This window comes from Devosia sp. P2_G7 (genome assembly GCF_056403495.1).
In genome coordinates this window covers 223,158-277,945 of record NZ_JBFUFI010000005.1, presented here as the reverse complement: position 1 = coordinate 277,945, position 54,788 = coordinate 223,158, and the positions used below count along the sequence as shown (strand labels likewise).

Below are 54,788 nucleotides of genomic sequence, written 5' to 3'. Positions count from 1 at the left end.
GATAGGTCGACACGAACAGGTGCACGAGGTTGGGTGGGCGGGGCGGCGGCGACATCACCATTTCGGCGAAGCAGGCGCAGTTGCCGTCGTTGAACCAGGTGGTCGGCAGGCCCGTAGCAGTCTCGATGGCGCTGCGCAGGTCGAGTTCCGCCCATAGCGACAGCTGGTGCTCTGGTGGATCGATCAGCCGGATCAGCCTGCCCATATTGCTCGGGGTCGCCAGCCCGATGCCGGCGAGACGCTGCTGCTTTTCGGGGCTGAGCTTGGCGACGAGCGCGGCAATTGCGCGGGCCGCTTCCTCGACGATGGTCTGCGCATCGGGATAAGCGAAATCGCGCCGGTAGCGCCCCAGCTCCTCGCTGCCCACGTTGATGAGCGCGACGTCGATGTGCTGCCAGGATATTTCGCAGCCGATGCTGTAGGCGCCGGAATAATCGAGATGGAGCGGTGTGGCCGGCTGGCCCCGACGGCCACGCAGCACTTCGCCGCGGGTTATCAGCCCATCGTCCTCGAGCTCGCTGACGATGGCCGAGGCGGTCTGCGGCGCCAGGCCGGTGCGGCGGGAGACCTCGGCATTGGAGAGGCCGGGGTTGAACGCAATGGCGGTCAGCACGGCGCGACGATTGGCGGCGCGCAGGCTGGCGTGCTGCACACCCCGCTCCGCAGGTTCAAAAAAGTCCGCCAATTCCACCACCCCGCCGCGACTCAAATTGACGCCGAAGCAACGATCCCCAGCCCAAGTATGGGCTGAGGTTCGATTCCTGCGTCCACAAGTACTAAGTGGGATCGCGGGGCGAGGCGTCAACCCGGCATAACACTACCAATTGGTCACAGAACCATCGCGGCGGTGCAGCATGGGCGCCTGCCAGAATTTGAAACTCTGCTTTTTGATCAGTTCCTCGTTGACCTCAATGCCGAGGCCGGGCGCGTCGCTGACCGGATAATGCGCGCCTTCGAGGCGCGGCTGCACCGGGAAAAACTCCGAGTTATCGAAGCCGAGATTCTCGGCGGGACTAGAGCGGGTCTCGAGCCAGGAAAAGTTAGCGACGGCCGCGGAGAAATGAATAGTGGCCGCAGTGCAGATCGGCCCGAGCGGATTGTGCGGCATCATGTCCACGTAATGGGCCTCGCTCCAGCCGGCGATCTTCATCGACTCGGTGAGGCCGCCGACATTGCAGACGTCGAGGCGGTTGAACTGGTGGATGCCGCGTTCGATGTAGGGCAGGAACTGCCACTTCGACGCGAATTCCTCGCCGATGGCGAAGGGGATGTCAGTGAGGGTGCGGAGCGACTCGTAGGCTTCGGGGGTCTCGTCGCGGATCGGCTCCTCGAGGAAGTCGAGCGTGCCCGACGGCATCTTCTGGCAGAAGCTCGCGGCTTCGGCGACCGACAGGCGGTGGTGGAAATCGATGCCGAGGATAACGTCCTCGCCGAGCTCCTCGCGCGCCTTGGTCATCCACTTGGCGGTCTTGCCGATGTGCTCGCGCGGTTCGTAGATGGTTTCGCCATGGCCCGAGGGCGAGAGGCGCATGGCGTTCCAGCCGTGCTCGATCAGCATCTTGGCCTGCTCGATCATTTCGGGACCGGGCTCGCCCGAAGTGCTGGCGAAGGTCGGAATCCTGTCGCGCTGCTTGCCGCCGAGCAACTGGTGCACCGGCACGCCCAGCGCCTTGCCCTTGATGTCGTAGAGCGCGATGTCGATGGCCGAGATCGCCGCCTGCAGCACGCGGCCCCCCTCGAAATACTGGCTGCGATAAAGCAGCTGCCAGATGTGGCCGATCTGGAACGGGTCCATGCCGATGAGGATTTCGGTGTAGTGCTCGAGCGCGCCGACCACGGCCTTCTCGCGCCCCGACAGCCCGCTTTCGCCCCAGCCGAAAATGCCCTCGTCGGTCTCGATCTTGACGACGAGCTGGTTACGGATGCCCACCCAGACGGCGTAGGGCTTGATGGCGGTGATCTTCAATTCGATGCGCTCCTCGGCGGCGGGGTTGTCCCGCTCGGTTGGTGGTGAGGGGGCCCTGATTGATCAGGCGGAGTCAATTGGACGAGCGGATAAACCGGCAGCCTCGCGGCTCCGGGCGTTCAATAAGTCGGGCGGTTCCGGCGCGGCTTCGACCACGCGGGTAGTCCGCAATATGAAGGCCGTCGCCACGCCGGAACTGTTCGGGGTTTTTGCGGGGACCATGAGGAAGCGTTCGCACGCCGTGCCAAGCACGGAAACGGTGGACGGGTGCCCATAGCCGCGGCCGCCAGGGGACGGCTCCCCCAGCACCGAAGTCGCCCCACCGACCGTCCGTACGCGACCGCGCCCGTGTGGGTGACGGGGGGAGGATACTCGGGGTGCAGAGTGGGGGGATAAGTTCTTTCGCTTTGTTCGCTCTTTCCACTCGCACAAGCCGTCATCCCGGCGAAAGCCGGGACCCAGTGCACTGGGTCATGCACTCGCTCTTAGCCCTCCGACCTTGCCGTGATGGACCGGCACGGCCGGTGCCCAGACCGACTGCCTGAGCAGTGGGTCGCGGCTTTCGCCGGGATGACGGCCGGTGGGTTGGGGCGCTCCTGCGGCTACAGCGTCCCCGCCAGGTAGTGCTTCAGCGTCTCCCGCGTTCCCACCTTCCATAGTGTCGACAGCGCGTGGGTGAAGGCGGCGACGTAGACCGGGTCGGTGGCGAGGTCGCCGAAGATATCGGTCATCGACAGCCAGGCCTTGGGGTCGGTCTTCGCTTGTTTGGCAAGGGCGGTGAGGCGGTCCCAGTTGGGGTCGTTGGGCGGGATTGGCTTGCCGCTGTCGGTTTCGCCGTAGCAGTAGCGGGCCCAGAGGGCCGAGACGAGGGCGAGGCCGGTGATGGATTTGCCTTGGGCGAGACGATCGGTGACCGAAGGGAGGATGAATTTGGGCTGGCGATTGGAGCCATCGAGGCAGAGGCGCTGGATGGTGTCGCCGATCTTGGGGTTGGAGAAGCGCCGGTCGATCAGCTTGTAGTAGTCGTTGAGATTGGTGTCAGGGACGGGGGGGACGATGGGGATGATCTCGTCACGCTCGACCTTTTCGAGGAACTCGCGGATCAGCGGCTCTTCCATCGCCTCGTGGACGAAGTGGATGTCCATCAGGCCGCCCGGATAGGCGATGGTGGCGTGGCCGCCATTGAGGATGCGGATCTTCATCAGCTCGAACGGCGCGACATCCTTGACGAACTGTACGCCGACTTTTTCGAGCGCCGGGCGGCCGAGCGGGAAGTTGTCCTCCAGCACCCATTGCTTGAACGCTTCGCAGAACACCGGCCAGCGATCCGCTATGCCGAACTCGTCGGCGATCAGCTTCTTCTCGCGGGCGCCGGTGGCGGGGGTGATTCGATCGACCATACCGTTGGGGAAGGCGACTGCCTTCTCGACCCATTGCGCCAGCTCGGAGTCGACCAGCCTTGCCAGCCCGACGACGGCGTTCTGCGCGACGTGACCGTTGCCCGGGATGTTGTCGCAGCTCATCACGGTGAACGGGGCAACGCCAGCGTCGCGGCGGCGCTTCAGGCCGGCGAGGATCAGGCCGAAGACGGTGCGCGGGGTGTCGAAATGCTCGGCGTCGTTGCGGATATCGGGGTGCGTTGGGTCGAAGCGCTGGCTCGCCGGATCGATGTAGTAACCGCCCTCGGTGATGGTGAGCGAGACGATGCGGATCGCCGGGTCGGTGAGCCTGGCGATGATGGTATTGGTGTCGCCGGGCTTCAGGAAATCCACCATCGGGGCGGTGACGCGTACGTGGCTTTCATGCGCCTCCTGCTCGACGACGCTGGTCAGCCAGTTCTGCGCTTCGAGGGTCGAGCGCATCGCCGCGTCGGCGTCACGCACACCAGCGCCGACGAGGGCCCAGTCGTGGTCGAGGCCGAGGTTGAACAGTGCATCGAGATAGACCGCCTGGTGGGCGCGGTGGAAATTGCCGACGCCAAAATGCAGGATCCCCGCCTTGAGGTCGGACTGCCGGTAATGCGGAACTGCGGCGAGCTCGGAAATCTCGGGCAACTGGTCGGCGGCGAGTTCGATCGGCATGGCAACCTCGTCAAGATGAGGCCGCACCCCTTTGAGATGCGGCCCGGACAGTATTCAGCGCAGCGCCAGACCGGAGTGGTCGAAGCGATAGATGCGTTCGGGGTCGGGGGTGAGCCAGACCGGATCGCCGTGCGAGAAGCTGGTGTCGCCCTCGGTGCGAACGGTCTGGAGGCCGGCGCCATCCACATGCACGTGGAGGAAGGTATCCGAGCCCAGGTGTTCGGCAACCCCCACATGGCCGGCCCAATCGCCGGACTCCTTGGAAATCCGCAGGTGCTCGGGGCGGACGCCGATCGAAGCGGCGCCGTACTTTTCGGCGGCGGCGCCATCGAAGAAGTTCATCTTGGGCGAGCCGATGAAGCCGGCGACGAACTTGTTGGCCGGGCGCTTGTAGAGGTCCATCGGCGTGCCGTACTGCTCGACCCGGCCGGCGTTCAGCACCACGATCTTGTCGGCCATGGTCATGGCTTCGACCTGGTCGTGGGTGACGTAGACCATGGTGGTCTTCAGCTGCTGGTGCAGCTCGGTGATCTCGAGCCGCATGTTGACGCGCAGGGCCGCGTCGAGGTTCGAAAGCGGCTCGTCGAACAGGAACGCCTTGGGCTCACGCACGATGGCGCGGCCGATGGCGACGCGCTGGCGCTGGCCGCCGGAGAGGGCGCGGGGCTTGCGGTCGAGGTAGTCGGTGAGGTTGAGGACGCGCGCCGCGTCATCGACTTTCTTGTCGGCGACGGCCCTGTCGATGTTGGCCATCTTCAGGGGGAAGTTGATGTTCTGGCGCACCGTCATATGCGGGTAGAGCGCATAGGACTGGAACACCATGGCGAGGCCGCGATGCGCCGGACCCTTGTCGGTGACGTCGACGCCATCGAGCTTGATCAGGCCGCCGGTCGTGTCCTCGAGGCCGGCAATCAATCTGAGGAGAGTAGATTTGCCGCACCCCGAGGGCCCGACGAAGACGACGAAGGCGCCGTCTTCAATCTCCAGCGAGACATCGGGGATCACCTGGTGGCCACCGAAGGTCTTGTTGACGTGTTCGAGAGTGATGGAGCCCATTTGAAATCCCCTATTTCACGGCGCCGAAGGTGAGACCGCGCACCAGCTGCTTCTGGCTGATCCAGCCCAGAACCAGGATCGGCGCGATGGCGAGGGTCGAAGCTGCACTCAGCTTGGCCCAGAACAGCCCCTCGGGGCTCGAGAAGGACGAGATGAAGGCGGTCAAGGGCGCGGCCTTGGACGCCGTCAGGTTGATGGTCCAGAACGCTTCGTTCCAGGCGAGAATGATGTTGAGCAACAGGGTCGAGGCGATGCCGGGAACGGCCATCGGCACGAGGATGTAGACCAGCTCTTTCCAGAGGATGGCGCCGTCCATCCGGGCGGCCTCGAGGATATCGACCGGGATTTCCTTGAAGTAGGTGTAGAGCATCCAGATGACGATCGGCAGGTTGATCAGGGTCAGCACCGTGGTCAGCCCCCAGACCGTGTCGAGCAGGCCGAGATCGCGGAAGATCAGGTACATCGGCACCAGCACGCCGACCGCCGGCATCATCTTGGTCGACAGCATCCACATCAGCACGTCCTTGGTCTTGGGCGTGGGAGTGAAGGCCATGGCCCAGGCGGCGGGGATGGCGATGAGCAACGCGATCAGGGTGGAGCCGACCGAGATCCAGACCGAGTTGAAGAAGTGCCGGAAGTAGTCCGAGCGCGACTGCACCTCGAAATAATTCTCCAGCGTCCAGGTGGGGATGATGGTCGGCGGCGAGGCGATGGCCTCGGCCTCGGTCTTGAAGCTGGTGAGGATGGTCCACAGGATCGGAAAGAACAGGAGGAAGGCCACCAGCCAGGCGAGGGCGGTGAAGGTGAGCTTCCGTTGCATGGTAACTTCGCGTGCCATCTCGAGCTCCTCAAGCGTCCAGGTTCTTGCCGACGGCGCGCATCAGGAAGATGGCGACGATGTTGGCGAGGATGACGGCGATGACGCCGCCGGCGGAGGCGCCGCCCACATCGAAGCTGAGGAGCGCGGTGCGGTAGACGAGGAAGGCGAGGTTGGTCGAGTTGTAGCCGGGCCCGCCATTGGTGGTGACCAGCACTTCGGCGAACACCGCGAGGAGGAAGATGGTCTGGATCAGGATCACCACGGTGATCGCCCGGGCCATGTGCGGCAGGATGATGTAGATGAAGCGCCGGACAGCGTTGGCGCCGTCCATCTCGGCGGCTTCCTTCTGCTCCTCGCTGAGCGATTGCAGCGCGGTGAGCAGGATCAGCGTCGCGAAGGGCAGCCACTGCCAGGCGACGATGATGGTGATGGCGAACAGCGGGAACTGGGCGAACCAATCGACCGGCTGCTGGCCGAAGGCCCGGGCGATATCGGCGAAGAGGCCGTATTCCGGGTTCATCAGCATGTTCTTCCAGACCAGCGCGGCGACTGGCGGCATGACGAAGAACGGCGAGATGACGAGGATGCGGACGATCCCCTGGCCGAACATCGGCTGATCGAGCAGCAGCGCCAGGAAGATGCCGCCGATGACGGTGATGGCGAGCACGCCGATCACCAGGATCAGGGTGTTGCCGATGGCCTGCAGGAACGCCGGATCGGTGAGGAAGTAATAGTAGTTGGTCCAGCCGGCAAAGCTCGTGACCGGGTTCAGCAGGTTGTAGTTCTGGAAACTGAACCAGAGCGTGAGCACCAGCGGCACGATCATCCAGACAAGCAGGACGAGGACCGAAGGCGCCATCATGATGCGCGCGAGCGTGCGCGACTGTCGCGTGGCCATTGGCGTTCTCTCCCCTTAACGCCGGTTCAATATCAGGCCCGGGATGCCCGGGCCGTTGTGGTTCGAATGCTCTTCAACTGGTGTCATTCCCGCGAAGGCGGGAACCTGGTGGGATGCTGCAACACGAGTGGAGGCTGTTACATCCCGCTGGGTCCCGCCTTCGCGGGGATGACGCCGGTGAGTGAGGTAGAAAGTGGACCGCCGGCAGCTAGAGGACTGGCCGGCGGCCCCAAGTCGCCTCGGGAGGCTACTTGATGTACCCGCCCTTGGTCATTTCGCGGGTCGTAACGTCCTGGGCCTGCTTCAGCGCATCGTCGACGCTGGACTGGCCGGCGAGCGCTGCCGAGAACAGCTGGCCGACGGTGGTGCCGATGCCCTGGAACTCGGGGATGGCGACGAACTGCACGCCGACATAGGGGACCGGCTTGACGGTCGGCTTGGTCGGATCGGCGGCATTGATCGAGTCGAGCGTCATCTTGGCGAAGGGGGCGGCCGCCTGGTACTCGGGGTTGGCGTAGAGCGAGCTGCGCGTGCCCGGCGGCACGTTGGCCCAGCCTTCCTTGCTGGCAACCAGATCGAGATAGCCCTTCGAGGTTGCCCAGGCGACGAACTTCTGGGCGGCTTCCGCCTTCTGGGTGCCGGCGGGAATGCCGAGCGACCAAGCCCAGAGCCAGTTGCCGCGCTTGCCGAGGCCCTTGTCGGGAGCGAGCGCGAAGCCGACCTTGTCGGCGACGGTCGAGTCCTTGCCGGTAACGAACGAGGCGGCGACGGTGGCGTCGATCCACATGCCGCACTTGCCCTGCTGGAACAGCGCCAGGTTCTCGTTGAAGCCGTTGGACGAAGCGCCCTGCGGGCCATCGGCCTTCATCAGGTCGACGTAGAACTGCAGCGTGTCCTTCCACTCGGGCTGGTCGAACTGCGGCTTCCAGTTCTCATCGAACCAGCGGGCGCCGAAGGAGTTCGACATAGCGGTGAGGAACGCCATGTTCTCGCCCCAGCCGGCCTTGCCGCGGAGGCAGATGCCGTTGATGCCGGCGGCGCGGTCGGTCATCTTGTCTGCGGCTTCCTTGATGAAGTCCCAGGTCGGGGCGTCGGGCATGGTGAGCCCGGCCTTCTCCATCAGGTCCTTGCGATACATGACCATCGAGCTCTCGCCGTAGAACGGCGCGGCATAAAGCTTGCCGTCCAGCGACAGGCCGCCACGGATGGCGGGGAGCAGGTCATCGACGTCGTAGTCGGTGCCGAGATTGTCCAGCGGTACCAGCCAGCCCTGCTTGGCCCAGATCGGAACTTCGTAGGTGCCAATGGTCACGACGTCGTACTGGCCGCCCTTGGTGGCGATGTCGGTGGTGACCTTCTGGCGCAGCGCGTTCTCCTCGAGGGTAACCCACTCGAGCTGGATGTCCGGGTTCTTGGCCGTGAAATCGTCCGTCAGCTTCTGCATGCGGATCATGTCGCCATTGTTCACCGTGGCGATGGTGATGGTTTCGGCGGAAGCCGAGCCGGCAAGCGCAACAAGCATGGCGCCCGCGAGAAGCGGTAGCAGTTTCATCGATATCCTCCCTTTTCCGATACGAGCATTTGTATCGGTGATGGGCAAATACTCATACTTCGGTCGATAAAGTCAAGCGGTTGATTTATCCACAGGGCGGCGCGACAGCGCGTCCTGTGAGGGTGCTTTGGCGGTATCGCTATGAATTCAGGGGGTTAGGGTTAGGCCAGCAGGCCTTCAGCCGTGGCTTCGTCTGTAAGCAAACCGTTTACCAACCGGCGGTTGAGCGCGGCGCGGATGCCGGGCAATTTTTGCTTGCCCATGGCGATTGCCACGACTAGCGACGACTCTCGCGAAGGCAGGGGGGCGCTGGCCACCCGGTCATTGGTCAGCCCATCGATCAGCTTGCCGTTGGCGTCGAAGGCCCAGCCAAGAATCTCAGCGATGGCGCCCGCCTTCTGCAACGCCTTCAGCTCCGGCTCGGAGATGAAGCCATCGAGATAGAGCGGCGCGTCCGGGCCGAGGTCGCCCAGCCCGAGAAAGGTCACGTCGGCCTGAGCGGCCAATGACAGGGTATCGCGGACCATGGGCTGGCTATGCAGCGCCTCGCGCTCCGCCGCCGACGAGGCGATGACCGGCAGCGGCATGGGGAAGCTGCGGGCCTTCACCGCGTCGGCCATCGAGAAGATGACGTTGTAGAAGGCGGCCGAGCCATCAGGCGCGATGTTGCCGGTAAGCGAGACGATCTTGTGCTGCGGCGCCTCGATGGGCGACAGCTGGTCGATCGCGGCCTTCAGCGTGCGGCCGGTGCCGAGCCCGAGGACGATCGGCTTGTCACCCTTCAGCCGGCGCTCGATTTCGGCGGCGGCCGCCTGGGCGAGGCCGAGCACGGTGGAGGTGGAACCCGGATCGGAGGGGACGACTTCGACGAGATCCAGTGCGTAGCGGGTGCGGAGCTTTTCGGCGAGCTCCATGCAGCGGCCGATCGGGTGATCGAGGCGAACCTTGATCAGGCCTTCCGAGATCGACAGCGAAACGAGGCGCTGGGCGGTCTGGCGCGACACACCGAGCTTCTTGGCGATCTCTTCCTGGTTGTTGCCGGCAACGTAGTAGAGCCAGCCGGCGCGGGCAGCGTCGTCGAGCCGGTTGCCCGAAGTGTCCTGTCGTGGCGCCATGGCCGGAAAATCCTGTCCGAAACGGGCGGATACTCACGCAATGGGCTTTTGCCCGCAAGGGGATTGTTCGGCTTTAGCGGCGCACTGCGACGAAAGGCGAAAGCTTGATGCCGGCGGCGTCGAGGATCGGCTTGCCCCCGGGGGCGAAGAGGATCAGGCCGTCGATGGGGGCGAGGACATCGTCCGGTCCGAGATGCAGGAGCACGCGGCGGGCGGCACGGCTGTTGAGGCCATAGATCGCCCCGCGATCGAAGCTGCCATCGCGCAGCGCCGCTTCGCCGACCGCTGCAGCATTGGCCAGCGCTGTGGGGTCGACGCGCCCGAGATAGACTGCGTCGGTGGGCAGCTTGTGAGTCACGGCGAACCAGCTGAGCTCGCGCCAGTTGGTGCCCTCGTTCTCCACCGGGATGGCGCGGACACGCTGGTAGTGCGGCGCGAGCGCCTCCCAGGCGGGCGAGGTGAGCATGGTGCGCCAGGTTGTGCCGGTGCGATCGGGCCCGACTTTGAGCGCCCGGATACCCAGTTGCAGGTCAGTCAGTTGCAGCGCGAGTGCAAGGCAGGCGACGATCAGGGCTGGAGTGCTGCGCAGCTGGCGCGACAGCAGGGTCAGGAGCGCGAAGACCAGCAGGTAGCCGAGCGGCCAGAACATGCGGCCAGAACTGCGGAAGGTGGTGAGGAACTTTTCGAGCTGCGCCGGCAGCGGCAACTCGAACAGCTCGATGCTGCCGAAGGCGACGCGGTGGCTCAGCGAGAAGATCGCGAGGCCGACCGCGACCAACACCAGCGGCAGGAAGCGCGGCCCGAACAGCGGCGCGAGATTGGCGGGGCGGAAGGTGACGGCGACCACGGCGATGAGGGCGAAAATGCCGAGCCCGACATAGTTCACGCCCTCCCATTCGAAGCGGTTGATGGGCACGCCGGGGACGATGAACTGGAAGAAGGCGGGGTTGACCGGGCCAAGCAGGTTCATGCGGAAGAGGCCGAAACCGTAACTCTCCATCGAGCCGACGGTGAAGATGCCGGCGGCCCAGAGCACGAGGGCGATGCCGAGGCCGGCGAACGACAGCTCGGCAACGGTGACCAGCGGACGCAACTCGCCGCGCCACAGCCGTGCCGCGAGCGAAGCGCCCCAGATGGCGAACACCATCACCAGCAGGTAGCCGTGAATGGCCGACACGGTCGCCAGCAGCAACGGCCAGGCCCAGAGCGGCATCGGGCGACGGAGATAGAGCCAGACGGCGGCGAGGATGGTCCAGTGACCGGCCAGCGCCATATGCACGTCGAGCCGCATCAGGAAGGCCGGCTGGAACACGCAGAACATAGCGGCGATCAATGCCATCGGCCGGCTGAGCTTCAGCTGATGGGCGATCAACACGGCGAACAGCGACTGCAGGACGAAGCAGAGCAGCTCCCAATAGCCCCAGTACTGGAAGCGCATAGGTAGCCAGTTGGCGATCAGCTTGAACGGGAAGGCAAATAGCGGCAGGGAATCGGACAGTCCGACGCTGTTGGCGAGTTCGAGCCCATTGAGCGGACTGGCGCCGGGTGGCCAGCCCCAAGGCGCCATGGAGAACCACCACCAGCCGAGCGTGTGCATGGCGCGATCACGCTCATCGAGCCAGAGGATGTTGGTGGGATCGAGCGGGGCGATGCCGCGCACGATGACGAACGCGATGATGCCGATGAGGATGGCGGGGACGATGGCCGGCGTTTCGAGGCTCGCAGCGACGTTCGCCGGGCGCAGGCGCGCCGGCTCGTGAAGCTCTGCTGCCCCCGTTGCGCTCATTCGGTTACCGGCAATCCACCTAGCCTGGCGCGCAGCCGCCATCCACTCTCAGTACCGCGCCGGTGGTGAAGGAAGCGTTTTGGCGCGTCCATCGTCACTTGGCGATATAGCGCTCTTTTCTTTTTCGCCCGATCCGCCTAGAGGTGTCGGACGAGTGAAGGGAAGCCTGATGCCGAAGACGGATATTGCCCGGCGGGTCTACAATCATACCTGGAAGCTCGATCCGATCGTGCGCAGCCTGCTCGATACGGACTTCTATAAGCTATTGATGCTGCAGATGATCTGGGGGCTTTACCCCAAGGTCGACGCCACTTTCTCGCTGATCAACCGCAAGACCTCGGTCCGCCTCGCCGACGATATCGACGAGGGCGAGCTGCGGGCGCAGCTCGACCATGCGCGGACGCTCCGCTTCGGCAAGAAGGAGATGATCTGGCTGGCGGGTAACAGTTTTTATGGCTCCAAGCAGATTTTCTCGCCGGAGTTCCTGCGCTGGCTGGCCGGGTTCCGGCTGCCGGACTACCACCTCGAAAAGCGCGATGGGCAGTATGAGCTGACCTTCCACGGCAAGTGGGTGGAGACCACGATGTGGGAGATCCCGGCGCTGGCGATCATCAACGAGCTGCGCAGCCGATCGGCGCTGAAGGCTTACGGGCCGTTCGCGCTCGACGTGGTCTATGCGCGAGCCAAGGCCAAGATGTGGGAGAAGGTGGAGCGGCTGAAGAAGCTGCCGGAGCTTCGCATCTCGGATTTCGGCACCCGGCGTCGGCATTCGTTCCTGTGGCAGCGCTGGTGCGTCGAGGCGCTGAAGGAAGGGCTGGGGCTCGAGGTGTTCACCGGCACCTCGAACGTGCTGCTGGCGATGGACAACGATCTCGAAGCGCTGGGCACCAATGCGCATGAGCTGCCGATGGTGCTGGCGGCGATCGCGCCGAACGAAGAGGCGCTGAAAGAGGCGCCGTACCAGGTGCTGCAGGACTGGGAGAGCTATTACGGCGGCAATCTCAAGATCGTCCTGCCCGATGCGTTCGGCACCGACGCGTTCCTCCGCGATGCGCCCGACTGGGTGGCCGACTGGACCGGCTTCCGGCCGGACAGCGCTCCCGCGATCGAGGGCGGCGAGAAGATCATCGAGTGGTGGAAGGCGCGTGGGCGCGACCCTCGCGACAAGCTGCTGATCTTCTCCGATGGGCTCGATGTCGACATGATCGAAGAGGCCTATCGTCACTTCCATGGACGGGTGCGCATGGCCTTTGGCTGGGGCACCAACCTCACCAACGATTTCTCAGGTTGCTCGCCGTGGCCTAATCCGCAGCTTGAGCCGATCTCGCTGGTGTGCAAGGTCAGCGAGGCCGATGGCCATCCAGCCGTGAAGCTCTCGGACAATCCCGAGAAGGCCACCGGCGACGCGGCGGAGATTCGCCGCTACATCAGGATCTTCGGCGACAAGGGCCGGGTCTCCCACAAAGTTACCGTCTAGCCGACGAACTATTTTCTGAGGTCTCATGCGTTATTCCGCCTGCATCGAGTGGCTGTTCGCCACCGAAGAGCCTGACGTTGCCAACCGGGTCCGTGCGGCCAAGGCCGCGGGGCTCGACGCCGTCGAGTTCTGGCGTTTCTCCAACAAGGACTGCGATGCCATCAAGTTGGCGCTCGACGAAACCGGACTGACGCTGGCGGGAATTCTGTGCGAGCCGATCGCGCCGCTGACCAATCCGGAATCGCACCAGTGGTTCCTCGAAGGGGTGCGCACTTCGCTGGCGGCGGCGCTGCAACTTGGGGCCAGGGTGATCATTGCGCAGGCCGGTGACAACCAGCCGGGCGTGGCGCGCGCGGCGCAGCATGCGGCGATCGTCAAGGTGCTCAAGGAAGCGGCGAAGCTGCTCGAAGGTTCGGGCGTGGTGCTGGCGCTGGAGCCGCTCAACGACCGGGTGGACCATCCGGGCTACTACCTCACCTCGACCGAGGAGGGGCTCGATATCGTCGATGAGGTGGCGCGGCCCGAGATCAAGCTGCTCTACGATATCTACCACGCGGCGGTGATGGGCGAAGAGATCGAAGTGCTCAGCGGGCGCCTCGACCGGGTGGTGCACGTGCATCTCGCCGATACGCCGGGTCGCGGCGAGCCGGGCAGCGGCCGCATGGATTATGCCGAGCGGCTCGAGTGGCTGGCGGCGCAGGGCTATGACGGGCTGATCGGGCTCGAGTACAAGCCGAGCGGGCCGACGGTGGAGACGCTGAAGTTTCGCGAGCTGGCGTAGCGGCGGGAGATGAACGGAACGGAGACAGCGGGCTCAGCCTGAGTTAAGCTCGCGTGTGGCAGCGTCGAGGCCGATCCAGGAGGAGGTCCAGATGCGCTCTCCCACTCGACTCCATCTTGTCCGTAGCCTTGCATTTTTCGTCGGCGCGCTTGTCGTCGGCACCTCTCTTGCCGCTCCCAAGGACGACGCAGCAAAGTCCGATTGCCTGCAAAAGGCGCTGGTACAGTTCAACATCGATGATGCGGGTTGTGCGATCTACCCACTCACATCGGTGCTCTATGGCGAGTGCAAGGTTCGCGTGATGCGCGCCTACCAGACGGCGATGGCCAACTGCGTGCTCGACACGCCGTCATCAAGCACCCGGCCGCAACTGCGAAACCCCGGCAGGCTGACCATCAAGCAGTAGCCAGTCAGTCCCCGGCTTCGCCCCTTAGCCAATAGCCTGCGGCGCGGATGTAGTCGTTGTTGAAGCCGCGGGCGACGAGGTGGTGGCGGAGCGACTTGGCCATCTGCGCTTCGCCGGCGACGAAGGCGAAGCCTTCGCCCGCGGGGAAGCCGATCTCGGTGACCGCAGGCAGGATCAGGTTTTCGGCGCCGGCCTCGCGGCCATTGCGGTGGATCCAGTGGATTTGGACCGGTGAACTGGTTTCGAAGCGCTGTTCGTCGGCGGCTTCCGGGACCTCGATGATGGCGATCGCCGGCTTATCCGTCGGCAGTTCCTCGATGCGGCGGCCGATGGCGGGGAGCGCCGTTTCGTCGCCGGCGATGAAGTACCAGTCGAAGGCTTCGGGCACGCGAATGGTGCCGCGCGGGCCGCCGATCATCAATTGGTCGCCGGGTTTCGCCTGCGCGGCCCACTCGGAGGCGGGTCCGTCGCCGTGCAGCACGAAATCGAGGTCGAGGGTGAGGGCCACCGGATCGAAGTAGCGCGGGGTGTAATCGCGGAGGAACGGCTTCGACACCTCGTCAGGCCAGGCGAGCCCGTTGGGATGGCGCTCAGGGCGCGGCAGCGGCTTGCCGTCCGAGGGCAGGAACACCTTGACGTGGTCGGCGTGACCCGGGGACTGGAAACCTTCCAGTTCGGGTCCGGTGAGCCGGATACGGCGCATGTGCGGGGTGATGTCGACGACCGAGGCGACGTCGAGGATGCGGATGCGAGTTTCGAGCCGGATGCGTTCGAGCGATCTATTTATGACGTTCATAGTCAAGATTTAGCTGGGCGAGGCAGCAGCGGTCAAGTTAACTCGGTGCAAGGTGGGATTGTTCGATCGGATCAAACAATCCCTTGCGTAGGCGGTGCGCTATTCGAGGGAATGCCGGTCGCCTATTTCTAGTGCCGAAGCGACCGGCAAGGGCCGGCACAAAGACAGCGATCGGCAGGGGCCGACGCATGGAGGTTAGCGATGATCACCCAGATCAAGGGCCTGCACCACGTTACGTCGATGGCGCGCGATGCGGCCGAGAACAACCATTTCTTCTCCAAGACGCTCGGCCTGCGCCGGGTGAAGCAGACCGTCAATTTCGACGCGCCCGACGTCTATCACCTCTACTACGGTGACGAGGTCGGTACGCCCGGCACGGTCATGACGCACTTCCCGTTCCCGCACATTGCTCGCGGCCGGCCTGGCGTCGGCGAAGTCGGCACCACGGTCTTCTCGGTGCCCGAGGGCTCGCTCGGCTACTGGCAGGAGCGGCTGGCACAGGACCGCGTCGGTGACCTCGCGCTCTCCGAAAGCTTTGGCGACAAGCGCCTGAGCTTCCGGGCTCCGGAAGGCGATGCGTTGGCGCTGGTCGAGAACGCGGCCGACGCCCGGCTGCCGTGGACCGGCAGCGGCGTCGACGCCGAGCATGCGATCCGGGGCTTCCATTCGGCTTCGATGCGGCTCCGCGACGGTGGCGCCACGGAGGAGCTGCTGAAGTTCATGGGCTACCAGAACGCCGAGAGCTCGGGGAACACCCACCGGCTGATCCGGCCGGATGGCAACCCTGCCAACACCATCGATATCGAGGTGCTGCCCGATGCCAACCGGGCCGATCTCGGCGCGGGTTCGGTGCATCACATCGCGTTCGCAGTGGAGAACCGGGCGGCGCAGCTCGAAGTCCGGAAGGCCCTGCTCGACACGGGCTACCAGGTGACGCCGGTGATCGACCGGGACTATTTCTGGGCGATCTATTTCCGGACGCCGGGCGGCGTGTTGTTCGAGATCGCGACGAACGAGCCCGGGTTCGATCGGGACGAGGACACTGCGCACCTCGGCGAGTCGCTGAAGCTGCCGACGCAGCATGAACACCTGAGGAGCCAGCTGGAGCAGACGCTGCAGCCGCTCGAGGACAAGGAACTGGCATGATGGCCGAAGTACTCGACAGCTACGTCAACGTGGATATCCCCGGCGCATCCCAGGATGCGCCGGCCTTCTACCTGTTGCACGGCACCGGCGGCGACGAGCATCAGTTCACCGACCTCGCCGCGGAGCTGAAGCCCGGGGCGCGGCGGATCGGTGTGCGGGGCGACGTCTCCGAAGGCGGGGCGCTGCGCTACTTCAAGCGCGTTGGCGAGGGCCGCTATGACATGGCGGACCTAGCCCGGGCGACCAAGAAGCTCGCGGGCTTCGTCGGGGCGAGCAAAGGCAGTGCCAAAGAGGTGCTGGGGCTTGGCTACTCGAACGGGGCGAACATCCTCGCCTCGGTGTTGTTCGAGGCGCCGGAGCAGTTCGACGTGGCGGTGCTGATGCACCCGCTGATCCCCTTCACGCCCAAGCCGCAGCCGGGGTTGAAGGGCAAGCGGATCATCATCACCGCGGGCCGCCGCGATCCGATCGCGCCGGTGCATTCGGCGGAGCTGCTCTCGACCTATTTCAAGGAGCAGGGCGCCGAGGTGACGCTGTTCTGGCACGAAGGCGGGCACGAAATCCGCCGCGAGGAACTGCTCGCGGTGCGGGACTTCCTCGCCGAGTAAGTACGAAGGCCGCCTCTCGGGGCGGCCTTTTCATGTCAGCCAACGAACGCCACCGGCACGCCGGGCTTCACCATTTTGGCGAGTTCATTCGCGTCCCAGTTGGTCAGGCGCACGCAGCCATGCGAGGCGGTCTTGTCGATCAGCGACGGTTCGGGGGTGCCGTGGATGCCGAAGGTCGGTTCGCTCAGGTCGATCCACATCGAGCCAACCGGGCCATTGGGACCGGGCGGGATGGTGAGCACTTCGGTGTTCTTGCCCTGCTGGAAATTGACCTTGGGGTTGTAGGTGTATTCGGGCATGGGGGCGACGCCTTCGACCACATGGGTGCCGGTGGGCGACGGGTTTTCCTCGGAACCGATGGTGGCCGGATAGGCAGCGATCAGCCGGTCGCCCTCGCCATAGGCGCGCACTTGGCGCAGCGACTTGTCGGCCTCGATGCGCAGCACCTCGCCCTTGAGGTCCGGGCCGTATGCGGCGACCTGGATCGTTTCGCCGGTGGTGAAGCTGGCACCGGGGTTGAGCGCCTTCAGCAGGTCCACATCCATGTGGAAGCGCTCGCCCAGTTCTTCCGCGATCGAGGTGTAGCCGAGGAACTTGCGCTTGGCCTGCTCGGCATAGTCCTTGGGAATCGGCTCGCCGATGGCGTTGAGGTCGTCGGCGATGATCTTGTAGTCGCCGATCACCGGGTCGCCGGTTTCGAGCGCTGTGAGCATGTCGGGATCGAGCGCGCCGTCGGGAGGCAGGTCGCGCATCAGCTCGAAGGCGAACACGGCCTTGCGCACATTGTCGCCGTCGAAGCCGTCGATGACCCCCGGCGAGGCGCCGGCGCGATCGAGCAGCACCTGCAGGCGGATGATGGCGGGATCGGGCTGGCGCTCGACTTTGGTGGCTCCTTCAGCCGGCGGAGCGTATTGCACCGGGATGGTCGAGAGGTCGGCGGCGTTCACTGCCTCAGCGGTGAGCGGCACAGCCGGCAGCGTCGCCACCTCCTGCGCATTGGCAAGAACGGTGGCGAGGGCGAAAGCGAGGGTAGCGAGCGCGAGGCGCATGGTTTCCAGTTCCTTTGGGGAAGAGGAAACAACGCCGGCGGCTCACGGGTTGCCTCAATCTGTCGTGCGCAGCATCGGCATGGTTAGCATTTGGCCAAAATGCCGCGGATCAGGCTTGCAGGTCGGCCCATTCCGGATGGCGGCGGAACTGCGCCACGACGTAGGAGCAGACCGGCACGATCTTGCTGCCGGTGGCGCGAGCATCGGCGATTCCGCGCTCGACCAGCTTCAGCGCAAGGCCGAGGTTGCGGTGCTGTGGCGGCACGCCCGTGTGGTCGACGATGATGGTCTTGGCATCGCGGCGCTGGTAGGTCATTTCAGCTTCGCTGCCGTCGGGGAGATAGACCACGTAGCGGCCGCGGCCGTCGGCCTCTTCGTGCTCGACGGGAAGTTCGTCAGACATCGCAAAACCTTTCACAGTCGGAACGGCGTCAGCTTTGGCGCCGGGCATGATGCACATATGGGGTGGAAGCGGGCAGGCGGAAGAGCGGTGGGCGCGGGTCAGATCTGCGTCATCGGCTCACCAAGTTCGGGAAACAGCCGTCGCTCGTTGAGGAACGGGTGAATGGCGAGGGCGGCGGCCATGTCTCTCAGGGCCAGGGCGCGCTTGCCCAGTTGCAGGTACATCAGCGAGCGCCCGGAAAGGGCGCCGAAATGGCGGGGCTCGAGGGCCAGCACCTTCTCGCAATCGGCGATCGAGGCATCAAAGTTGCCGATCGCGTAATACATGGTGGCGCGCTGGTTCCAACCCTCGGCGTAGTCGGGGTAATCGGCAATCAGCTTGTCGAGCAGGCGGATCGCTCCCGGCACGTCGCCCATGTTGCGGGCGGTCAGCGCCTCGCGCATGCGGCCGGCGAGGATCGGGTCGGATGGGGTGGTCCAGTAGATCCAGATCTTCTGGTCGATGGCGTGTGCGGTCTCGGCGTCGGGGGCGACGCGCAACTGGGCGAACAGCTTGTCGAGGGCCAGACGGTCCGCCGCGTCGTCGGCCAGGGCCGGGCTCAGCGCCAACAGCAACAGCAGCCCCAGGAGGAGGCGCGGAAGGATCGAGGCAAGACGAGCCAGGTTGCGCATGGCCCCAATATTCGACCCCGGGCCGCGGCGGCGCAAGTGATCAGTTGGTGATCGGCGCCGCCTAGTGCCCCGCCTCGCGCTTCTGCCAGCGAGCCTGGAGCGAGCGACCGAAATTGCCGAGAAATGGCGCTGCGGCGAGGAGGATCGCTCGCCAGTAATGGAGCAAGAGGAACAGCACCACGAGGATCAACGCGCCGACGATGATCACCAACTCGAGGCTGAGGCCCATCGACTTCAGCCAGGCCGAGAGCAGCATGCCGGGGAGGATATGAGCGGCGGCCCAGACGAAGGCGGAGGTGACGTTGATGATCGAGAAGCGCCGATAGTCCATGCCGAACATGCCGGCGATGCCGGGCACCACGGCCTTCACCCCTGGGATGAAGCGGCCGATGAACACCGACTTGCCGCCGTGCTTGGCGAAGAACGCCTCGCCGCGGGCGATCAGCGGCAGGTGGTTGCGGAACGGCCAGATGGTCTTGATCCGGTCCTTCAGCCAGAAGCCCACGGTGTAGGAGATGGCGTCGCCGACCACCGCGCCGACCACCGCCGCGAGATAGATCTCCCAGAACGGGAGCTTGCCGTCAGCGATCAGGCCGCCGGCGAGCAGCAGTACCGGCGTCGACGGGATGAACAGCCCGAGGATGAATACGGCCTCTGTGGCAGCGATCAGGAAGATGAACCAGAGACTGAGCCAGAAATTGCCCGAGATGGCCTCGAGCAGCATTTCCAGCCAGCCGGTGAGTGCGTTGAAAACCTCGAGCATCGGCCCAGCCTAGCGGGCCGAAATGAGGATTGCGTGACAGGAGCCGCGGGTCTTCGTTTGTCGCGCGTTCGAACGGGAAAAGTCTGCAACTTTTCCTGCACGCGCTCCTTAGTGGCCGGTCTCGGGCTTCTGCCAGCGCGCCTGCAGCGAGCGACCGAACTCGCCCATGAACGGGGCCAGGGACAGGAGGATACGCTTCCAGAAGTGGACGATGAGGAAGAGGACGGTGAGCACGATGGCGCCGACGATGATGACCAGCTCGAGGCTCAGTCCAATCGACTTCAGCCAGCCGGTGAGCAGCACGCCGGGCAGGATGTGCACTGCGGCCCAGACGAAAGCCGAGACGACATTGATGACCGAGAAGTGGCGGTACGACATGCCCATCATGCCGGCGACGCCGGGGATCACGGCTTTCACGCCGGTGATGAAGCGGCCGATGAAGATGGCCTTGCCGCCGTGGCGGGCGAAGAACACCTCGCCCTGCTCGATGAGCTTGAGGTGGTTCTTGAACGGCCAGACCGTCCGGATGCGGTCCTTCAGTGCCCAGCCGACGGTGTAGGAGATGGCGTCGCCGATGATCGCGCCGAGCACGGCTGCGAAGTAGATCGGCCAGAACGGCAGGCTGCCCTGAGCGATAAGGCCACCGGTCAGTAGCAGGATCGGAAGCGAGGGCACCAGCAGGCCGACGATGAAGACCGCTTCACCGATGCAGACCAGGAAGATGAAAAGCAGCGAGAGCCAGAAATTGTCGGAAATGCCTTGCAGGAACAGTTCGAGCCAAGTCGAAATTGAATGGAAGAACTCGATCATAGGCTACGGCTGCTCCCCTGTGCCCCCTAGGCGCGAGGCATTGCCTCGTGCTGTAACGTGTCACGATTGGCATGGCACCGCCAGTCGGTAGTGGCGCGCCCATTGCGGCTATTTGACGAGACGTGCATGAACTGTGCGTGAACGCGCTATGGTCGCGTCGACGCTGCACTCAGCCGTGGGGGCGATGAGGCAGCGGGCTGAACGGAGTTGTCGATGTCGCTGCCTATCCACCACATGATCTCCGGCGGACCGCAGCCGGTGGCGCCTTTCAGCCATGCGGTCGAGGCCGACGGCTTCGTGTTTGTCACCGGTCAGATGCCGACCGACCCCAACGCGCCGGACGCCCCCCTGCCGGAGGGCATCGAGGCACAGACGCGGCGGGTGATCGAGAACCTGAAACTGATCCTCGCCGGCCTGGGCCTGGGGCTCGAACACGTCACCATGGCGCGCATTTACCTCACCGAGTTTCATCGCGACTACGTGGAGCTCAATACGTTGTGGCCGAGCTTCTTCGAGGCCGGGAAGTTGCCGGCGCGGACCACGGTGGGTGTGACGGCGCTGGCGGTGGGCTCGCTCGTGGAGATCGACCTGATCGCTCGACGGCCCTGACCCACCTTCTCCCACAAGGGGGAGAAGCGCCAAGCCGATGGATCCCCGGTCTAGCTCGTCACCTTCGCCGTCCGTCCATAGACCAGCAGCATGACGATGATCACCAGGCCGTAGATGATCTGGCGGCCGGCTTCCGGCATCTGCATGATCGAGAGCACCGAGTTGAGCAGCACGATCAGGATCACGCCGACGACGGTGCCGATGAAGCGGCCGCGGCCGCCGAGGATGTGGGTGCCGCCGATCACCACCGCGGCGATGGCCGGCAGCAGGTAGGCATTGCCCATGCCCTGGTAGGCCTTGGCGGAATAGCCGGCGAGCAGCACGCCGGCGAGCGCCGCGCAGAGCCCTGAGATGACGAAGGCGCCGACGATGACCCAGCGGGTTCGGATGCCGCTGAGGTAGGACGCGGCCTCGCGGTTGCCGGTGGCATAGATGGATTTGCCGAAGGCGGTGCGGCTGAGGATGGCGGCGATGACGACGGACACCGCGGCCCAGACGAAGATCGCGACGGGGATGCCGAGGATCTTGTCGGCGGCGAGGTACCGCATCAGCGGGGTGGATTCGGTGACCGGCGAGAAGCCGCCGGTATGGGCGACCATCAGGCCGCGCATCACCGAGTCGACGCCGAGGGTGAAGATCATCGAGGGGATGCGGAGATAGGCGACGCCGAAGCCGTTGAAGAGGCCGACCAGGAGGCCGATGGCGAGGCCGGTCGGGATGGCGGCGGGGCCGCCGACCGTGGTCGCCATCATGGCGGCGGCGGTCATCGTCCACGGCACGCTCAGGTCGATGTGGCCGAGAAGGATCACCATCATCATGCCGGCGGCGACGATGCCGAGGAAGGCGCCGGTCTGCAGCTGGGTGAGCAGGTAATTGGGGCTCAGCAGCGGCATCGAGCCGAGCGTTGCCATGGTGTAGATCGAGCCGAGCGCCAGGATCACCAGCACGAAGCCGGCGGAGATGACGATCGGCAGATCGTCGGGTTTCAGGCGGGGCAGGGTGAGGTCGTTGGCCATGGGTCCGGTCCTACCTGAACAGTTCGAGGCGGTTCTTCACCCGCAGCGTGCGGATGGCGCCGAGGCTGACGGCGGCGAGCAGCACGACGCCCTCGACCAGCGGTTGCAGCAGTGGGTCGATGGAGAGAATGCGGAAGTAGAACGAGATGGCGCGGAGGATCAGCGCGCCGACCAGCGCCCCGATCACCGTGCCGACGCCGCCGAGCAACGAGATGCCGCCCAGCACCACGGCGGCGATGGAGTTGAGCGTGTAGGCGCCGGCCTGCGGGATATCGGCGCTGCCGGAGCCGGTCTGGACGGCGAGGTAGAGCCCGGCGCAACCGGCGAAGAAGCCGGCCAGCGTGAAGGCCCAGAGCTTGGCGCGGTTGATCGGCAGGCCCGACATGTAGGCGGCGCCCTCAGACGAGCCGATGGCGTAGAGCGCCCGGCCGGTGACGGTGCGGCGGAACGGGATCCACACGGCGGCCGCGACCACGACGAGGATGATCAGCGGCACCGGGAACCAGGCGATGGGCTGGAACCAGGCGGCCTCGCCATCGTCGAACAGGTGGTAGGTCTCGGCCAGGTCGCGCAGCGAGTTGGTGGCGGCCCAGTTGAGATCGAGATCGACCTCGCCGCCCGGTTCCGGGCGGATCAGCAGCGCGAGGCCGATGGCGACGGCGCCTGTGGCCAATGTGGCGATGATCGGCTGCAGGCGGCCGTAGACGATGACGAGGCCGTTGACGAGGCCGAAACCGGTGCCTGCGGCGACGGAGAAGACGCAGCCGAGGATGATCTGCCATGGTTCGCCGCGGACCAGTTCGCTGGCGATGCAGCTGGTGAGGGTCATCACCGCGCCGACCGAGAGGTCGAGGCCGCCGAGGATCACGGTCATCGCCTGCGCCATGGCGACGAAGGCGAGCGCCACGGATTCATTGGTGTTGGCGATGAAGACGTTGGTGGAAAAGCCGCGCGGGTGGATGAAGTTGTAGGTGATGTAGAGCGCGGCGAGCAGCAGCAGGGCGCCGTAGAAGCCGCGGTTCTGGCGGATCGACATGGCGAGCGCCGAGGCGCGGGGTGGGGTGTTGGCGGTAACGGCGCTCATGCGGGCACCGCCTCTCGGGCCGGCGCGTCGACCGGCCTGGTGATGTTGAGCGCGGCGGCGACGAGGGCTTCCTCGGTGATGGCGTCGCCTGAGAACTCGGTGACGATGCGGCCGTCGTACATTACCGCGACGCGATCGCAGCAGCCGATTAGCTCAGCATAATCAGTGGAGTAGAAGAGGATCGCGGTGTCCTTGTAGGCGAGCTCGCGCATCAGCCGGTAGAGCTCCTGCTTGGTGCCGACGTCGATGCCGCGGGTCGGGTCGTTGAGCAGCATCACCTCGGGATCGGTCATCAGCCACTTGGCGATGACCACTTTCTGCTGGTTGCCGCCGGAGAGACTGGCGACCGGGTCGTCCGGCTTGTTGAGCTTGATCTGCAACTGGGCGATGGCATCGGCCACAGCTTGCCGCGACTTTGCCCGGTCGATGAACGGACCCTGACGAACCTTGTCGAAGCTCGCGACCAGCAGGTTGTCGGTGATCGACATGGGGAGCATCAGCCCTTCGGTCTTACGGTCCTCGGGCACCAGTGCGATGCGGCTGCGGCCGCTCTTGGCATCGGCTGGGGAGGCGGGAATGCCGCCCTCGCCACCGACCGTGACCTTACCCTCGACGCCGCGGAGCACGCCGAACAGGGCGAGCAACAGTTCCTTTTGGCCCTGGCCGTCGAGGCCGCCGAGCCCGACGATCTCGCCCTTGCCGACCGACAGCGAGACGCCATTGAGGCGGTTCTCCCATTTGAGGTTGGTGACGGCGAGGTGTGGCTTGCGGGCGAGGGCGGGGGGCTTGGTCGGGAACTGGTGGGTGATGTCGCGGCCGATCATCAGCTTGACGATCTCGTCCTGGCTGCGGGCGCCCTTGTCGAAGGTTTCGATGTGGCGGCCGTTGCGGAATACCGAGAGGGTGTCGCAGAGCGCCTCGACCTCGTGCATCCGGTGCGAGATGAACAGCATGCCGGTGCCCTCGGCCTTCAGCTCGGCGAGCACGTTGTAGACGGTTTCGACGTCTCGGCTGGTGAGCGCGGAGGTTGCCTCGTCGAGGATCAAGAGCTTGGGGTTCTTGCCGAGCGCCTTGGCGATTTCGACCATCTGCCGGCGGCTCAGCGACAGGTCGCGGATCAGCGCGCGGGGGTCGACGTCCTCGCAGTGGATGCGGGCGAGCAGCATTTCGGCGCGATCGCGCTGGGCGCGCTTGTCGATGAGGCCGAAGCGGCGCGGCGGGTCGGAAATCGAGATGTTGTCGGCGACCGACAGGTCGGGCATCAGCGACAGTTCCTGGAACACGCAGACGACGCCAGCTTTCCCTGCATCGGAGGGGCGCGAGAAGCGGTGCGGCGTACCTTCGACAGTCAGCGTGCCGGTATCTGGCTGCACTACGCCGGCCATGATCTTGATCAGAGTGGATTTGCCGGCGCCGTTCTCGCCCAGGATGGCGTGGATGGAGCCTTGCCAGCAGGAAAAGTCGACACCTTCGAGCGCCCGGGCGCCCGAGAAGTACTTCGATACGCCGCTCAGTTCGGCGAATGGCCGCGCGGGCTTGCCGTCCAGCATCGTAGATCCTCAGCCGTCGAATGAATGGGGAGCAGCGGTGCCGGCGATGGGGCCGGCACCGCCTTTTACATGCGGAGGTCTACTGCACGTTCTCCTCGGTCTGGGCCATGATGGCCGGGCCCGAGATGTTCACCCCGCATGGCGGGAATTCGTTCACGGTGAAGAAGTTGTCCGGCAGGTCGGTCCAGAAATTGGTGCCGTCCTTGAGCGCGGTGTAGTCGACCGAAGGCAGCGGCACCGAGATGAGCTGGGGCATGACGTTGCCTTCGAGCGCCGAGATCGCCGCCTTCATCGAGATGGCGACGAGACCCGGGGACTGGCCGATCGAGAGGCCAACGAGGCCCTCGCCGGAGTGCGCAGCGACGAGCTTGCGGAACCCGTTCTCGGCTTCGCCGCCCACCGGCACGAACGGGTGCTTGGCATCGAGCAGCGCCTGCACGGTGCCGGTCGAGCCGCCCTGGGTGATCACGGCGTCGAAGGTGCCGTGCACGGCGAGCGCGTCGGCGGTCACCTTCTGCGCGGTTCCGTCATCCCAGTTGCCGACCACCTGGACGATTTCCCAGGGCCCGGGGGTGCCGTCGAACACCTCGTGGATGCCGATCGAGCGGTCACGATCGACCGAGTTGCCGGCGAGGCCACGGACTTCGAGGATCTTGCCCGAGGTCTTGCCCTTGGCAGCCAGTTCCTTGACTACGAAGTTGGCCCAGTCGCGACCCATCTGCAGCTGGTCTTCGTTGACCATCATGACGGCGTCGGTATCGAGGATGTTGTCGAACGGCACGATGACGACGTTCTCGCGATCGGCGAGGCGGATGACGCGGTCAAAACCCTCCGGCGACACCGCGATGGTGACGATGGCGTCAAAACCCTGATTAATGAAGTCCTCGATGGCGCCGAGCTGGGCCGGCGCGTCGGTGCCGGTCGAGACGACCTTGAACTCCTTGATCTTGTCCTTGATCGCCGGGTCTTCGGCGAAGGCCTTGGCGGTCTTGATCATCTGGATGCGCCAGGTGTTGCCGACATAGCCGTTGACCACCGCGATGCGGTATGGGCCGGGCTTGGCTTCCCACTGAAAGTACTTGGTCTCGGCGTTCCACGGCGCGAAGCAGGTAGGGTCGGCGCCGGGGCCGGAGACGACGTTCGGTCCGGCGAAGCTGAGGCTGGTCGAGACGAGAAGGCCGGCGAGAGCGGCCGAAGCGATGCGTAGTGCGTTCATAGGTTTCTCCTCCCAGAGAACAATCTGAAACAACTAGGCCGTCGAGTCGGTGGTCAAACGGTGGCCGGGTGTTCTCGTGTCCGTCCACCATGTCGTCGGGCGAGATAGCCCGATCCGGCGCGCCTCCCTTGGCGTCGCCAAATCCTTCGGTTGGTCGCGCGTTCGAACCGGAAAAGCGCGAGCGACTTTTCCTGAGCACGCTCCGTGTCTACTCCTTGAACAGGGCCAACCCGGCTTCGAGGTGCTGGCTCATGCGGTACTGATAGGCGAAGCGGTTGCGGGTCTCGAGGGCGTCGGCAATGCCGCCGTGCTCGTCGAAACTGACGCCGTGGGTCTTCATCCGGTTGACGCCGCTCTCCATGATTTTCAGCATCACCGGCTTCATGATCCGGTAGATCTCGGTGACCTGCTTGTTGCCGAGGATGCCGACCAGGGTCGAATGGAAGCGGAAATCGTGCTGCGCGGCGGCGTGGATCTGATCTTCCTCGCGCATCGCGTCGTTGATAGTGCGGAGCTCGACGATGTCCTCGGAAGTGGCGCGATCGAACAGCTGGTCAACCGAGCCGACCTCGATCAGCTGGCGGAAGCCTTGCGTGTCGAGGAAGGTCTGGCGGCTGAGTTCCAGCGTGTTGAACGAATAGAGCTCGAACACCGCGTCCATGCGTCGATCGATGATGACAGCGCCGACCTTGGGGCGCACGTCGACCACGCCATAGGCCTTGAGGATGCGCATCGCCTCGCGCACCGTCGTGCGGCTCGAGCTGAACATCTCGCCCAGCTCGCGCTCCGATGGCAGCGGGTCGCCGACCCCGAGGTTGCGGGCGTCGATCAGTGCCTTGATCTGGCCGACCAGGGTCTCGACAGCCGAGTCATAGAGGTGCACGGCGCCGTGCTTTTTGCGCACGCTCCCCTGCTTCAGCCGAACGACATTGCTCCTGGCCGACATGACCGGATTGCCCCGACGCCAAATGTGAATAGTTCCCTCAGTCCTACATTTGTAGGACCAGCGGGACGTTAGTTTCAGTGTTTTTGCCTGTCAATAGCTCTGCAATGGATGCTTGGAGTAGATTGTGACGACAACTGGTATGACAAATACTATTTGGAATTGATCTGCGGGAGACTGCGGAGAGCGGGTACGTGGCGGAAAAACATTGGATACTAACATGTTAGCCGGAGGCGTTGTGGATGACAGCTGGGTGGCTCGCGACGACACGAAATGACGTCACAGCCGGCTGCCGGAGGCTGTGAAAAACACCCCCTGTCGCTGCTATGGTACGGCGGCGATCGAGGGAGTGCCTTCTCGAGAAGGCAGGCCGGTGGTGGGACGCAAGGGGCTAGCCGCCCCCGTTCTTCAACCGGGAGCGTAGGTCAGCGCCACGACGCCGTCGGGCAGCGGCAGCGCTTCGACCAACAGCAGCTTCTTCTGCGCGCCGGGGCCGAATACCAGTTGACCGCCGCCGAGAAGGATCGGGTTGAGGAACAAATGCAGCTCGTCGATCAGGCCGCGCTCGAGGCAGCTGCGGACGAGGATCGGGCTGCCGAAGCTGACGATGTCGCCGCCGGGCTGCTGCTTCAGCGCGTTCAGTTCCATGGGATCGCGCAGTAGCAGCGACTTCTCCCAGTTGGCCTCGGCTTCGGGCAGGGTGGTCGAGACGACGATCTTGGTCGAGCGGGCGAGCCAGTCGGCGTGCTCGCGTTCGCCCGGCGTCGCGTCGGGGTTGCCGGGGACGGTCGGCCAGTAGCCCTGCATCCCCTTGTAGGTCTTGGGACCGAAGACCACGGTATCGGCATTGGTGGTCAGCTGTTTTGCCCGGGCGGCGATCACGTCGTTGTAGGTGACCCAGTAGAAGCCGCCATCAGCATCGGAGGCATAGCCGTCCAGCGATACGTGGAGATGCATCTTGAGCTTGCGCATGGGCGCCCCTCGTCGGTTAAGGTGTGGCTTAACTAACGTGCGGGAGCAGGGAACGTCAATGATTAAGTTACGGCTTAAGTGATGTAGCAGAGGTCGGTGACGGCGACGGGTGGGAGAGGCGCCCAGAAGCACAAAGGGCGTCGGCCTTGCGACCGACGCCCTCGAAACTTCAGTGCGAAGACCTCAGGCCGCGTAGGCCTTGGTCGTCTGCTGCTGTTCGCCCAGGCCGTCGATGCCGAGCTTCATGGTCTGGCCCGGCTTCAGCCAGATCGGCTCCGGCTTCTGGCCCATGCCGACACCCGGCGGGGTGCCGGTGGTGATCACGTCACCCGGCTGCAGGCTCATGAACTGGCTGAGATAGGCAACGACGTGGGCGACGCCGAAGATCATCGTCTTGGTGGAGCCGTCCTGGTAGCGGTGGCCGTCGACGTCGAGCCACATGCCGAGGTTCTGCACGTCCTTGACTTCGTCCTTGGTGACCAGCCACGGGCCGATAGGGCCGAAAGTGTCGGCCGACTTGCCCTTGGTCCACTGGCCGCCGCGCTCGGTCTGGAAGTGGCGCTCGCTCAGGTCGTTCACGACGCAGTAGCCGGCGACGTAGTCCAGCGCGTCCTTCTCTTCGATGTAGCGGGCTTCCTTGCCGATGATGACGCCGAGCTCGACTTCCCAGTCGGGCTTCAGGGTGTTCTTGGGCAGGATCACGTCGTCGTTCGGCCCGATGATGGCGCTGGTCGCCTTCATGAAGATGATCGGCTCGGCCGGGATGGCGGCGCCGGTTTCGGCGGCGTGGTCGGCATAGTTGAGGCCGATGCAGATGAACTTGCCGACGCTGCCGACGCAGGGGCCGATGCGCGAACCCTTGTCGAGCACGGGAAGGCTGCCGTGGTCGGCGGCCTTGATCTTGGCGAGGCCCTCGGCGCCGATGGCGGCGCCGGCGATATCGGAAACCACGGAAGACAGGTCGCGATAGGTGCCGTCGGTGTGCAGGATCGCGGGCTTTTCGGCGCCCTTGGGGCCGACGCGCAGAAGTTTCATGGAGTGCTCCTCAAATTTGGTGCGAAGGGATAGGGCGCTGGTCGCGCTGAGTCGAGGGCGACGATGGTCGAATCCGTTCGGCGGGCTCAGCCGGCCGGAATCTCTAGGGTGAATAGCCGCGGGCGGCCGTTGGCGGGGTGGTCGGAGAGGACCAGCAGCTCGGCGATGGCACTGCCATCAGCGCGTAGCGTGTAGTCGGCAAGCAGCAGTGCCTCGACCTTGTCGCGGCCGATCGGTTCGAGCATGCCGAGCCTCGTCACAGCATCGCGCTTGCGGTTGAACAGGTTGACGGTGAAGCCTTCGGCCGCATCGGAGGACGGGCCGCCGAGAATGAGGAACCGGCCATCCGGGAGCGTAGCGAGATCGCGGATACCGACGCCGCGCCCCAGCGGCACGCGGATGACTTTCGCGGCGAGGTCGGCGCCCGCCGTGAACAATGCGGCGGCACGCACGCTGAGCAGCAGGGCGTCGCCGTTGATGGTCGGGGTACGGAAGCCGAAATAGAGGCGGCGGCGCCAGGCGGCGAGGCCCTCGATGTTGATGCCGTCGCGCTTGTTGGGCGACTTGAGGAAATAGGGCGCGAAGGTCTTTCGCCCGCGCAGCAGCTCGTTGAGGCGGAAACTCAGTTCGGGGTGCCGGCCATCGCGGCCGACCCGGGCGACGAGGTGGGCGGAGCGGCGGTAGTCGGCGCGCTTCTTGCCCTGCGGGGTGAGCCAGTCATGGATGCTGTGGGAGCCGGTGACGTAGTAGTGCGGGCCGAGCCAGACGACGCCTTCGCCGTCGAGGATGTAGCGGTCGGGGCCGGGGTAGCCGTCATCCGGCGCGGCGCCGACGGCCTCGAGCTTGATGCGATCGGCGGGGAGCAGCGGCACCACGGTGCCGGGCTCGAGCGTGGCCGCATCGAGATCGAGCCAGGCGAATTGCGCGAACAGTCCCTCGTTGTCGATGACGAGGCATTTGCGCCGCCGCCGGCCAAGCGGCGTGGCGCTGGCGATGCCGCTGAGATCGGTGGCGACCGTAGTCTCCGCGCTCAGGAAGTCGCCGATCAGGGCGAGCTCCCGGGTGGGGATAAACGGCTGATCACCGTCCCGCGTCATGTGGCTTACTCCGGGCGGACGATGCCCTTCTTCAGCAACACATTGCCGTAGAGGCGGCGCTCGCCGGTCTGGATGACGGCATAGGCGCCGTGGACACGCTCGTAGAAGGCGAAGCGCTCGAGGAGACTCAGCTTCATCTCCGGCTCGTGCTTCCTGATCAGCTTGTCGAAATCCTTGTGGGTCTGCTCGCGCTTCTTGGCGTCGCCGACCACTTCCATGCCGAAGGCCTGTTCGTCGACGAAGGTATCGAGCGGCATCACCGAGAGCACCGCATCGAGCACGTCGTTGGCGCTGATGCCATCGAGGCGTACCAGTTGCGGGCCTGCACTGTCGCCGGGGTAGTTGGCGTCGACGATAGCGATCTCATCACCGTGGCCCATGGCGCGCAGGATGTAGAGCAGGTCGGGGCCGAGGATCGGCGAAATGCCCTTGAGCATGGTGGTTCCTTTTGTTTGTTGCCGTTCAGCCGAACGGGAAGGCGGAGTAGGCGGGGTCGTCGCGGAGCATTTCGCCGTCGGCGAACAGCTCGGCGTGATCGGCGGCGAAGGCGATGAGTTCGGCCATCACCGAGTCGATGTGGGCGCGCATGGCGGCGGAGGCGATCATCGTGTCGCTGGCGATGATGCCGTCGAGGATCTTCTGGTGCTCGTTGAGCGTGGTGCTCAGCCGCCGCGGGGTGAGGATCAGGCGGCGGGCGCGGTCGAGATTGGCGCGCGTGTTCTCGATGACGCCCTTCACCTTGGTGAAGCGCATGTCGCCGAAGATGATGTCGTGGAACTCGAGATCGCGCTCGTGGAAGCCGTTCTGGTCGTCGATCTCCACCGCGGCGCGCTGGTAGCTCATGTTGCGCTGCAGCGTGTCGATCAGCTCCGGGCTGTGGTTGCCGGTGACGACGCGGACCGCTTCGGCCTCGAGCGCTTTGCGGATCAGCATGTATTCGAGCACGTCGGCGATGCGGACCAGTGACACGGTGCTGCCGCGTTGCGGCAGGATGTCGACCAGACCCTCGGCCTGCAACCGGGCCAGCGCCTCGGAGACGGGGAAGCGCGAGACGCCCAGCCGCTCGCAGATGGCACCCTTGTCGATCACTTCGCCGGGCTTCAGGTCCAGCTGGACGATGGCCTGGCGCAGCGTGTCGGTGACGAACACGGTGACGTTGCCGCGTGTCGGTGTCGCGGGCGTAGACAGAAATGAGTAGGGACTTGCGTCAGTCTTCATGCTAACATGTTAGTTGGACTGCCGGAGCATTTCAATTGCACCTGCTTGTCGCCCGACAGGTTTTCCGCCGCAAGCGGGCAGCGTCGGGCGTACAGCAGTTTCGACAGTTCCCGCCCGTATCCAGGATCAGAAGAGCCGCTCCCGATGTCCGATGTCATGTCCCGCCCCGCCGCCGCCAAGACGCTGCTGCTCAACGCCCAAGACAATGTCGCGGTGGCGCTGAGCAATCTCGATGTCGGCACCGATACGCCACAGGGCGTGCGCACCACCAAGCGCGTGCCCAAGGGGCACAAGTTCACCGTGCGGCAGGTTGCAGCGGGCGAGCCGATCGTCAAGTTCGGGCAGATCATCGGCTTTGCCAAGGACGCGATCCCGCCGGGCGAGTGGGTGCACGAGCACAATGTGACGATCGGCGAGGAGCACGGCGCGTTCCAGCGCGACTACGCGTTCGGCGAGGGCATCGTGCCGGTGGATTTCGTGCCGGAGGCGCAGCGGGCGACGTTCCAGGGCTTCCGCCGCTCCAATGGCACGGTGGGGACGCGCAACTATATCGGCATCCTGACCTCGGTGAACTGCTCGACCACGGTCGCCGGGTTTATCGCGCGAGAGGTCGAGCGCTCGGGCATTCTCGAGCAGTATCCCAATGTCGACGGCATCGTGGCGCTGAAGCAGGCCAATGGCTGCGTCATCGACTATCGAGGGGTGATCTTCGATATCCTCAAGAAGACCACGTGGGGCTATGCCACCAACCCGAACATGGGTGGGGTGATCATGGTGGGGCTCGGCTGCGAGGGCTTCCAGATCCCGCGGCTCAAGGAAGCCTATGGGGTCACCGAGAATGAAACGTTCCGTACCATGACCATCCAGGAAGTGGGCGGCACGCGGAAGACGGTGGAAGCCGGCGTCGAAGCGGTGAAGGCCATGCTGCCGATCGTCAACAAGGCGAAGCGCGAGACGGTGCCGGCGTCGGAACTGATGCTGGCGCTGCAATGCGGCGGCTCGGACGGCTATTCGGGCATCACTGCCAACCCGGCGCTGGGCGTCGCGGCGGACATCCTGGTGCGGCACGGCGGCACGGCGATTCTCTCCGAGACGCCGGAGGTTTACGGCGCGGAGCACCTCCTCACCCGGCGTGCGAAGAACCGCGAGGTCGGCGAGAAGCTCATCGATATCATCCACTGGTGGGAAGATTACGCCGAACGCAACAACATGGAGATGAACAACAATCCGTCTCCGGGCAACAAACTTGGCGGACTTACCACTATTCTGGAGAAATCTCTGGGTGCAACTGCAAAAGGCGGTACAACTCCGCTCAATGCAGTGTATCACTATGCCGATCCGGTGACCGAAAAGGGGTTCGTGTTCATGGATACGCCCGGATACGATCCGGTTTCGGCGACGGGACAGGTTGCTGGTGGTGCAAATATACTATGCTTCACCACCGGCCGCGGCTCGGCCTATGGCTGCAAGCCGACGCCGTCGATCAAGATCGCCACCAACTCGGACATCTATCACAAGATGATCGATGACATGGACATCAACGGCGGCGAAGTGGTCGAGGGCGGCTCCCTGGAAGAAAAGGGGCAGGAGATCTTCGACAAGATCCTCGCGGTCGCTTCGGGCGAGAAGAGCAAATCGGAACTCCTGGGGTATGGCGACAACGAGTTCGTCCCCTGGCAGATTGGGGCGACGTTCTGATGCGGCGCGCCGTCCATGTGGTGATCACTGGACGGGTGCAGGGAGTGGGCTTTCGCGCTTTTGTCGAGCGCGAGGCCGAGGTGCTGAAGCTGGATGGCTGGGTCCGCAACCGGCGCGACGGCACGGTCGAGGCGGTGTTCGCCGGCAATGAAGGTGAAATCCAGCACATCCTGATGGAACTCAACGCCGGCCCGCCTGCCGCGGCGGTGACCGATGTGCGGACGGGCCCTTACGAGGGGCCCATACCGGATGGGTTCAGTTCGCTGCCGACGGCGTAACGGCCGGGTGGGGTCGCGGCTTACTCGCCGACCGACCGAATGACCCGCGCAGGATTTCCGCCGACCAGGGTGTTCGGAGGAACGTCCCTGGTGACGACCGAACCCGCAGCGACTACCGAGTTCTCACCTACCGTCACCCCGCCGATGATGGTTGCTCCGGCCGCGATCCAGACGTTGCGCTCGATCACGATCGGCTTGGCGATCACGGCGGCACGGCGTTGGGAGGGCTCGATGGGATGGCCCGAGGTGATGAGGCTGACATTGGGCCCGATCATGACGTCGTCGCCAATGTCGATGCCGCCCAAGTCGTACATGGTGCAGTTCTGGTTGATGAAGACGTTGCGCCCGACCCGGGTGTTGTCGCCGCCGGTGGCGTAGAACGGCGGGATCAGCGAGAAGCTGTCGTCCACCTGGTGGCCGATCAGCTCGCTGAACAGGGCCCGGATCGCGTCTGCATCGTCGTAGGCCAGGCGGTTGATGGCCGGGGTGATCGCCATCGCCCGCTTGACGCTGGCGACCATCGCCGCTGATTCCGGCGTCCGCCTCGGAATGATCTTGGTGCGATCGTCGATGGCCATCCGTTTTCCCCGGGGGTGCGGTGAGGTTTGCGCGAGGGCGGGCGCCGAGATTTGCTGAGTCGAGGCACAGGGTGGAAGGGTCTGAATCTGCCCGATCCCGAGATTCAGCCAGAGACACGAAGCGCGGCTGGATTTGACTTTGCGACAAGACCGCCTACATACGACCCATGTCTTGCTTTGCGACCATCATTGTTATGGCACCGCACCGGGAAACCCCGGTCGCAGGCATTTAGCCCCATGATCCGCGCCTAGGCGCCGCCGGGTCTGGGGCATCCCGAGACCCACACGGACATTTCCGTTCGGGCTCGCCAACAAGGCGCCAATCCAAAGACACCAGCGTGAACCGTCGCGGCAGAGACTGCAGACGTTCGCGCATCGAAAGGAATACCCAAGATGCAATCCTTGCGTCGCTACGACCTACAACCGCGCATCGTCCTCAGCGAGGATGACCACCGCAAACTTATCGCCCTGGCGCTCGCCGGCAGCGGACACGGCTCCGATGCCGCCGACGACCTGCTCTATGAGATCGAACGGGCCCGCGTCGTCCCCACCCCCAAGCTCGGCTCGAGCGTGGTGCGGATGGGCTCGACCGTGACCTATCGGCCCGACAATGGCTCCGAGCGGACCGTGCAGCTGGTCTATCCGGCCGACGCCGACATCGCCCAGGGCAAGATTTCCGTGCTGACGCCGGTCGGCACTGCGCTGATCGGGCTCGATATCGGGCAGTCGATCACCTGGGAGGCGCGGGACGGCAACAAGCATGTGCTGACCGTGCTGGCGGTCGAACAACAGGCGTGATTCGTGAGCGGGGGTTGGCTCGTCGCCTCCGTGGCACTTAATTCGCTTGAAACATCAGATGGTTGGACTGTCACAATTGTGCGGCCCAACCGTCATGGCGCTAGCATCAGTCATGGTTAATGAAGTGTTGCGGCCGAACTGGCCGCCCCGCACTTCGGAGGCTCCCATGGCCCAGCAACGTGCCCACCAGCCCATCGCGATGACCGGTATGCGCTCGACCACCGGTCAGGCCCTGGCGATCCGCTACGACCTGCAATCGAACACCATCGCCTTTGTCGAGGACGACTGGTTCGCCGACGCCGTGCGCACGACCAGCGTGCCGCCCCGCGCCGTGGTGCGCCAGCGGCTCGGTAACACAGTCGTCCGGCTGGTGCCGCGGCGGCGGTGATCGCCTTCCCCCCTTGTGGGAGAAGGATCGCTCGTCGCTTCGCTCCGATCGGGCAACACCAACGTGTTGCGGACCCCTCATCCGGCGCTACGCGCACCTTCTCCCACAAGGGGAGAAGGCAGGCCGGTGGGTGTGGCAGCTAGGGCCGCGTTGCGCCGTTCACTGCCAGGTAGATGCTGTGCAGGCTCTGCGTGGCGCAGATGAACAGGCGGTTGCGGCGGGGGCCGCCGAATTCGACGTTGGCGACGCCGTCCGGCGTCAGGAGCTTGCCGAGCAGCACGCCCGATGAGTTGAAGCAGTGGACGCTGTCGCCGGCGGAGGTCCAGACATTGCCGCGGTCGTCGAGGCGGAAGCCGTCGGGCAGGCCGGTGTCGGTGACGCAGAAGACGCGCGAGTTGCTGACGGTGTTGTCGGCGTTGACGTCGAAGACGCGGATGTGGCGGGGTAGGTCGGCGCCGTGGCTATAGGCGCTGTCGGCGACGTAGAGGAGCTTCTCGTCGGGCGAGAAGGCGATGCCGTTGGGGCGGATGAAATCGTCGATGGCGACCTTCAGCTCCCCGGTCGCGGGGTCGAGGCAGAAGACGTAGCAGCCGTCCTGCTCGAACTCGCCCTTGTAGCCCTCGTAGTCCGAGAGGATGCCGTAGCCCGGGTCGGTGAACCAGATGGTGCCGTCGGACTTCACCACCACGTCGTTGGGGGCGTTGAGCTTCTTGCCGCGATAGCTGTCGGCTAGGACGGTGATGGTGCCGTCAAGCTCGGTGCGCACCACGTTGCGGCCGCCGTGCGAGCAGGAGACCAGGCGGCCTTCGCGGTCTCGGGTATTGCCGTTGATGTAGTTGGAGTTGTGGCGGAACACCGAGGCGCCGCCATCTGGGGTCCAGCGCATCAGGCGGTTGTTGGGGATGTCGGACCAGACCAGTTGGTTGGCATCGCCGAACCAGCACGGGCCTTCGGCCCAGCGGCAATCGGAATAGAGCGTTTCGAGCTTGGCGCTGCCCTGGATCAGGTGCCCGAATTCCTTCTCGTGATGCTGATAGATGCCGGCCATTTGGTCCCCCTCGCTTAACTTCGCGGCGCATCCAATCGGAAGTTTTGGAGCCCGGCAAGGCTACTTGCGTTCATTGCAGGCGAGGCGCAGAGCTTTCCGCCTCAAGGAGAATTCCGATGCCCATCACTGACGCGCTCAACACCCGCCTCAAGGACACATCGCTGCTCCGCGCGGCCGCCTTCATCGGCGGACGCTGGCTCGAGACGGCTGAAAACGCCACGACATTCGAGGTGACCAATCCATCGACCGGCGAAGTGCTGGCGGTGCTGCCAAACTGTGGCGTGGCCGAGGCCAAGCTGGCGATCCACGCTGCAGATGGAGCGCAGGTGGCCTGGGCGAAGAAGACCGGCAAGGCGCGCGCTGCGGTGCTGCGGAAGCTGCACGATTTGATGGTCGAGAATGCCGATGATCTCGCGGCGGTCATGACCGCGGAGCAGGGCAAGCCCGTACCGGAAGCGAAGGGCGAGGTGCTGTATGGCGCGGCCTATGTCGAGTGGTTCGGCGAGGAGGCGAAGCGGGTCTACGGCGACACCATTCCTGGGCACCAGGAAGACAAGCGGATCATCGTGATCAAGCAGCCGGTGGGGGTCGTCGCGACGATCACGCCGTGGAACTTCCCCAACGCCATGCTGGCGCGGAAGGTGGCGCCGGCGCTGGCGGCGGGGTGCGCCGTTGTATCGAAGCCGGCGGCGGAAACGCCACTATCGGCGATCGCGATGGCGGTGCTGGCGGAGCGGGCCGGGTTGCCGGCGGGGCTGTTCAACCTGTTGCCGTCGACGCATTCGTCGGATCTCGGCAAGGAGTTCTGCTCCAACGAGGTGGTGAAGAAACTGAGCTTTACCGGCTCGACCGAGGTCGGCCGCATCCTGATGCGGCAGGGGGCGGACCAGATCAAGCGGCTGAGTCTCGAGCTTGGCGGCAATGCGCCGTTCATCGTGTTCGATGACGCCGATCTCGATGCGGCGGTCGATGGGGCGATGATCTCGAAATACCGCAATAATGGGCAGACCTGCGTCTGCGCCAACCGCATCTACGTGCAGGCGGATGTCTACGACGCGTTCGCGGCGAAGCTCACCGCGGCGGTGGAGAAGCTGCGGGTCGGCGACGGCTTTGGCGTGGGGATCACCACCGGGCCGCTGATCGACGAGAAGGCGGTGGAGAAGGTGGAGCGGCACCTGACCGACGCGCTGCGCAAGGGCGGCCGCGTGCTGACCGGCGGCAAGCGCAAGGAGGGCCTGTTCTTCGAGCCGACGGTGCTGGCCGGCGCAACGGCCGAGATGGTGCTGGCGCGCGAGGAGACATTCGGGCCGCTGGCGCCGCTGTTCAAGTTCGAGACGGTCGAGGAGGTGATCCGGCTGGCGAACGCGACGGAGTTCGGGCTCGCGTCATACTTCTATGCGCGCGACCTGAGCCGGGTGTTCGAGGTCGCCGAGGCGCTCGACTACGGGATGGTGGGGATCAATACGGGGCTGATCTCCACCGAGGTTGCGCCGTTCGGCGGGGTGAAGCAGTCCGGGCACGGGCGCGAGGGGAGCAAGTACGGGATCGAGGACTATCTCGATATCAAGTATCTGTGCTTGAGCGTTTGAGGTCGATGGGCTGGTGGCTGTTGACCCCCACCGGCCTCAGAGCCTGATCAACCCCGCCGCCGTCGGCTGGAACCCGCACGCTGCGTAGAACGCCTCCAAGTGCGGCTCGCAGTCTACATGCAGCCAGTGTGCGCCCCGCTCACGCGCCGCCTCGGCCACTTGCCGCACCAGTTCTTTGGCGATCCCCCGCCGCTGGAACTCCGGGTCGACCGTGGTATCGAGCAGGAAAGCATGCACCCCGCCATCCCAGGCGACGTTGACGTAGCCGACCATGCGGGTGCCGGAATAGGCGCAGGCATGAGTGAGGCTGCGGGTGAGGATGAAGGCGAGGTCGCCGCTCCAGCCATCGCCCCAGGCAGCGCGCCACAGCGGGGCCAGTTCCTCTTCGCTCGGGAACGGGTCGAGCCGGTAGGCGATGTCAGTGTCCGGCATGCGGCGTGCTTCCGGCGAGGCCTTCGATGATCGGGCAATCGGGCCGGTGATCGCCGTCGCAGGCGTCGGCGAGGGCGGCGAGGGTGTGGCGCATCTCGCCGAGCAGTTTGATCTTCTGGTCGAGTTCAGCGATGTGGCTCTGGGTCAGGGCCTTCACGTCGGCGCTCGACCGCTGGGTATCGCCCCAGAGGCGCAACAGGTCGCGGATCTCGTCCATCGAGAAGCCGAGGTCGCGGGCGCGGCGGATGAAGCCGAGGCGGTGGATGTCATGGTGGCCGTAGTCGCGATAGTTGGAGGAACGACGGTCCGCGCCGGGGATTAGTCCAATGGACTCGTAGTGACGGATCATCTTGGCGGATACGCCGGTCAGCCGGGAGGCCTCGCCGATCTGCATGGGAACACCTATCTGAACAATGTGCTTGACCTTACCATGATGGGAAGGTGCAGAACAGACCCTATGACGATAGGAGTCGCGTATGGATACCCACGCTGAACATAACCATTCACATGCCGGGGCAGGGGGCGCGGTGACCCGCGACCCGGTTTGCGGCATGACCGTCGACATGGCGAAGACGCCGCACCGCACCGTGCATGAGGGCCGGGAGATCGGCTTCTGCAGCGGCGGCTGCAAGGCGAAGTTCGAGGCGGAACCGACGAAGTATCTCACGGCGACCGATCCGGTCTGCGGCATGCAGGTGGATCGGGCGACGGCGAAGCACATGCTGAAGCACGAGGGCACGCGCTACTATTTCTGCAGCGCCGGTTGCCTCAGGAGTTTTGAAGCCGACCCGCAGAAATACCTCGAGGCGCCGGAAGCCGACTCGTGCGGCTGCGGCCACGAGCATGGCCACGATCATGCCGCGCCAGCAAAGGAGGGCGGGCACGACCACTCGGGCCACGATCACAGTCACCATGGCCCCTCGCACGACGCCCCGCCGGTCGATCCGTCGACCGTCGCTGAGGGCACCAAGTGGACGTGCCCGATGCACCCGGAGATCGTCAGGGATGGGCCGGGGGATTGTCCGATCTGCGGCATGGCGCTGGAGCCGATGGTGGCTTCGCTCGATGATGGGCCGAACCCGGAGTTGGTGGATTTCACCCGCCGGCTGTGGGTGAGTGCTGGGCTGTCGATCCCGATCCTCATCATCGCCATGGGCGGCATGATCGGGCTGCCGGTGCGCGAGTGGCTCGGCGAGCCGCTGGCGACCTGGATCGAGATGGCGCTGGCGACGCCGGTGGTGCTGTGGGCGGCCTGGCCGTTCTTCCGCCGCTTCTGGAATTCGCTCGTCAATCGTTCGCCCAACATGTGGACGCTGATCGGGCTCGGGGTCGGTGCGGCCTACCTGTTCTCGGTGGTCGCGGTGCTGTTCCCGCAGCTCTTCCCGATGAGCATGACGCACATGAACGGCGTGCCGCCGGTGTATTTCGAGGCGGCTGCGGTGATCGTGGCGCTGGTGTTCGTCGGCCAGGTGCTCGAACTGCGCGCCCGCGACGCCACCGGCAAGGCGATCCGCGCGCTGCTCAACCTTGCGCCGAAGACGGCGCGCAAGGTGTGGCAGGGCAAGGACATCGAGGTGCCGGTCGAAGAGGTGCGGGCCGGCGACTGGCTGCGGGTGCGGCCGGGCGAGGCGGTGCCGGTCGATGGCGCGGTGCTCGAAGGGCAGTCGTTCGTCGATGAATCGATGCTGACCGGTGAGCCGGTGCCGGTTGAGAAGGTGAAGGGCGAGCCGGTGACCGGCGGGACGCTCAATGGCGAAGGCAGCTTCGTGATGCAGGCGCTGCGCGTCGGCTCGGAGACGCGGCTCAGCCAGATCGTCGAGCTGGTCGGCAAGGCGCAGCGCAGCCGCGCGCCGATCCAGGCGCTGGCCGACCGGGTGGCGAACTGGTTCGTGCCACTGGTGGTGGTGATCGCCATCGCCGCGTTTGCCGCCTGGATGATCTGGGGCCCCGGCCTCGCCGAGGCGATCGTTGCGGCGATCTCGGTGCTGATCATCGCCTGTCCCTGTGCGCTCGGGCTGGCGACGCCGATCTCGATCATGGTGGCGACCGGGCGCGGTGCGCATGCCGGCGTGCTGGTGAAGGACGCCAAGGCGCTCGAAGGCTTCGCTCGCGTCGATACGCTGATCGTCGACAAGACCGGCACGCTCACCGAGGGCAAGCCGACGCTCGATCAGGTGATCCCGGTGAAGGGCGTCGACGAAGGTTTTGTGCTCGCCGTCGCTGCGGCGCTGGAGAAGCACTCGGAGCATCCGATCGGCACCGCCGTGGTGAAGGGCGCCGAGGAGCGCGGAGCGCGGGTCTATGAGGCCGAAGGCTTCACCTCGCTCACCGGGCGCGGCATCAAGGGCAATGTCGGCGGCAAGCCGGCGCTGCTCGGCAATGCAAAGCTGTTCAAGGAGCAGGGGATCGCCGTCGACGAGAAGCTCGTGGCACTGCTCGAGCAGCAGGCGGCGTCGGGCAAGACGGCCATCCTCGTTGCGCATGATGGGGCGGCGATCGGCGTGGTCACGGTGTCGGACCCGATCAAGGCCGGTGCGAAGGAAGCGATCGCGGCGTTGCGCGCCGATGGCGTAGCCGTGGTGATGGCGACCGGCGACGCCAGGGGCACCGCCGAAGCGGTCGGGCGTGAGCTCGGCCTCAGCGAGGTGCAGGCGGGCATGGCGCCCGAGGACAAGCACACGCTGATCGAAGACCTGAAGGCCAAGGGCAAGTCGGTGGCGTTCGCTGGCGACGGGGTCAACGATGCACCGGCGCTGGCCGCGGCGGATGTCGGGGTGGCGATGGGCACCGGTGCGGATGTCGCAATCGAGAGCGCCGGCATCACGCTGCTGAAGGGCGAGCTTGCGGGGATCGTCAAGGCGCGGAAGCTGTCGAAGGCGACGCTCAGCAATATCAAGCTGAACCTGCTGTTCGCGTTTGGCTACAACGCGCTCGGGATCCCGATCGCTGCGGGCGTGCTCTATCCGCTGACCGGCTGGCTGCTGTCGCCGATGATCGCCGCGGCGGCAATGGCGCTGAGCTCGGTGAGCGTCATCGCCAATGCGCTGCGGCTGAACACGGTGAAGCTGTAGGGCTTCACATCGGCGCGGCAACACTCAAAGAAGAATCGTAGCGAAAAGTTGAGCGCGTGTGGGTGGTCTTGTCATCGTCAGTGGTCGACGAGCTAACCGCGATGACCGGGAGGTTGGTCTCCGGATCGACATACAGCGTCGAGCCAGTCGCTATGCCTGTGTGGACGGAGCCATACTTGAAGGCAAGGTAGTCCTTGCCTTCAAAGTCTTGGATGCCGAGGCATTTTGGCGCGTCAGTCTGGTAGATCATTCCTACGGCGCCACCGATTGCGGATGTCATCTGCGTGGCGACTTCGTCAGCCATCGGCCTCCAGTTGCTGCCCATCTTCATCCACGCCTTGCCATCGATAACAGTCAGCTCTGTTGTGGTGCCACGATCCGTTTTTACGACGTGCAGCGCGAGTGGAGGGACGTATTCGGCCCTTATCGCCAACTGGTCGGCAGTCATTTCCATCACGTATGGCCCAGCTGCTAGCGCGCCTCTCAGCACGGCCTCGAATTCGGTGACACAATCAGCATGGGCAGGCGTAGCAAAGGCGATCGCAGCGGCGGGAATAAGAATCGAGCGCATGTGGCCTCCGGATCCAGTGGCACGAGGTTGCCGGTTGGCCTGACGCTATGATGGATGCGATGCCGGTGCCAGTCTTCCGCCAACGTCTCATTGACCACTGACATGTCAGAGAACTAGAAAGCGCCAACGTTGCTCCGGGGCGCACATGGCCAATCTCGACAAGTATCTCACCATCGAAGACCTGATGAAGGCCGCGAAGCGTCGCGTGCCCAAGATGTTCTTCGATTATGCGGATTCCGGTTCGTGGACCGAGAGCACCTATCGCGAGAACAGCTCGGACTTCGAGAAGATCAAGTTGCGCCAGCGCGTCGCGGTCAATCTCGAGAACCGGAACCTGGCGACCACGATGATGGGCCAGCCGGTTTCGATGCCGGTGGCGATCGCGCCGGTCGGTTCGACCGGCATGCAGTCGGCGGACGGCGAGATCAAGGCGGCGCGGGCGGCTGAGAAGTTCGGCATTCCGTTCACGCTCTCGACCATGGCGATCTGCTCGATCGAGGACGTGGCCGAGAACACCACCAAGCCGTTCTGGTTCCAGCTCTACGTGATGCGCGACAAGGCCTTCATCGAGCGGCTGATCGATCGCGCCAAGGCGGCGAAGTGCCCGGTGCTGGTGCTGACGATGGACCTGCAGATCCTCGGACAGCGCCACAAGGACATCCGGAACGGATTGAAGGCGCCGCCGCCGATCACGCCGAAATTCCTGTTCGAGATCGCCACCAAGCCCGCCTGGGCCTTGGGCATGCTCGGCACCAACCGCCGCACCTTCCGCAATATCGCCGGCCATGTGACGGAGGCGGTAAACCTCGCCTCGCTGTCGACCTGGACCGCGACCCAGTTCGACCTGACGCTGAACTGGAAGGACATCGGCTGGATCAAGAAGCGCTTTGGCGGCCCGGTGATCGTCAAGGGAATCCTCGATGCCGAGGATGCGCGGCTCGCGGTGGAGAATGGCGCCGACGGCATCATCGTCTCCAATCACGGTGGCCGGCAGCTCGATGGCGCCCCCTCGTCGATCCGGGTGCTGCCCGAGATTGTCGATGCGGTGGGCGACAAGACCGAGGTGCTGATGGACTCGGGCATCCGCTCGGGCCAGGACGTGCTGAAGGCGCTGGCGCTCGGCGCCAAGGGCACCTTCGTCGGCCGCGCCATGGCGTTCGGGCTTGGTGCAGGCGGCGAGGCGGGTGTCACCCGGGCGCTGCAGATCATCAACAAGGAGATGGACGTCACGATGGCCCTGATGGGCGAGCGCGACGTCAAGAATGTCGGGCTCCACAACATCTACTCGAACGACCTGCTGAAGCGGCAGGGTTACTGACCGGCGCGAACGCCGGCAGCCTAAGGCCGCCAGCGTTCTGGTTCAGCGAGCTTCAGCGCGCCGCGTCTTCGATGACCTTGGCGACATCTTCGGCCTTCGAGACGAGGCCCGAGTGGCTGGCGGCGAGTTCGGTGACCGTCGCCTTGATGCGACCGGCGAAGAAGCGCTGCGCATCTGCGGGGATCATCAGGTCCTCGGTGGTCACGACGTAGAAATCCGGCTTGTCGTGCCAGGCCGCGACTTCCGCCACGGCGTCGAAGTTGGCGGGGTTGGAGGGCAGCTGATCGGCCGCCATGGCTTCGGCTTCGGCCTGCGGCACGTCACCAGCGAAGTACTTCGGGAAGGTGGCGGGATCGAGGATCAGGCCGCCCTGGGCGTTGGGCCGGATCGTCTTGACGCCCTCGCTGGGCTGGCCGCCGGCGAGCAGTGCATTCAGCGTCTCGCCCTTGTCCGGCGCAAATGCCGAGACATAGACCAGCGCCTTGACCTTCTCGTCATTGCCGGCCTCGCCGATCACCACGCCGCCCCAGGAGTGGCCGACCAGCACCGTGGGACCGTCCTGGGCATCGATAGCGGCCTTGGTGGCAGCAACGTCGTCCGCCAGCGAGGTCAGCGGGTTGGCGACCTGGGTGACGTGGTAGCCCTTGGCCGAGAGGATAGCGGCGACCTTGTCCCAGCTGGATTCGTCGGCGAAGGCGCCGTGGACGAGCACGATATTCTTGGCAGCGTCCTGGGCGAAAGCGGGGGCAGCGGTGCCGATCGCGGCGGTGGTGAGCAGCAGGGCTGAGAGCATGGACTTCATCTTCATCTCCAATTTTGCAGGCGAGGTTGGACGATCGGCAAAGTCGATTTGCCGCTAGAACGTGGCTAGCTGGTGGAACCGGATCTTGCGTTTCGGCCGAGGATTGTTGAAGTTCCTCGCCAAGTGATGGTGATGAGATAGGGTATGCCTCGATGAACAGCCATGATCCGGCCTCTGAACCTCATGCCCTGGAATCCGAAGCCGCCTTTCCGATGATGGCGTCGCGGGTGGACCTGCTGTCGCAGGTGCTTACGCTGATCCGGTTGCGTGGCGAGCTGATCTTCTCGGCGGACCTCGCGGCGCCGTGGGCGCTGCGGTTCGATCCGGGCTCGGCGTATTTCCACGTCGTGTCGGATGGCGAGATGCGGTTCGAGGCCAGCGACGGCAAGGTGGTTCATGCGGTGGCAGGCGACCTGCTGGTGCTGCCGCAGGGGCGGGGACACCTTATCGGTACGCCGGGGGCAGAGCCGGTGGCGGCGGGCGAGGTGCTGAGGGCGCAATTGCGCGGCGACAACCTCGCCATCCGTTATGGCGGCGATGGGGCCCAGACGCGGCTTGTCACCGGCGCTTTCCGTTTCGAGGGTGACAACATGCCCTCGATGCTGGCGGTGCTGCCGTCGGTGATCCACATCCCGAGCGCAGTGCGTACCGAGGACGCCGGATGGCTGGAGGGGATCGCGCAGTACCTGCTTGCCGAGGCCAGGACGCCGCATCCGGGTTCCTCGCTGATGATCTCGCGGCTGATCGACGTGCTGATCATCCGGGCGATGCGCATCTGGGTCCGCACCGCGCCGCCCGAGAGCAAGGGCTGGTTGGGTGCGCTGGCCGACGCGCGGATCAGTCGCGCCCTCAGCGCCATCCACGACGCTCCGTTTCGCCGCTGGACGGTGGCGGAACTCGCTGGGATTGCCGGCATGTCGCGTTCGAGTTTCGCCGAGCGCTTTGCTTCGCTGATCGGCGCGGCACCGCTACACTACCAGACGCGCTGGCGGCTACTGCTGGCGAACGAGATGCTGAAGCGGATCGATACGCGCGTCAGCGACGTGGCCCGGCGCATCGGCTACGACTCCGACGCTGCCTTCAGCCGCGCCTTCAAGGCGCAGTTTGGCTTTCCACCGGCACGGGTGAGGCAAGTCGGCTGAGTAAGGCTAGGTGCCCCAGCTCTCGCCCGAGCCATTATCAGGACGCCAGGTCAGTTGCTGGTAGACCTTCTTCGACACCGTCTGCATCTGCGCCTCAGGCAGGTCGCCGACTACGGTGCAGGTGATCTTGTCGTTGGCCCAGTAGAACGCATCGAGGTTCGCGCGGGTGGTGAATTCCTTTTCGGTGCGGCGGTCGGGCAGGGCGGCGGTGATGTAGACGGTCACCCGCTCCTTGGCGGCATTCTCGTACATCAACTGCGCGGCCGGCCCGACGGTCTCTTCGTCATAGCCGGGCAGCAGGCGGCCGCCGACCAGGGTGAAGCCATCGGGCGTCAGGTCGGGCGGGTTGATCGGGCGTTCGACCCGATTGGAGAGCCACGAGACGAGGTGAGCCTTGTCGGTGCCGGCGACCTCCACGGCGTGGCGGTTCTCCTTGACGAACAGCGCATGCGCGGCGACCGCCGAAGCAATCAGCTCCTGCCGATCCGGCGGCCTGAAGAAATCGCGCCCGGCCCAGCCGAGAGCGCCACCGAGCGCCAGGGTGATCACCGCGGCTGCAGCGAATTGGGACCAGCGGCCACGGCGGTTGTTGGCAGACGAACGGGCGATCCTGTGCGGATCGAGCCGCGACGGCACGGTTTCGTCGGCGGCGCCGCCGAACAGCGCCGACAGCGCCTCGTTCTGGCGCTGCCAGGTGGCGATTTCGGCGGCCTTGCCCGGATGGGCAGCCAGCCAGGCCTCCACCTTAGCGCGGCGTTCGAGCGTCAGCCTGCTGTCGACGTAAGCATGCAGGTCCGTTTCGGAGATGGGAACGAGGTTCGTCATTTGACCGACCTCAATCTGGGTTCGTCACCGCTGCCGGTCAACGTGCGAAGCGCCGCACGGGCGCGGCCGAGGCGGGACATCAGCGTACCGGCGGGAATGCCGAGGATGCCGGCGGCGTCATGGTAGCTCATGCCTTCGAGTACCACGAGCAATAGCGCTTCGCGCTGGTCGTCGGGCAGCCGGTCGATGGCGCGAGACATTTCGGCGAGGGCGATACGGCCTGGCTGCGGCGGGGCAACCGAAGGCTCGGAAACAAGGCTGTCGATGGGAACGTGGTCTCCACGGCGGCGCTCGAAGCGGAGGTCGTTGCGCCACAGGTTGATGAGGATGCGGAACAGCCACGCCTGCAGCGGCCCGGTGGGCGAGAACAGGTTGCGCTTGCGGATAGCGCGTTCGAGACAATCCTGGACGAGATCGTCGGCGCGATCGGCGTTGCGCGTCAGCGAGCGGGCGTAACGCCGCAACGCCGGAACCGTCGCCTCGATCTCATCCAGGAAGTCCATTGGCTACTGCTTACTCTTCGTATGCAGTGTGCCAGACTTCGCCGACCATATCGCCGGTGGTGTCGCCAGGCTTCTCGTCCTTGACCCAGAAGTACAGCGGCTTGCCCTTGTAGGCCCACATCTTGGTGCCGTCAGTGCGGTCGACGATGGTGAAGTCGCCGTCAGCGGCGGCCCCGGCATCGGCAAAAAGCGGCGGCCAGTTCTCGGCGCACTTGTCGTAGCAGTTGGAGACGCCGGCAGTGTCCTTGTCGAAGGTGTAGAGCGTCATGTCGTTGGCACCGACGAGCACTTCCTTGCCGCCGATCTCCATGGTCTTGATGGCGCCGCCGACATAGTCCTCGGCGAAGGCTGCGGCCGAGAACAGGGCGAGCGTGGCTACGCCCAGTGCGATTGCGAGTTTCATGATGTCCCTCCGTTGGGTGCGAGGCACGGTCGATCAACCGGCCCTCGAGCTGACAACACCGCAACGGCCAGTTTATTCCCAACATGCCGCAGAATCTTCCGAGAAAGTGATCGGGCAAGCGGTTGATGGTGCTCGCAAACCGGGTGGACAGCCGCGCCGGTGCCTGTTCAGTTAGGAGCAAGGCCGGAACAGGCGCCGGCCAGGAGGCCAATGGGAGGACTACGCATGAAGAGACGTGACTTCTTCAAGTCGGCGACTGCGGTGACCGCCGGTGCTGCCGTAACCACGCTTGCCGCGCCGGCACTGGCACAAAGCAACCCGAAGGTGAGCTGGCGGCTGGCGTCGTCCTTTCCCAAGGGACTCGACACCATCTATGGCGGCGGCGAGACGCTGGCGAGGTATGTGAGCGAGGCCACTGACGGCAATTTCACGATCGATGTTTTCGCCGCGGGCGAGATCGTGCCGCCCTTCGAGGTAGTGGATGCCGTTTCGGCGGGGACGGTCGAAATGGCCCATACGGTGGGGTATTACTTCTCCGGCAAGGACGTGGCCTGGGCGGCGCTGGCCGCGATTCCGTTCTCGCTCAACGCCCGCGGCATGAGCGCCTGGTACTATCACGGTGGCGGGCTTGACCTCTCGAACGAGTTCTTTGCCAACTACAACATTGTCGGCTTCCCATGCGGCAACACTGCCGCACAGATGGGCGGCTGGTTCCGCAAGGAAATCAACAGCGTCGCGGACCTCCAGGGGCTCAAGATGCGAATCGGCTTCGCCGGCGCGATCATGAGCAAGCTCGGTGTCATCCCGACGCCGATGCCGGGCGGCGAGATCTACAACGCGCTCGAAAAAGGTACGCTCGATGCGGCCGAGTGGGTGGGGCCGTATGACGACGAGAAGCTCGGCTTCAACAAGGTCGCGCCCTACTACTACTACCCCGGCTGGTGGGAAGGCGGGCCGACGGTGCACGCCCTCATCGGCAAGGCCAAGTTCAAGGAGCTGCCGCCGGCCTACCAGTCGCTACTGAAGACCGCCTGCCAGGCGACGAGCAACGACATGCTGGCCAAGTACGACTACGTGAACCCCACAGCGCTCAAGAAGCTGGTGGCGGCCGGAGCGCAGCTGAAGCCGTTCAGCCCGGAGATCATGGAGGCGGCGTTCAAGGCGTCGAACGAGGCCTATGCCGAGTTCGACAAGCAAAGCCCCGCGTTCAAGAAGATCTGGGACTCGATCAAGGGGTTCCGCAAGGACCACTACCTGTGGAACCAGGTGGCCGAGCTGAACTTCGACGCGTTCCTCCAGGCGCAGCAGCGGGCCGGGGCGCTGGAAGGCTCGGGACTCTAGAGCTGACAGTCGGTGGAGGGGCCCGGTGCGCCGGGCCCTTTTCTTTGCAGAATACTCGGTGTCATCCCCGCGAAAGCGGGGATCTTTGTTTTTGGGGCTGGCATGGCAAACGGAGGTTCCCGCTTTCGCGGAATGCCCCGGTGTGGATAGCCAAGACTGAGCCTAGTTGAAGCTCGGCGGCGGTGGGGTCTGGTATGTTGGCGCTGGGGCGCCGAACGAGGGCGGCGGCTGTGCCTCGAAGCCGGGCGCCGGAGCAGCGCCCCCGCCCGTGGGCAACACGATCTTCACCGTGTCGAGATCGACCTCGGGCGCCTTGTCGAGGAAGAACGTCACCAGTTCCGGGAAGGCGATGAGGATGGCGACGAGGATCACCTGCAGCACGAGCCACGGGATGGCGCCGAGGTAGATGTCGCGCGTCTTCACCTGCTCGCGGGGCACGATGCCACGCAGGTAGAACAGCGCGAAGCCAAAGGGCGGGTGCATGAAGCTCGTCTGCATGTTGGCGCAGATCATCACGCCGAACCATACCAGGTCGATGCCCAGCGACTGCGCCACCGGCGCGAGAAGCGGAATGACGATGAAGGCGATCTCGAAGAAATCGAGGAAGAACGCCAGCACAAAGATGAAGATGTTGACGAAGATCAGGAAGCCGACCACGCCACCCGGCAGGTGAGAGAGCAGGTGCTCGATCCAGTGGCCGCCGCCGACGCCCTGGAAGACGAGGCTGAAGACGCGGGCGCCCAAAAGGATGAACACCACCATGGCGGTGAGCCGCATGGTCGAGTTCATGCCCTCCCACATCAGGCCCCAGCTCAGGCGGCGGTTGAACCAGGCGAGGAGAATGGCACCGACGACGCCCATGGCGCCGGCTTCGGTGGGAGTGACGAGGCCGAGGACGATGGTGCCCAAGACGACGAAGATCAGCGCCAGGCTCGGCACCATGCCGCGCAGCACCTTGTTGGCCAGCGCCCAGCCACGCAGCGTGCGGGCCTCCGGCGGCAGGGCGGGGACATCCTGCGGGCGGATGATGGAGAGGATGAACACCCAGGCCATGAACAGCAGGACCTGCACGATCGAGGCGCCGGTGGCGCCGATATACATTTCGCCCGGCGATTTCTGCAGCTGATCGGCGAGGACGATCAGCACCAGCGAGGGCGGGATCAACTGGGTGATGGTGCCGGAAGCTGCGATGACGCCGGTGGCGTGGCGCACGTTGTAGCCGTAGCGCATCATGACCGGCAGCGAGATCAGCCCCATGGCGATGACCGAGGCAGCGACCGTTCCGGTGATGGCGCCGAGGATGGCGCCGACGATGATCACCGCGTAGCTCAGGCCGCCCCTCACGCCGCCGAACAGCTGCCCGAAGCCATCGAGCAGGTCTTCGGCGAGACCGGACTTCTCGAGGATCACGCCCATGAAGGTGAAGAACGGGATCGCCAGTAGCAGGTCGTTCGAGATGACGCCGTAGAGCTGGTAGGTGAGGTTGCCGAGGAAGTTCGGCGCGATCAGCCCCAGCTCGATGGCAACGAGCCCGGAGAACAGGCCGATCGCCGCCAGCGAGAAGGCGGCCGGATAACCGATGATGAGAAACACGACGAGCCCGCCGAACATGATCGGCGCCATGTTTTCCCGGATCAGGTCGATCATTGCAGCGGCTTTTCGTAGGCGAACTCGCGGACGTAGTTCGTGGTGAGCGCCGCGATGCACTTGATGATCTCGGCGATGCCCTGCAGCATCAACACGCTGAAGCCCAGGGGCAGCATCAGCCGCACCGGCCAGCGCGGCAGGCCGCCGGCAGCGTTGGACATGATGTTCTGCGTCCAGGCCTGCAGGAACCAGGGCCAGGTGAAGTAGATCAACAGGATGCAGAGCGGCATCAGGAAGAACAGCCCGCCCAAGAGGTCAATCCAGGTGCGGGCGCGCTCGGAAATCGCGCCGTAGAGCAGGTCGACACGCACGTGTTCGTTGAGCTTCAGCGTCCAGGCGCCGCCCAGCATCACCATGCCGCCGAACATGTACCAGACGGCCTCGCTGAGGACGTTCGAGTACTGGGTGTAGAACGACACCAGCCCGCCGAACACACCGCCGCCATAGCTGCGTTCCAGCCAGATCATGCCGCTGATCGAATAGCGGAAGATGGCGTTGAACGCCGACACCAGCGCCGAAAACAGCACCAGCCAGATGGCTGCGAGGCCCACGCGCCGGCTCAATTCGTCGATGATGCGCGTGAAGCGCAAAGCCAGCGCCATTGGCGGCTGTTCCCCCGGGGCCGTTGGTATTCTGTTGGCCCGCTCTGCTGGCGAAGTCCGATGGTCAAGGCAACATGCGTCGGTGGGGCGCGTCAACCGCGCGCCAACGGATTGTTGTGAAACTGCACATTTGACAACAAAAATTGTCTATTGTAGCAAGGCACATGGACAACACCGCGCCGGCATTGATCGAGGATGTCGAGAAGGCCCGGCAGGGGCTGACGCCATTGCGGCTGCGGATGCTGGCGCTGCTGCGCGAGCCGGGGTCGGCCGCGACGCTGGCTGCGGCGCTCGAGTTGCCGCGCCAGCGGGTCGGCTATCACCTGCATGCGCTGGAGAAGGCTGGGCTGGTGGCGTCGGCGGGCGAGCGGCAGCGGCGTGGGTTCACCGAGCGGCTGTTCGTCGCCGGGGCGGGGGCGTTCGTCGTCGACCCGTCGATCTTCGGCGTGCCGCCGACAAGCGCCGAGAAACAGGATCGCTTTGCTGCCGAGCATCTGGTGGCGCGGTCGGCGGAGACGGTGCGCGAGGTGACGCGGATGCAGGCAGCGGCTGCCGCCGAGGGCACGCGGCTCCTCACCTTCACCATCGAGGCGGATATCGGCTTTGCCGCGCCACAGGACATCGAGGCGTTCGCCGAGCGGCTGGGCGCGATGGTGGCGGGATTGGCCGAGGAATTCGCGCCGAAGACCGAGGGGCGGCGCTATCGGCTGCTAATCGGCGGGCATCCGGCGATCAAGGGCAAGAGCCCTGCGAAGATCAACTGAGGGAGGTGCAGATGGCTGACAAGCAGGATCGCGTCATCGTCGAGATGACCATCGCGGCGCCGGTCGAGACGGTATGGGAAGCGCTGCGCGATCCCGACCAGATGCTCAACTGGTTCGGCTGGGACAGCGATACGCTGCGCGACGAGATCCAGTACATTTTCTTCGATCACGCCGAGGCGGACGAGGCCAACAAGGTGCTGGCGTTCGGGGAATACGAGGGCAGCGCCGACCGGATCGAGCTCAGGGCTACGCCAGGTGGCACGGTGCTGAGGGTGGTCCGCAGTAGCGCCGTGACGGGGGACTGGACCGCCGTGTACGAGGACACCTGGGAAGGCTGGACCACCTTCTTCCAGCAGTTGCGGCACTATCTCGAGCGGCATCCGGGGGCGAAGCGGCGGACGCTGTTCCTCTCCGGCAAACCGCAAGCGCCGGGCCCGCTGCCGATCGCGGCGCTTGGGCTCGCGAAGCTGGCGACGGCGCCGGCCGGGAGTGCCGCGGCGTTCCAGCTACCACTCGGCGAGAGGGTCAGCGGCACCGCCTGGCACCACTCGAAGCATCAAGTCGGGATGACCGTCGTGGATTGGGGCGACGGCCTCGTGGTGATTACAGACCAGCCCGCGCCAAATGGCGGTCTCAGTGGTGGCGGCACGGCGGTGCTCACCACTTTCGGGCTTTCGGACGAGGCGTTCGCGGCGCTGGAGCAACGGTGGAAAGCGTGGTGGGAACCGCGCTTTCCAAAGCCTTGATCAGCCCTCGGCCGGTGTCGAGCCGATGGCCCAGGTGATGCCGTAGGGGTCCTTGAGCTGGCCGTAGATGTCGCCCCAGAACTGCTTTTCGAGCGGCATGGTGACGGTGCAGCCGGCTTTGACGGCGCGATCCCACCAGAACTGCGCGTTATCGACGTTGAGGTTCAGGTTGAAGCCCTGCGGAGTGACGAACGGCACGCCGAACTCGGGGAACGAGTCGCTCATGTAGAGCAGGCTGCCATTGATGGTCATCGAGCAGTGCATGTAGCGCTTGCCGTCGTCGGCGAGCATAGGGACGACATCGGTAGCAGCGAAGGCCGTCTTGTAGAACTCCGCCGCCGCGACGGCGTCGGACGGGCTGATATAGGGCACGAGGCCCTGGAGCGGCTGTGCAGTTTGTTCTGCCATCTGTTCCTCCTCTTGGTCGGCGGGAGGCAATCTGGCACCCAATCGCGACAAAAGAAAAACCGCCGGCGCGAGGCCGGCGGCTTCAATGCTTGGCGATGCGATCAGCCTTCGAGCCAGGCGACCTGTTCGGGCGTCAGCTTGATGTCGAAGGCGTTCATGCTGTCGTCGAGTTCGCCCAGTTTGCGCGGACCGATGAGCGGGATGGACGGGAAGTCCTGCGCCAGCACATAGGCTAGGGCCACATGGATCGGGCTCTTGCCGAGCTTGCCGGCCAGTTCGATCGCCCGGTCACGGCGCACGAAGTTCTGCTCGTTGTACCAGACGCGGACCATCTCCTCGTTGTCCCGCTTGTCGCGGCCAGCGAGGTCGGTGAAGAAGCCGCGGGCCTGGCTCGACCAGGAGAAGTTCGGGATCTGGCGATCCTTCAGCCACTGCTTCCATTCAGCGGTCGACGAGGTGACGCAGCCGGCCCAGATCGGGTCGAGCATCTCGGCGAGGGCGAAGTTGTTGGAAAGCGCCCCCGGCCGCTGCTTGCCGTGCTTGTCGGCATAGGCGATGGCCTCGTCGAAGCGCTCCTTGGTCCAGTTCGAGCCGCCGAACGGCCCGCGGATGCGGCCCTTCTTCACCTCGGCATCCATGGCGTCGACGAACTCCCCGACCGGCACGTCGAGGTTGTCGCGGTGCATGAAATACACATCGACATAGTCGGTCTGCAGGCGATCGAGCGACTGGGTCAGCTGCTTCGAAATCACGTCGGGGTAGACCAGCGGGCTGTGGGCACCCTTGCCGATGACGACGGCCTCTTCGCGCACGCCGCGCGACTTCTGCCACTCGCCGAACAGCTTCTCGGTGTAGCCGCCTGCGTAGATGTAGGCGGTGTCGAAAATGTTGCCGCCCTTCTCCCAGAACGCATCGAGCAGGATCGCGCCCGAGGCGAAGGTGCGGAAGTCCTCGAAGCCGAGGGCGGCGGCCGAGGCCGGCTTCTTGAGGCCCGGAATGGTGCGCTTGGGGATCACGGCCCCATGCGAAACCGGCCGGCCAGCGAGCGTGGTGATGCGCTTGGAGGACTTTTCGGCGGAGTACTCGATGCCGGCATCCGACCGCCACTTGTCGAGCACGCGCGCGTTGCCGAGGCTGTCGGCCCAGGTCATGCCGGGGGAGGTGAGTTCCTGCCGGCCGGCAATGATGGCTTCGGCGGCGGCATCGGCCTCGAACGAATAGAGGTGCCGCTGCTTGCCAACGCTCACCGTCTCGCGGCTTCCGTCCTTCTTGATGATATCGATCTTGCCGTCGCCGCCAGTGCGGTCGCCGTTGGCGAACCAGAAGCTCGGCACTTCGATGGTGCCCTCGGTGCCGTGGATGCGGGCGACGTTCTCGAGGTTGGCCATCACGGCGCAGCTGACCTGCGCGGTGATGCCGTTCTCGAACAGGAGCACGGCAGCGGCGGTGTTATCCGTGCCTTCGGCGTTGAGCGTCGCGGCGCCCACGACCTTCACCGGATCGAGGAAGGGCTTACCTGCAGCCGCACCAGCGACGAAGCGGGCGAACGAGACCGGGTAACCGCCGACGTCGAGGATGCCGCCGCCGGCTAGCTCGGAGGCGAACAGCCGGTGCTCGGGCATAAAGCGCGGCATCTGGAAGCCGAAGCTTGCGGTGATGAAACGGACTTCGCCGATGGCGCCCGAGTTGACCAGGTCCCAGATCTTCTGGGTCTGCGGGTGCAGGCGGTACATGAAGGCTTCGGCAACGAAGGTGCCGGCCTTCTTGTGGGCGTGGATCACCGCATCGATCTCGAAGGCGCTGAGCGCCATCGGCTTTTCGATCAGCGCGTGCTTGCCCGCCTCGGCCGCCTTGATCGCCCACTCGGCATGGCCGGTGTGCGGCACGGCGATATAGACCGCGTCCACATTGGGGTCTTTGAGGATCGCGTCATAGCCATCGAGGATGCGGGCCTCGGGGAAATCTTCCTTGAGGCTCGCCTTGCCTGGGTTGCGGGTGGCGATGGCCTCGAGCTTGCCCAGCTTGCTGTCCAGCACGCCGCGGCGGAAGTCCTTGGCGATCGCGCCAGGGCCGATGATCCCCCAGCGGATTGGGGCTGTAATGGTCATAATACTCTCCTCAAGAAATCGGGCCCCAACGGCGGCGATTCCCGCCGCCGGGGCAATTGGCCGTTGGTCGTTATTTCACCGCGCCCAGCATGCCTTCGACGAAGCGGCGCTGGAGCAGGAAGAAGATGATGAGGGTGGGAAGCGTGGCGAGGATCGTGCCGAACAGGATCATGCCGAAGTCGGGCGTATAGGCCGAGGTCAGCGCCGAGATGACGAGCGTTGCCGTCTTCTGCTCGGGCTTGTTGAGCACGATCAGCGGCCAGAGGTAGTTGTTCCAGTTGGCCATGAACACGATGATGATCGCCGCGGCGTAGGTCGAGCGCATCGTGGGCAGGTAGATGTAGAGGAAGATCTGCCACTCGTTGAGCCCGTCGACCCGCGCTGCGTCGCGCAGCTCGCCGGGGAACGCCTTCGTCGCCTGGCGGAAATAGAAGATGATGAAGATCGAGGCGATGCCGGGCAGGACGACCGCCGCGACCGTGCCGACGAGCTTGAACGACGAGATCATTACGAACAGCGGCACCATCAGCGCCGCGAACGGGATCGAGAGCAGCAGCAGCATGAAGCCGAAGATGCGCTCGCGGAAGCGGGAGCGGAACATTTCGAAGCCGTAGCCGGCGAGCGACGAGATCGCGAGCGTCAGCACGGTGCCGACGAGCGCGATGAAGGCCGAGTTCCAGAACACCCGCGGCGCATCGACGGTGGCAAAGAAACTGGCGGCGTTGACCAGAAGCTGGTCGCCGAACGTCGCCTTGCCGATGCCGATATCGACCGAGCGGTTGGTTGCGCCCACGACCATCCAGA

At 65.0% G+C, this 54,788-nt stretch carries 56 protein-coding genes (2 of these 56 cut by a window edge); 17 read left to right on the top strand and 39 right to left on the bottom strand.

The window, feature by feature from the left end:
* From AC1DWU_RS10940 to AC1DWU_RS10900, 9 genes are all read right to left on the bottom strand, one after another.
* Positions 1–652: the 5' portion of an ROK family transcriptional regulator gene (locus AC1DWU_RS10940; RefSeq protein ID WP_477150003.1), read on the bottom strand. 515 nt of this gene lie to the left of the window's left edge; 652 of the gene's 1,167 nt are visible here — the first part of the coding sequence; its start codon is at positions 650–652; its stop codon lies beyond the left edge, outside the window.
* A gap of 165 nt (positions 653–817) precedes the next feature.
* Positions 818–1,966: a mandelate racemase/muconate lactonizing enzyme family protein gene (locus AC1DWU_RS10935; protein ID WP_477150002.1), complete on the bottom strand. Its 1,149-nt coding sequence runs from the start codon at positions 1,964–1,966 to the stop codon at positions 818–820.
* A 602-nt stretch (positions 1,967–2,568) separates the two neighbouring features.
* Complete coding sequence (locus tag AC1DWU_RS10930) at positions 2,569–4,047, bottom strand: mannitol dehydrogenase family protein (protein ID WP_477150001.1); 1,479 nt, start codon at positions 4,045–4,047, stop codon at positions 2,569–2,571.
* Positions 4,048–4,101: 54 nt separating this feature from the next.
* Entirely contained in the window at positions 4,102–5,103 is a 1,002-nt protein-coding gene (locus AC1DWU_RS10925) for an ABC transporter ATP-binding protein (protein ID WP_477150000.1), read from the bottom strand.
* Between the two features lie 10 nt (positions 5,104–5,113).
* Positions 5,114–5,941 carry a carbohydrate ABC transporter permease gene (locus tag AC1DWU_RS10920; protein WP_477149999.1) on the bottom strand — a complete coding sequence of 276 codons (828 nt, stop codon included), beginning with the start codon at positions 5,939–5,941 and terminating at the stop codon, positions 5,114–5,116.
* Between the two features lie 10 nt (positions 5,942–5,951).
* Positions 5,952–6,821: a carbohydrate ABC transporter permease gene (locus tag AC1DWU_RS10915; protein ID WP_477149998.1), complete on the bottom strand. Its 870-nt coding sequence runs from the start codon at positions 6,819–6,821 to the stop codon at positions 5,952–5,954.
* 247 nt (positions 6,822–7,068) lie between these two features.
* Complete coding sequence (locus AC1DWU_RS10910; RefSeq protein WP_477149997.1) at positions 7,069–8,373, bottom strand: ABC transporter substrate-binding protein; 1,305 nt, start codon at positions 8,371–8,373, stop codon at positions 7,069–7,071.
* A 161-nt stretch (positions 8,374–8,534) separates the two neighbouring features.
* The gene (locus AC1DWU_RS10905) at positions 8,535–9,488 is read right to left on the bottom strand and encodes a sugar-binding transcriptional regulator (protein ID WP_477149996.1); all 954 of its coding nucleotides are present in this window, start codon (positions 9,486–9,488) and stop codon (positions 8,535–8,537) included.
* Positions 9,489–9,561: 73 nt separating this feature from the next.
* Positions 9,562–11,274 carry a DUF6311 domain-containing protein gene (locus tag AC1DWU_RS10900; protein WP_477149995.1) on the bottom strand — a complete coding sequence of 571 codons (1,713 nt, stop codon included), beginning with the start codon at positions 11,272–11,274 and terminating at the stop codon, positions 9,562–9,564.
* Positions 11,275–11,443: 169 nt separating this feature from the next.
* Here AC1DWU_RS10900 and pncB point away from each other — a divergent pair, with 169 nt between their 5' ends.
* From pncB to AC1DWU_RS10885, 3 genes are all read left to right on the top strand, one after another.
* Entirely contained in the window at positions 11,444–12,751 is a 1,308-nt protein-coding gene (pncB, locus tag AC1DWU_RS10895) for a nicotinate phosphoribosyltransferase (protein ID WP_477149994.1), read from the top strand.
* A 25-nt stretch (positions 12,752–12,776) separates the two neighbouring features.
* On the top strand, positions 12,777–13,532 hold the full coding sequence (locus AC1DWU_RS10890; protein ID WP_477149993.1) for a hydroxypyruvate isomerase family protein: 756 nt from the start codon (positions 12,777–12,779) through the stop codon (positions 13,530–13,532).
* A gap of 91 nt (positions 13,533–13,623) precedes the next feature.
* The gene (locus AC1DWU_RS10885) at positions 13,624–13,938 is read left to right on the top strand and encodes a hypothetical protein (protein WP_477149992.1); all 315 of its coding nucleotides are present in this window, start codon (positions 13,624–13,626) and stop codon (positions 13,936–13,938) included.
* A gap of 4 nt (positions 13,939–13,942) precedes the next feature.
* On the opposite strand, the gene AC1DWU_RS10880 is transcribed toward AC1DWU_RS10885, so the two are convergent.
* The gene (locus AC1DWU_RS10880; protein ID WP_477149991.1) at positions 13,943–14,734 is read right to left on the bottom strand and encodes a siderophore-interacting protein; all 792 of its coding nucleotides are present in this window, start codon (positions 14,732–14,734) and stop codon (positions 13,943–13,945) included.
* Between the two features lie 201 nt (positions 14,735–14,935).
* Between AC1DWU_RS10880 and AC1DWU_RS10875 the strand changes: the two genes are divergently transcribed.
* Both AC1DWU_RS10875 and AC1DWU_RS10870 read left to right on the top strand, forming a co-directional pair.
* The gene (locus AC1DWU_RS10875) at positions 14,936–15,880 is read left to right on the top strand and encodes a VOC family protein (RefSeq protein ID WP_477149990.1); all 945 of its coding nucleotides are present in this window, start codon (positions 14,936–14,938) and stop codon (positions 15,878–15,880) included.
* On the top strand, positions 15,877–16,488 hold the full coding sequence (locus tag AC1DWU_RS10870) for an alpha/beta hydrolase (RefSeq protein ID WP_477149989.1): 612 nt from the start codon (positions 15,877–15,879) through the stop codon (positions 16,486–16,488). Before AC1DWU_RS10875 ends, AC1DWU_RS10870 begins: the two co-directional genes overlap by 4 nt.
* Positions 16,489–16,523: 35 nt before the next feature.
* On the opposite strand, the gene AC1DWU_RS10865 is transcribed toward AC1DWU_RS10870, so the two are convergent.
* From AC1DWU_RS10865 to AC1DWU_RS10845, 5 genes are all read right to left on the bottom strand, one after another.
* Complete coding sequence (locus AC1DWU_RS10865; protein WP_477149988.1) at positions 16,524–17,537, bottom strand: L,D-transpeptidase family protein; 1,014 nt, start codon at positions 17,535–17,537, stop codon at positions 16,524–16,526.
* A gap of 109 nt (positions 17,538–17,646) precedes the next feature.
* Complete coding sequence (locus tag AC1DWU_RS10860) at positions 17,647–17,940, bottom strand: GNAT family N-acetyltransferase (protein WP_477149987.1); 294 nt, start codon at positions 17,938–17,940, stop codon at positions 17,647–17,649.
* A 98-nt stretch (positions 17,941–18,038) separates the two neighbouring features.
* Positions 18,039–18,611, bottom strand: coding sequence for a tetratricopeptide repeat protein (locus AC1DWU_RS10855; protein WP_477149986.1), 573 nt, complete (start codon positions 18,609–18,611; stop codon positions 18,039–18,041).
* Positions 18,612–18,672: 61 nt separating this feature from the next.
* Positions 18,673–19,374 (bottom strand): DedA family protein, encoded by a 702-nt coding sequence (locus AC1DWU_RS10850; RefSeq protein ID WP_477149985.1) that lies wholly within the window; start codon positions 19,372–19,374, stop codon positions 18,673–18,675.
* 108 nt (positions 19,375–19,482) lie between these two features.
* The gene (locus AC1DWU_RS10845; RefSeq protein WP_477149984.1) at positions 19,483–20,184 is read right to left on the bottom strand and encodes a DedA family protein; all 702 of its coding nucleotides are present in this window, start codon (positions 20,182–20,184) and stop codon (positions 19,483–19,485) included.
* A gap of 213 nt (positions 20,185–20,397) precedes the next feature.
* Here AC1DWU_RS10845 and AC1DWU_RS10840 point away from each other — a divergent pair, with 213 nt between their 5' ends.
* Positions 20,398–20,793 (top strand): RidA family protein, encoded by a 396-nt coding sequence (locus tag AC1DWU_RS10840; RefSeq protein WP_477149983.1) that lies wholly within the window; start codon positions 20,398–20,400, stop codon positions 20,791–20,793.
* Between the two features lie 50 nt (positions 20,794–20,843).
* On the opposite strand, the gene AC1DWU_RS10835 is transcribed toward AC1DWU_RS10840, so the two are convergent.
* The 10 genes from AC1DWU_RS10835 to AC1DWU_RS10790 all read right to left on the bottom strand — a co-directional run bounded on the left by AC1DWU_RS10835 (position 20,844) and on the right by AC1DWU_RS10790 (position 30,924).
* Positions 20,844–21,809 (bottom strand): ABC transporter permease, encoded by a 966-nt coding sequence (locus tag AC1DWU_RS10835; protein ID WP_477149982.1) that lies wholly within the window; start codon positions 21,807–21,809, stop codon positions 20,844–20,846.
* A 10-nt stretch (positions 21,810–21,819) separates the two neighbouring features.
* Positions 21,820–22,893, bottom strand: coding sequence for an ABC transporter permease (locus AC1DWU_RS10830; protein ID WP_477149981.1), 1,074 nt, complete (start codon positions 22,891–22,893; stop codon positions 21,820–21,822).
* The gene (locus AC1DWU_RS10825; RefSeq protein ID WP_477149980.1) at positions 22,890–24,443 is read right to left on the bottom strand and encodes a sugar ABC transporter ATP-binding protein; all 1,554 of its coding nucleotides are present in this window, start codon (positions 24,441–24,443) and stop codon (positions 22,890–22,892) included. Before AC1DWU_RS10825 ends, AC1DWU_RS10830 begins: the two co-directional genes overlap by 4 nt.
* A 79-nt stretch (positions 24,444–24,522) precedes the next feature.
* The gene (locus AC1DWU_RS10820) at positions 24,523–25,659 is read right to left on the bottom strand and encodes a sugar ABC transporter substrate-binding protein (protein WP_477149979.1); all 1,137 of its coding nucleotides are present in this window, start codon (positions 25,657–25,659) and stop codon (positions 24,523–24,525) included.
* 208 nt (positions 25,660–25,867) lie between these two features.
* Complete coding sequence (locus AC1DWU_RS10815; RefSeq protein WP_477149978.1) at positions 25,868–26,605, bottom strand: FadR/GntR family transcriptional regulator; 738 nt, start codon at positions 26,603–26,605, stop codon at positions 25,868–25,870.
* 405 nt (positions 26,606–27,010) lie between these two features.
* Positions 27,011–27,574 (bottom strand): dihydrofolate reductase family protein, encoded by a 564-nt coding sequence (locus AC1DWU_RS10810; protein ID WP_477149977.1) that lies wholly within the window; start codon positions 27,572–27,574, stop codon positions 27,011–27,013.
* A 183-nt stretch (positions 27,575–27,757) separates the two neighbouring features.
* The gene (locus tag AC1DWU_RS10805; protein ID WP_477149976.1) at positions 27,758–28,609 is read right to left on the bottom strand and encodes a fumarylacetoacetate hydrolase family protein; all 852 of its coding nucleotides are present in this window, start codon (positions 28,607–28,609) and stop codon (positions 27,758–27,760) included.
* Positions 28,610–28,695: 86 nt separating this feature from the next.
* Positions 28,696–29,706: a DUF3616 domain-containing protein gene (locus tag AC1DWU_RS10800; protein ID WP_477149975.1), complete on the bottom strand. Its 1,011-nt coding sequence runs from the start codon at positions 29,704–29,706 to the stop codon at positions 28,696–28,698.
* 5 nt (positions 29,707–29,711) lie between these two features.
* Entirely contained in the window at positions 29,712–30,143 is a 432-nt protein-coding gene (locus AC1DWU_RS10795; protein ID WP_477149974.1) for an RbsD/FucU family protein, read from the bottom strand.
* Between the two features lie 25 nt (positions 30,144–30,168).
* Positions 30,169–30,924: a GntR family transcriptional regulator gene (locus tag AC1DWU_RS10790; protein WP_477149973.1), complete on the bottom strand. Its 756-nt coding sequence runs from the start codon at positions 30,922–30,924 to the stop codon at positions 30,169–30,171.
* A gap of 144 nt (positions 30,925–31,068) precedes the next feature.
* On the opposite strand from AC1DWU_RS10790, the gene AC1DWU_RS10785 reads away from it, so the two are divergent.
* Positions 31,069–32,622 carry a UxaA family hydrolase gene (locus AC1DWU_RS10785; RefSeq protein WP_477149972.1) on the top strand — a complete coding sequence of 518 codons (1,554 nt, stop codon included), beginning with the start codon at positions 31,069–31,071 and terminating at the stop codon, positions 32,620–32,622.
* Positions 32,622–32,900 (top strand): acylphosphatase, encoded by a 279-nt coding sequence (locus tag AC1DWU_RS10780; protein ID WP_477149971.1) that lies wholly within the window; start codon positions 32,622–32,624, stop codon positions 32,898–32,900. The genes AC1DWU_RS10785 and AC1DWU_RS10780 overlap by 1 nt, the downstream gene beginning before the upstream one ends.
* Positions 32,901–32,920: 20 nt before the next feature.
* Here the strand turns inward: AC1DWU_RS10780 and AC1DWU_RS10775 are convergent, their stop codons facing one another.
* The gene (locus AC1DWU_RS10775) at positions 32,921–33,478 is read right to left on the bottom strand and encodes a sugar O-acetyltransferase (protein ID WP_477149970.1); all 558 of its coding nucleotides are present in this window, start codon (positions 33,476–33,478) and stop codon (positions 32,921–32,923) included.
* 393 nt (positions 33,479–33,871) lie between these two features.
* Between AC1DWU_RS10775 and rnk the strand changes: the two genes are divergently transcribed.
* Positions 33,872–34,276 carry a nucleoside diphosphate kinase regulator gene (rnk, locus tag AC1DWU_RS10770; protein WP_477149969.1) on the top strand — a complete coding sequence of 135 codons (405 nt, stop codon included), beginning with the start codon at positions 33,872–33,874 and terminating at the stop codon, positions 34,274–34,276.
* Positions 34,277–34,442: 166 nt separating this feature from the next.
* Positions 34,443–34,664, top strand: coding sequence for a hypothetical protein (locus AC1DWU_RS10765; RefSeq protein WP_477149968.1), 222 nt, complete (start codon positions 34,443–34,445; stop codon positions 34,662–34,664).
* 139 nt (positions 34,665–34,803) lie between these two features.
* Here AC1DWU_RS10765 and AC1DWU_RS10760 read toward each other — a convergent pair whose 3' ends face one another.
* Entirely contained in the window at positions 34,804–35,712 is a 909-nt protein-coding gene (locus AC1DWU_RS10760) for an SMP-30/gluconolactonase/LRE family protein (protein ID WP_477149967.1), read from the bottom strand.
* A gap of 116 nt (positions 35,713–35,828) precedes the next feature.
* Between AC1DWU_RS10760 and AC1DWU_RS10755 the strand changes: the two genes are divergently transcribed.
* A complete protein-coding gene (locus AC1DWU_RS10755; protein ID WP_477149966.1) occupies positions 35,829–37,301 on the top strand; it encodes an NAD-dependent succinate-semialdehyde dehydrogenase in 1,473 nt (490 codons plus the stop codon).
* Between the two features lie 36 nt (positions 37,302–37,337).
* Here AC1DWU_RS10755 and AC1DWU_RS10750 read toward each other — a convergent pair whose 3' ends face one another.
* On the bottom strand, positions 37,338–37,733 hold the full coding sequence (locus AC1DWU_RS10750; protein ID WP_477149965.1) for a GNAT family N-acetyltransferase: 396 nt from the start codon (positions 37,731–37,733) through the stop codon (positions 37,338–37,340).
* Positions 37,720–38,127, bottom strand: coding sequence for a Cu(I)-responsive transcriptional regulator (gene cueR / locus AC1DWU_RS10745; protein ID WP_477149964.1), 408 nt, complete (start codon positions 38,125–38,127; stop codon positions 37,720–37,722). Before cueR ends, AC1DWU_RS10750 begins: the two co-directional genes overlap by 14 nt.
* 82 nt (positions 38,128–38,209) lie before the next feature.
* Here cueR and AC1DWU_RS10740 point away from each other — a divergent pair, with 82 nt between their 5' ends.
* Complete coding sequence (locus AC1DWU_RS10740) at positions 38,210–40,804, top strand: heavy metal translocating P-type ATPase (protein ID WP_477149963.1); 2,595 nt, start codon at positions 38,210–38,212, stop codon at positions 40,802–40,804.
* 4 nt (positions 40,805–40,808) lie between these two features.
* Here the strand turns inward: AC1DWU_RS10740 and AC1DWU_RS10735 are convergent, their stop codons facing one another.
* Complete coding sequence (locus AC1DWU_RS10735) at positions 40,809–41,375, bottom strand: hypothetical protein (protein ID WP_477149962.1); 567 nt, start codon at positions 41,373–41,375, stop codon at positions 40,809–40,811.
* Positions 41,376–41,520: 145 nt separating this feature from the next.
* Between AC1DWU_RS10735 and AC1DWU_RS10730 the strand changes: the two genes are divergently transcribed.
* On the top strand, positions 41,521–42,693 hold the full coding sequence (locus AC1DWU_RS10730) for an alpha-hydroxy acid oxidase (RefSeq protein ID WP_477149961.1): 1,173 nt from the start codon (positions 41,521–41,523) through the stop codon (positions 42,691–42,693).
* 52 nt (positions 42,694–42,745) lie between these two features.
* Here the strand turns inward: AC1DWU_RS10730 and AC1DWU_RS10725 are convergent, their stop codons facing one another.
* Positions 42,746–43,495, bottom strand: coding sequence for an alpha/beta fold hydrolase (locus AC1DWU_RS10725; RefSeq protein ID WP_477149960.1), 750 nt, complete (start codon positions 43,493–43,495; stop codon positions 42,746–42,748).
* Positions 43,496–43,647: 152 nt separating this feature from the next.
* On the opposite strand from AC1DWU_RS10725, the gene AC1DWU_RS10720 reads away from it, so the two are divergent.
* Entirely contained in the window at positions 43,648–44,637 is a 990-nt protein-coding gene (locus AC1DWU_RS10720; RefSeq protein ID WP_477149959.1) for an AraC family transcriptional regulator, read from the top strand.
* Positions 44,638–44,643: 6 nt separating this feature from the next.
* Here AC1DWU_RS10720 and AC1DWU_RS10715 read toward each other — a convergent pair whose 3' ends face one another.
* The 3 genes from AC1DWU_RS10715 to AC1DWU_RS10705 are packed head-to-tail and all read right to left on the bottom strand — an operon-like array spanning position 44,644 to position 46,368.
* Entirely contained in the window at positions 44,644–45,462 is an 819-nt protein-coding gene (locus AC1DWU_RS10715; protein WP_477149958.1) for an anti-sigma factor family protein, read from the bottom strand.
* Positions 45,459–45,965 (bottom strand): sigma-70 family RNA polymerase sigma factor, encoded by a 507-nt coding sequence (locus AC1DWU_RS10710; RefSeq protein WP_477149957.1) that lies wholly within the window; start codon positions 45,963–45,965, stop codon positions 45,459–45,461. The genes AC1DWU_RS10715 and AC1DWU_RS10710 overlap by 4 nt, the downstream gene beginning before the upstream one ends.
* 10 nt (positions 45,966–45,975) lie before the next feature.
* Positions 45,976–46,368, bottom strand: coding sequence for a COG4315 family predicted lipoprotein (locus AC1DWU_RS10705; protein ID WP_477149956.1), 393 nt, complete (start codon positions 46,366–46,368; stop codon positions 45,976–45,978).
* 225 nt (positions 46,369–46,593) lie between these two features.
* On the opposite strand from AC1DWU_RS10705, the gene AC1DWU_RS10700 reads away from it, so the two are divergent.
* Positions 46,594–47,709: a TRAP transporter substrate-binding protein gene (locus AC1DWU_RS10700; protein WP_477149955.1), complete on the top strand. Its 1,116-nt coding sequence runs from the start codon at positions 46,594–46,596 to the stop codon at positions 47,707–47,709.
* 162 nt (positions 47,710–47,871) lie between these two features.
* Here AC1DWU_RS10700 and AC1DWU_RS10695 read toward each other — a convergent pair whose 3' ends face one another.
* Positions 47,872–49,356 (bottom strand): TRAP transporter large permease, encoded by a 1,485-nt coding sequence (locus tag AC1DWU_RS10695; protein WP_477149954.1) that lies wholly within the window; start codon positions 49,354–49,356, stop codon positions 47,872–47,874.
* Positions 49,353–49,958 carry a TRAP transporter small permease subunit gene (locus AC1DWU_RS10690; protein WP_477149953.1) on the bottom strand — a complete coding sequence of 202 codons (606 nt, stop codon included), beginning with the start codon at positions 49,956–49,958 and terminating at the stop codon, positions 49,353–49,355. Before AC1DWU_RS10690 ends, AC1DWU_RS10695 begins: the two co-directional genes overlap by 4 nt.
* Positions 49,959–50,122: 164 nt before the next feature.
* Between AC1DWU_RS10690 and AC1DWU_RS10685 the strand changes: the two genes are divergently transcribed.
* Together AC1DWU_RS10685 and AC1DWU_RS10680 are read left to right on the top strand one after the other, a co-directional pair.
* Positions 50,123–50,722: a helix-turn-helix domain-containing protein gene (locus AC1DWU_RS10685; RefSeq protein WP_477149952.1), complete on the top strand. Its 600-nt coding sequence runs from the start codon at positions 50,123–50,125 to the stop codon at positions 50,720–50,722.
* An 11-nt stretch (positions 50,723–50,733) separates the two neighbouring features.
* On the top strand, positions 50,734–51,468 hold the full coding sequence (locus tag AC1DWU_RS10680; RefSeq protein WP_477149951.1) for an SRPBCC family protein: 735 nt from the start codon (positions 50,734–50,736) through the stop codon (positions 51,466–51,468).
* On the opposite strand, the gene AC1DWU_RS10675 is transcribed toward AC1DWU_RS10680, so the two are convergent.
* The 3 genes from AC1DWU_RS10675 to AC1DWU_RS10665 form a co-directional block, all read right to left on the bottom strand.
* Complete coding sequence (locus AC1DWU_RS10675) at positions 51,469–51,876, bottom strand: VOC family protein (protein WP_477149950.1); 408 nt, start codon at positions 51,874–51,876, stop codon at positions 51,469–51,471.
* A 101-nt stretch (positions 51,877–51,977) separates the two neighbouring features.
* Complete coding sequence (locus tag AC1DWU_RS10670) at positions 51,978–53,984, bottom strand: aldo/keto reductase (protein ID WP_477149949.1); 2,007 nt, start codon at positions 53,982–53,984, stop codon at positions 51,978–51,980.
* 70 nt (positions 53,985–54,054) lie between these two features.
* On the bottom strand, positions 54,055–54,788 hold the 3' portion of the coding sequence (locus AC1DWU_RS10665; RefSeq protein WP_477149948.1) for a carbohydrate ABC transporter permease. 139 nt of this gene lie beyond the right edge of the window; 734 of the gene's 873 nt are visible here — the last part of the coding sequence; its start codon lies beyond the right edge, outside the window; it ends in the stop codon at positions 54,055–54,057.

Bases quoted from the DNA above. Each gene is read 5' to 3' on its own strand.
- AC1DWU_RS10930 (WP_477150001.1), bottom strand. From the start codon at position 4,047: ATGCCGATCGAACTCGCCGCCGACCAGTTGCCCGAGATTTCCGAGCTC.
- AC1DWU_RS10925 (WP_477150000.1), bottom strand. From the start codon at position 5,103: ATGGGCTCCATCACTCTCGAACACGTCAACAAGACCTTCGGTGGCCAC.
- AC1DWU_RS10920 (WP_477149999.1), bottom strand. From the start codon at position 5,941: ATGGCACGCGAAGTTACCATGCAACGGAAGCTCACCTTCACCGCCCTC.
- AC1DWU_RS10915 (WP_477149998.1), bottom strand. From the start codon at position 6,821: ATGGCCACGCGACAGTCGCGCACGCTCGCGCGCATCATGATGGCGCCT.
- AC1DWU_RS10910 (WP_477149997.1), bottom strand. From the start codon at position 8,373: ATGAAACTGCTACCGCTTCTCGCGGGCGCCATGCTTGTTGCGCTTGCC.
- AC1DWU_RS10905 (WP_477149996.1), bottom strand. From the start codon at position 9,488: ATGGCGCCACGACAGGACACTTCGGGCAACCGGCTCGACGACGCTGCC.
- AC1DWU_RS10900 (WP_477149995.1), bottom strand. From the start codon at position 11,274: ATGAGCGCAACGGGGGCAGCAGAGCTTCACGAGCCGGCGCGCCTGCGC.
- pncB (WP_477149994.1), top strand. From the start codon at position 11,444: ATGCCGAAGACGGATATTGCCCGGCGGGTCTACAATCATACCTGGAAG.
- AC1DWU_RS10890 (WP_477149993.1), top strand. From the start codon at position 12,777: ATGCGTTATTCCGCCTGCATCGAGTGGCTGTTCGCCACCGAAGAGCCT.
- AC1DWU_RS10885 (WP_477149992.1), top strand. From the start codon at position 13,624: ATGCGCTCTCCCACTCGACTCCATCTTGTCCGTAGCCTTGCATTTTTC.
- AC1DWU_RS10880 (WP_477149991.1), bottom strand. From the start codon at position 14,734: ATGAACGTCATAAATAGATCGCTCGAACGCATCCGGCTCGAAACTCGC.
- AC1DWU_RS10875 (WP_477149990.1), top strand. From the start codon at position 14,936: ATGATCACCCAGATCAAGGGCCTGCACCACGTTACGTCGATGGCGCGC.
- AC1DWU_RS10870 (WP_477149989.1), top strand. From the start codon at position 15,877: ATGATGGCCGAAGTACTCGACAGCTACGTCAACGTGGATATCCCCGGC.
- AC1DWU_RS10865 (WP_477149988.1), bottom strand. From the start codon at position 17,537: ATGCGCCTCGCGCTCGCTACCCTCGCTTTCGCCCTCGCCACCGTTCTT.
- AC1DWU_RS10860 (WP_477149987.1), bottom strand. From the start codon at position 17,940: ATGTCTGACGAACTTCCCGTCGAGCACGAAGAGGCCGACGGCCGCGGC.
- AC1DWU_RS10855 (WP_477149986.1), bottom strand. From the start codon at position 18,611: ATGCGCAACCTGGCTCGTCTTGCCTCGATCCTTCCGCGCCTCCTCCTG.
- AC1DWU_RS10850 (WP_477149985.1), bottom strand. From the start codon at position 19,374: ATGCTCGAGGTTTTCAACGCACTCACCGGCTGGCTGGAAATGCTGCTC.
- AC1DWU_RS10845 (WP_477149984.1), bottom strand. From the start codon at position 20,184: ATGATCGAGTTCTTCCATTCAATTTCGACTTGGCTCGAACTGTTCCTG.
- AC1DWU_RS10840 (WP_477149983.1), top strand. From the start codon at position 20,398: ATGTCGCTGCCTATCCACCACATGATCTCCGGCGGACCGCAGCCGGTG.
- AC1DWU_RS10835 (WP_477149982.1), bottom strand. From the start codon at position 21,809: ATGGCCAACGACCTCACCCTGCCCCGCCTGAAACCCGACGATCTGCCG.
- AC1DWU_RS10830 (WP_477149981.1), bottom strand. From the start codon at position 22,893: ATGAGCGCCGTTACCGCCAACACCCCACCCCGCGCCTCGGCGCTCGCC.
- AC1DWU_RS10825 (WP_477149980.1), bottom strand. From the start codon at position 24,443: ATGCTGGACGGCAAGCCCGCGCGGCCATTCGCCGAACTGAGCGGCGTA.
- AC1DWU_RS10820 (WP_477149979.1), bottom strand. From the start codon at position 25,659: ATGAACGCACTACGCATCGCTTCGGCCGCTCTCGCCGGCCTTCTCGTC.
- AC1DWU_RS10815 (WP_477149978.1), bottom strand. From the start codon at position 26,605: ATGTCGGCCAGGAGCAATGTCGTTCGGCTGAAGCAGGGGAGCGTGCGC.
- AC1DWU_RS10810 (WP_477149977.1), bottom strand. From the start codon at position 27,574: ATGCGCAAGCTCAAGATGCATCTCCACGTATCGCTGGACGGCTATGCC.
- AC1DWU_RS10805 (WP_477149976.1), bottom strand. From the start codon at position 28,609: ATGAAACTTCTGCGCGTCGGCCCCAAGGGCGCCGAAAAGCCCGCGATC.
- AC1DWU_RS10800 (WP_477149975.1), bottom strand. From the start codon at position 29,706: ATGACGCGGGACGGTGATCAGCCGTTTATCCCCACCCGGGAGCTCGCC.
- AC1DWU_RS10795 (WP_477149974.1), bottom strand. From the start codon at position 30,143: ATGCTCAAGGGCATTTCGCCGATCCTCGGCCCCGACCTGCTCTACATC.
- AC1DWU_RS10790 (WP_477149973.1), bottom strand. From the start codon at position 30,924: ATGAAGACTGACGCAAGTCCCTACTCATTTCTGTCTACGCCCGCGACA.
- AC1DWU_RS10785 (WP_477149972.1), top strand. From the start codon at position 31,069: ATGTCCGATGTCATGTCCCGCCCCGCCGCCGCCAAGACGCTGCTGCTC.
- AC1DWU_RS10780 (WP_477149971.1), top strand. From the start codon at position 32,622: ATGCGGCGCGCCGTCCATGTGGTGATCACTGGACGGGTGCAGGGAGTG.
- AC1DWU_RS10775 (WP_477149970.1), bottom strand. From the start codon at position 33,478: ATGGCCATCGACGATCGCACCAAGATCATTCCGAGGCGGACGCCGGAA.
- rnk (WP_477149969.1), top strand. From the start codon at position 33,872: ATGCAATCCTTGCGTCGCTACGACCTACAACCGCGCATCGTCCTCAGC.
- AC1DWU_RS10765 (WP_477149968.1), top strand. From the start codon at position 34,443: ATGGCCCAGCAACGTGCCCACCAGCCCATCGCGATGACCGGTATGCGC.
- AC1DWU_RS10760 (WP_477149967.1), bottom strand. From the start codon at position 35,712: ATGGCCGGCATCTATCAGCATCACGAGAAGGAATTCGGGCACCTGATC.
- AC1DWU_RS10755 (WP_477149966.1), top strand. From the start codon at position 35,829: ATGCCCATCACTGACGCGCTCAACACCCGCCTCAAGGACACATCGCTG.
- AC1DWU_RS10750 (WP_477149965.1), bottom strand. From the start codon at position 37,733: ATGCCGGACACTGACATCGCCTACCGGCTCGACCCGTTCCCGAGCGAA.
- cueR (WP_477149964.1), bottom strand. From the start codon at position 38,127: ATGCAGATCGGCGAGGCCTCCCGGCTGACCGGCGTATCCGCCAAGATG.
- AC1DWU_RS10740 (WP_477149963.1), top strand. From the start codon at position 38,210: ATGGATACCCACGCTGAACATAACCATTCACATGCCGGGGCAGGGGGC.
- AC1DWU_RS10735 (WP_477149962.1), bottom strand. From the start codon at position 41,375: ATGCGCTCGATTCTTATTCCCGCCGCTGCGATCGCCTTTGCTACGCCT.
- AC1DWU_RS10730 (WP_477149961.1), top strand. From the start codon at position 41,521: ATGGCCAATCTCGACAAGTATCTCACCATCGAAGACCTGATGAAGGCC.
- AC1DWU_RS10725 (WP_477149960.1), bottom strand. From the start codon at position 43,495: ATGAAGTCCATGCTCTCAGCCCTGCTGCTCACCACCGCCGCGATCGGC.
- AC1DWU_RS10720 (WP_477149959.1), top strand. From the start codon at position 43,648: ATGAACAGCCATGATCCGGCCTCTGAACCTCATGCCCTGGAATCCGAA.
- AC1DWU_RS10715 (WP_477149958.1), bottom strand. From the start codon at position 45,462: ATGACGAACCTCGTTCCCATCTCCGAAACGGACCTGCATGCTTACGTC.
- AC1DWU_RS10710 (WP_477149957.1), bottom strand. From the start codon at position 45,965: ATGGACTTCCTGGATGAGATCGAGGCGACGGTTCCGGCGTTGCGGCGT.
- AC1DWU_RS10705 (WP_477149956.1), bottom strand. From the start codon at position 46,368: ATGAAACTCGCAATCGCACTGGGCGTAGCCACGCTCGCCCTGTTCTCG.
- AC1DWU_RS10700 (WP_477149955.1), top strand. From the start codon at position 46,594: ATGAAGAGACGTGACTTCTTCAAGTCGGCGACTGCGGTGACCGCCGGT.
- AC1DWU_RS10695 (WP_477149954.1), bottom strand. From the start codon at position 49,356: ATGATCGACCTGATCCGGGAAAACATGGCGCCGATCATGTTCGGCGGG.
- AC1DWU_RS10690 (WP_477149953.1), bottom strand. From the start codon at position 49,958: ATGGCGCTGGCTTTGCGCTTCACGCGCATCATCGACGAATTGAGCCGG.
- AC1DWU_RS10685 (WP_477149952.1), top strand. From the start codon at position 50,123: ATGGACAACACCGCGCCGGCATTGATCGAGGATGTCGAGAAGGCCCGG.
- AC1DWU_RS10680 (WP_477149951.1), top strand. From the start codon at position 50,734: ATGGCTGACAAGCAGGATCGCGTCATCGTCGAGATGACCATCGCGGCG.
- AC1DWU_RS10675 (WP_477149950.1), bottom strand. From the start codon at position 51,876: ATGGCAGAACAAACTGCACAGCCGCTCCAGGGCCTCGTGCCCTATATC.
- AC1DWU_RS10670 (WP_477149949.1), bottom strand. From the start codon at position 53,984: ATGACCATTACAGCCCCAATCCGCTGGGGGATCATCGGCCCTGGCGCG.